Annotated in this window: 35 protein-coding genes; 10 read left to right on the top strand and 25 right to left on the bottom strand. The window is 70.1% G+C overall.

Annotation, left to right across the window (positions count from 1 at the left end; genetic code table 11):
• Window positions 1-30: 30 nt before the first annotated feature.
• The 9 genes from hpf to D7V93_RS02020 form a co-directional block, all read right to left on the bottom strand.
• Entirely contained in the window at window positions 31-708 is a 678-nt protein-coding gene (gene hpf / locus D7V93_RS02060) for a ribosome hibernation-promoting factor, HPF/YfiA family (RefSeq protein WP_120641731.1), read from the bottom strand.
• A 220-nt stretch (window positions 709-928) separates the two neighbouring features.
• Window positions 929-1810, bottom strand: a complete 882-nt coding sequence (locus D7V93_RS02055; RefSeq protein ID WP_120641730.1) for an SDR family oxidoreductase — start codon at window positions 1808-1810, stop codon at window positions 929-931.
• A gap of 102 nt (window positions 1811-1912) precedes the next feature.
• Entirely contained in the window at window positions 1913-2656 is a 744-nt protein-coding gene (locus D7V93_RS02050) for a hypothetical protein (RefSeq protein ID WP_147451008.1), read from the bottom strand.
• Window positions 2657-2729: 73 nt separating this feature from the next.
• A complete protein-coding gene (locus D7V93_RS02045; protein WP_120641728.1) occupies window positions 2730-3377 on the bottom strand; it encodes a GNAT family N-acetyltransferase in 648 nt (215 codons plus the stop codon).
• 57 nt (window positions 3378-3434) lie between these two features.
• A complete protein-coding gene (rpoN, locus tag D7V93_RS02040) occupies window positions 3435-4955 on the bottom strand; it encodes an RNA polymerase factor sigma-54 (RefSeq protein ID WP_120641727.1) in 1521 nt (506 codons plus the stop codon).
• 252 nt (window positions 4956-5207) lie between these two features.
• Window positions 5208-5951: an LPS export ABC transporter ATP-binding protein gene (gene lptB, locus D7V93_RS02035; protein WP_120641726.1), complete on the bottom strand. Its 744-nt coding sequence runs from the start codon at window positions 5949-5951 to the stop codon at window positions 5208-5210.
• Complete coding sequence (locus tag D7V93_RS02030) at window positions 5948-6589, bottom strand: LptA/OstA family protein (protein ID WP_120641725.1); 642 nt, start codon at window positions 6587-6589, stop codon at window positions 5948-5950. The genes lptB and D7V93_RS02030 overlap by 4 nt, the downstream gene beginning before the upstream one ends.
• Window positions 6586-7137, bottom strand: a complete 552-nt coding sequence (locus D7V93_RS02025) for an LptA/OstA family protein (protein WP_120641724.1) — start codon at window positions 7135-7137, stop codon at window positions 6586-6588. Before D7V93_RS02025 ends, D7V93_RS02030 begins: the two co-directional genes overlap by 4 nt.
• Before the next feature lie 13 nt (window positions 7138-7150).
• Window positions 7151-8104, bottom strand: a complete 954-nt coding sequence (locus D7V93_RS02020; RefSeq protein WP_120641723.1) for a lysophospholipid acyltransferase family protein — start codon at window positions 8102-8104, stop codon at window positions 7151-7153.
• Window positions 8105-8122: 18 nt separating this feature from the next.
• On the opposite strand from D7V93_RS02020, the gene astB reads away from it, so the two are divergent.
• Together astB and D7V93_RS02010 are read left to right on the top strand one after the other, a co-directional pair.
• Window positions 8123-9445, top strand: coding sequence for an N-succinylarginine dihydrolase (gene astB / locus D7V93_RS02015; RefSeq protein ID WP_120641722.1), 1323 nt, complete (start codon window positions 8123-8125; stop codon window positions 9443-9445).
• A 135-nt stretch (window positions 9446-9580) separates the two neighbouring features.
• On the top strand, window positions 9581-10108 hold the full coding sequence (locus D7V93_RS02010; protein ID WP_120641721.1) for an aminoacyl-tRNA deacylase: 528 nt from the start codon (window positions 9581-9583) through the stop codon (window positions 10106-10108).
• A gap of 4 nt (window positions 10109-10112) precedes the next feature.
• Here D7V93_RS02010 and D7V93_RS02005 read toward each other — a convergent pair whose 3' ends face one another.
• Together D7V93_RS02005 and D7V93_RS02000 are read right to left on the bottom strand one after the other, a co-directional pair.
• Window positions 10113-12746: an O-antigen ligase family protein gene (locus D7V93_RS02005; protein ID WP_120641720.1), complete on the bottom strand. Its 2634-nt coding sequence runs from the start codon at window positions 12744-12746 to the stop codon at window positions 10113-10115.
• Window positions 12747-12836: 90 nt separating this feature from the next.
• Window positions 12837-13085, bottom strand: a complete 249-nt coding sequence (locus tag D7V93_RS02000) for a hypothetical protein (protein ID WP_120641719.1) — start codon at window positions 13083-13085, stop codon at window positions 12837-12839.
• Window positions 13086-13368: 283 nt separating this feature from the next.
• Between D7V93_RS02000 and D7V93_RS01995 the strand changes: the two genes are divergently transcribed.
• Window positions 13369-13644: a hypothetical protein gene (locus tag D7V93_RS01995; protein ID WP_120641718.1), complete on the top strand. Its 276-nt coding sequence runs from the start codon at window positions 13369-13371 to the stop codon at window positions 13642-13644.
• A gap of 80 nt (window positions 13645-13724) precedes the next feature.
• Here D7V93_RS01995 and D7V93_RS01990 read toward each other — a convergent pair whose 3' ends face one another.
• The 6 genes from D7V93_RS01990 to D7V93_RS01965 all read right to left on the bottom strand — a co-directional run bounded on the left by D7V93_RS01990 (window position 13725) and on the right by D7V93_RS01965 (window position 21134).
• A complete protein-coding gene (locus D7V93_RS01990) occupies window positions 13725-14903 on the bottom strand; it encodes an acyltransferase family protein (protein ID WP_120641717.1) in 1179 nt (392 codons plus the stop codon).
• Window positions 14900-16198 (bottom strand): UDP-glucose dehydrogenase family protein, encoded by a 1299-nt coding sequence (locus D7V93_RS01985; protein WP_120641716.1) that lies wholly within the window; start codon window positions 16196-16198, stop codon window positions 14900-14902. The genes D7V93_RS01990 and D7V93_RS01985 overlap by 4 nt, the downstream gene beginning before the upstream one ends.
• Window positions 16199-16302: 104 nt before the next feature.
• Window positions 16303-17274: a nucleotidyltransferase family protein gene (locus D7V93_RS01980; RefSeq protein WP_120641715.1), complete on the bottom strand. Its 972-nt coding sequence runs from the start codon at window positions 17272-17274 to the stop codon at window positions 16303-16305.
• A 120-nt stretch (window positions 17275-17394) separates the two neighbouring features.
• Window positions 17395-18408, bottom strand: a complete 1014-nt coding sequence (locus tag D7V93_RS01975) for a nucleotidyltransferase family protein (RefSeq protein WP_244237058.1) — start codon at window positions 18406-18408, stop codon at window positions 17395-17397.
• A 4-nt stretch (window positions 18409-18412) separates the two neighbouring features.
• Window positions 18413-19900 (bottom strand): MraY family glycosyltransferase, encoded by a 1488-nt coding sequence (locus tag D7V93_RS01970; protein ID WP_120641714.1) that lies wholly within the window; start codon window positions 19898-19900, stop codon window positions 18413-18415.
• Between the two features lie 85 nt (window positions 19901-19985).
• Window positions 19986-21134: a glycosyltransferase family 4 protein gene (locus D7V93_RS01965; RefSeq protein WP_120641713.1), complete on the bottom strand. Its 1149-nt coding sequence runs from the start codon at window positions 21132-21134 to the stop codon at window positions 19986-19988.
• A gap of 108 nt (window positions 21135-21242) precedes the next feature.
• Between D7V93_RS01965 and D7V93_RS01960 the strand changes: the two genes are divergently transcribed.
• Entirely contained in the window at window positions 21243-21836 is a 594-nt protein-coding gene (locus D7V93_RS01960) for a class I SAM-dependent methyltransferase (protein WP_158623621.1), read from the top strand.
• Window positions 21837-21866: 30 nt separating this feature from the next.
• Here the strand turns inward: D7V93_RS01960 and D7V93_RS01955 are convergent, their stop codons facing one another.
• From D7V93_RS01955 to D7V93_RS01945, 3 genes are all read right to left on the bottom strand, one after another.
• Entirely contained in the window at window positions 21867-22265 is a 399-nt protein-coding gene (locus D7V93_RS01955; RefSeq protein WP_147451007.1) for a hypothetical protein, read from the bottom strand.
• A gap of 310 nt (window positions 22266-22575) precedes the next feature.
• Window positions 22576-28590 carry an RHS repeat-associated core domain-containing protein gene (locus D7V93_RS01950; RefSeq protein WP_120641711.1) on the bottom strand — a complete coding sequence of 2005 codons (6015 nt, stop codon included), beginning with the start codon at window positions 28588-28590 and terminating at the stop codon, window positions 22576-22578.
• A 645-nt stretch (window positions 28591-29235) separates the two neighbouring features.
• Window positions 29236-30261 (bottom strand): ROK family protein, encoded by a 1026-nt coding sequence (locus D7V93_RS01945; RefSeq protein WP_120641710.1) that lies wholly within the window; start codon window positions 30259-30261, stop codon window positions 29236-29238.
• 175 nt (window positions 30262-30436) lie between these two features.
• Between D7V93_RS01945 and D7V93_RS01940 the strand changes: the two genes are divergently transcribed.
• The 5 genes from D7V93_RS01940 to D7V93_RS01920 are packed head-to-tail and all read left to right on the top strand — an operon-like array spanning window position 30437 to window position 36673.
• A complete protein-coding gene (locus tag D7V93_RS01940; protein ID WP_120641709.1) occupies window positions 30437-31939 on the top strand; it encodes an oligosaccharide flippase family protein in 1503 nt (500 codons plus the stop codon).
• Window positions 31936-33105, top strand: a complete 1170-nt coding sequence (locus D7V93_RS01935; protein WP_120641708.1) for a glycosyltransferase family protein — start codon at window positions 31936-31938, stop codon at window positions 33103-33105. Before D7V93_RS01940 ends, D7V93_RS01935 begins: the two co-directional genes overlap by 4 nt.
• Before the next feature lie 38 nt (window positions 33106-33143).
• Window positions 33144-34268: a glycosyltransferase gene (locus D7V93_RS01930; protein ID WP_120641707.1), complete on the top strand. Its 1125-nt coding sequence runs from the start codon at window positions 33144-33146 to the stop codon at window positions 34266-34268.
• 15 nt (window positions 34269-34283) lie between these two features.
• Window positions 34284-35528: a glycosyltransferase family 4 protein gene (locus tag D7V93_RS01925; protein WP_120641706.1), complete on the top strand. Its 1245-nt coding sequence runs from the start codon at window positions 34284-34286 to the stop codon at window positions 35526-35528.
• Window positions 35525-36673 carry a glycosyltransferase family 4 protein gene (locus D7V93_RS01920; RefSeq protein WP_120641705.1) on the top strand — a complete coding sequence of 383 codons (1149 nt, stop codon included), beginning with the start codon at window positions 35525-35527 and terminating at the stop codon, window positions 36671-36673. Before D7V93_RS01925 ends, D7V93_RS01920 begins: the two co-directional genes overlap by 4 nt.
• 3 nt (window positions 36674-36676) lie before the next feature.
• Here D7V93_RS01920 and D7V93_RS01915 read toward each other — a convergent pair whose 3' ends face one another.
• Genes D7V93_RS01915 through D7V93_RS01895 form a run of 5 tightly spaced genes read right to left on the bottom strand, consistent with a single transcriptional unit; the run spans window position 36677 to window position 43804 of the window.
• Window positions 36677-37810, bottom strand: coding sequence for a glycosyltransferase family 4 protein (locus tag D7V93_RS01915; RefSeq protein WP_244237057.1), 1134 nt, complete (start codon window positions 37808-37810; stop codon window positions 36677-36679).
• On the bottom strand, window positions 37782-39230 hold the full coding sequence (locus tag D7V93_RS01910) for an O-antigen ligase family protein (RefSeq protein WP_120641704.1): 1449 nt from the start codon (window positions 39228-39230) through the stop codon (window positions 37782-37784). Before D7V93_RS01910 ends, D7V93_RS01915 begins: the two co-directional genes overlap by 29 nt.
• Complete coding sequence (locus D7V93_RS01905; RefSeq protein ID WP_120641703.1) at window positions 39227-40351, bottom strand: glycosyltransferase family 4 protein; 1125 nt, start codon at window positions 40349-40351, stop codon at window positions 39227-39229. The genes D7V93_RS01910 and D7V93_RS01905 overlap by 4 nt, the downstream gene beginning before the upstream one ends.
• 10 nt (window positions 40352-40361) lie before the next feature.
• Window positions 40362-41615 carry a glycosyltransferase gene (locus D7V93_RS01900; protein WP_120641702.1) on the bottom strand — a complete coding sequence of 418 codons (1254 nt, stop codon included), beginning with the start codon at window positions 41613-41615 and terminating at the stop codon, window positions 40362-40364.
• Window positions 41612-43804, bottom strand: a complete 2193-nt coding sequence (locus tag D7V93_RS01895; protein ID WP_120641701.1) for a GumC family protein — start codon at window positions 43802-43804, stop codon at window positions 41612-41614. The genes D7V93_RS01900 and D7V93_RS01895 overlap by 4 nt, the downstream gene beginning before the upstream one ends.
• Before the next feature lie 219 nt (window positions 43805-44023).
• Between D7V93_RS01895 and D7V93_RS01890 the strand changes: the two genes are divergently transcribed.
• Window positions 44024-45355 (top strand): bifunctional glycosyltransferase/class I SAM-dependent methyltransferase, encoded by a 1332-nt coding sequence (locus D7V93_RS01890; protein WP_120641700.1) that lies wholly within the window; start codon window positions 44024-44026, stop codon window positions 45353-45355.
• Window positions 45356-45383 lie beyond the last annotated feature (28 nt).

The following is a 45383-nucleotide window of genomic DNA, read 5'->3' as shown; positions in this document are numbered from 1 at the left end:
AACGCGGGGGGTGGGCCGGACACCTGGACGTCAGGTGCCGGTGGCGGCCACCGGTTCGGACGGCAGGTGCGGCTCGATGAGGCCGAACCCGCCTTCCTTGCGGCGGTAGACGATGGACAGCGCCTGCGACTGCTGGTTCTGGAAGACGTAGAAGTCGTTGTTCATCAGGTTCATCTGCATCACCGCGTCGTCCACCGACAGCGACTGGATGGCCAGGTGCGTGGTGCGCACCAGGCGCGCGATGCCTGCCTCGGCCGCCTGCGCGGTGTCGGTCCGGGACCCGGCGGTGACCGGCGTCACCGGCGTGACGGACGCCTCGGAGGCCTCGGTGGAGTCCAGGGACTCGGAGACCTCGAAGACGTCGTGGCGGACCTTCAGCGTGTTCACCAGGTCCTGGCGGTGGTGGACCTTCTCCTTGCCGTGGTGCGACTTGAGCTTGTCGCGGTAGCGGCGCAGCTGGCGCTCGATCTTGTCCATCGCGAGGTCGATGGACGCGTACATGTCATCGCTCTTCTCACGCCCCCGGAGGATCCAGGCGCCGGAGTGGATGGTGATGTCCGCGTGGTGCAGGTGCCGCTCCAACGACAGGACCACGTGGGCCTCTCCAGCCCGGTCCAGCAGTCGGTTCACCCGATCGACCTTTTCACGGGCGTACTCCTTCAGGGAATCCGACGCTCCGAACTGACGGAAGGTGATGTTGAGCTGCATGCGTGGCCGCCTCCTAGGGAGAGAGGTAAGCTCCGTCACAGATCAGAGACGGAGCCCACGCCGAAAGCAACCCGTCCCTCCAGGTTGGCATTTCCTGTCGACGACACGCGCTCGCGCAAGCGACCGCCAGAGGACACGTCTTGTGTCCGCTGCCCACCACGAGAGCGGGATTCCGACCCGGGCCCCATTTTCCTGTCCGGGACCTCGCGGAATCCCCGCTTCATGCCAGCAGCATGCCGCCCGTGACGCCCAGGATGTCGCCGGTGACGAAGCGGGACTCGTCGCAGGCGAGGAACACGTAGGAGGGCGCCAGCTCCGCGGGCTGTGCGGGTCGGCCCGTGGGGTTGCTCTTGCCGAACTCCTTGACCTTCTCCCCGTCGAAGGACTGCGGGATGAGCGGCGTCCACACGGGCCCGGGCGCCACGGCGTTGACGCGGATGCCGCGGCTGATGAGCTCCTGGGACAGGCCCTTGGTGAAGGCGACGATGGCGCCCTTGGTGGTGGCGTAGTCGAGGATGTTGGGCGAGGGCTGATACGCCTGGATGGACGCGGTGTTGATGATGGTGGAGCCCTCCTTCATGTGCGGCAGCGCGTAGCGGACCAGGTGGAACATCGCGAGGATGTTGACGCGGAAGGTGCGCTCCACGCGCTCGGCGTCCAGCTCCTCGAACTTCTCCACCGACTTGCCCTGGTAGGCCGCGTTGTTGACGAGCACGTCGATGCGCCCGAAGCGCTTCACCGTGTCCTCCACCAGCTTCTTGCAGGTGGCCTCCAGCGCGATGTCGCCCGCGAGCGCCAGCGCCTGCCGGCCGGACGCCTCCACCACGCGGCGGGTGTGGTTCGCGTCGTCGCTCTCGTTGAGGTAGGCGAACGCCACGTCCGCGCCCTCGCGCGCGAAGGCCAGGCACACCGCGCGGCCAATGCCGCTGTCGCCTCCGGTGACGAGCGCGACGCGGTCCTTCAGCCGGCCCAGGCCCTTGTACGACTGCTCGCCGTAATCGGGCTCCGGAGACATGGCGCCCTCGTGGCCGGGCGCGGGCTGTGTCTGCTCCGGGAAGGGCGGCTTGGGGCCAGCGCTGCGGGGATCGGGGTTGCGGGCCATGGGCTTGCTCCGTGAGGGAAAAAGGTTCCCTCACGGTGGAGCCGCTGGCGCGGAGCGGCAATGACGCCAGGTGCGCCTGCCCGCCCGCTTCAAGGCACGGCGTCAGGGCACCACGGAGACCAGGAAGTCCTGTGAGTGGAAGATGCCGCCGTCGCACGACGCCACGCCCACGCACTCGCGCACGACGCCGGCCAGGTCCGCGCCCAGGGTGAGGGTGTGGTTCGCCTGCGGGGTGTTGGGCGGCACCGTGATGCTCACCTTCCCCCCCTCCTGCGTGGCGGTGAGGTTGGTGGGCGCCCGGCCGCCCTCGCGGAAGAGGACGACCTCGATGGGGCCGGGCACCTCCGTCGCCGGCTCCCAGAGGAACGCGTAGGTCTGCCCCACGCGCAGCCGGTCCGCGGTGCCCTCCCCCTGGAACGTGAACTGACGCTTGGCCTTGGCGCCCTGGAGCACGAGGCGCACGGTGTGGGTGGCGTCCTGGAGCTGCACGATGATGTCGCCCACCGGCTCACGGCCCCAGGCGGCCGGGTCGTAGTTGAAGAAGGCGCGGCTGTTCTCGCACGTGTCCGCCCGGCCCCCCACGTCCGACGCGCCGCCCGGCACCAGCGTCATGGGCTCGCCGTTGAAGGTGGCCGTCACGTCGTCGGCGAAGCGGGAGCACGGGGCGCCGTCCTTCGACACCGAGTAGCTGACGGTGAAGCGGTGCGCGCCCTGCGCGTCCGGTGTCACCACGTCGTCCACGTCCGCCAGCGCGTAGGTGAGCGTGCGGTCCGACATCTCCGCGAGCGACATGACCTTCGTCTCGCCGCCGCTACAGCCGATGAGCGACACGAGGGTTCCAACCACACCGAGGACCCGGATTCCACCCACGGTCCGACGCGCGAAGAGCACAGGAAGGGACATAGCGCGGCAGACCCTATCACTCCCGCGCGAGCAGTCCGGACAGACGCTGCTTCACGGCCGGCCACTCGGTGTCGAGCACGCTGTAGTACGCGCTGTCGCGCACGATGCCGCCGCGCACCAGCATGTGGTTGCGCAGGATGCCCTCGAACGTGGCGCCCAGGCGGGCGATGGCCGCGCGCGAGCGCTCGTTGCGTCGGTCCGTCTTCAGCTGGACGCGCATCACCGACAGGGTCTCGAAGGCGTGGCGCAGCAGCAGGTACTTGCACTCGGTGTTCACCCGCGAGCGCCACACGCGCCGCCCCAGCCAGGTGGAGCCGATCTCCAGCGTGCGGAAGTCGCGTTGAATCTCCAGGAAGCGCGTGGTGCCCACCACGTCCCCGCTCTCCTGCTCACAGATGGCGAAGGGGCGCTCCGTGCCCGCGTCCGCCGCCCGGAGCGCGACGGCGACGTAGTCCGCCACGTCGGCTTCCGTGCGCAGCACACGCGAGAAGTGCGCGAACAGCTCCGGCTCGCAGAGCGCCGTGAGCGCGGGCACGTGGGCCGTGGACAGGGGCACCAGCCGCACCGCCGTCCCCTCCAGGGTGACGGGCGGAACGACGAGGGGCACGGGGTCGCGGCGGGGGACCTCGGCGTCGGTCGGGGGCAGGGAGTCCGAAGGGTTCATGGACCCGCTTCATGCCCCACTTCGGCCCTGACGTGCAGGGCCGGAGCGCGACCTTCGCTAGTAGTAGCGCTTGCGCTTGCTGCTGGGGAGGATGCCCAGCACCTCGCGGTACTTGGCCACCGTGCGCCGGGCGATCTCCGTGCCCTGCGAGCGCAGGAGCTCCACCAGCTTCTGGTCCGAGTACGGGTTGCGCGAGTCTTCCTGCGACACGAGCTGCTTGATGTGGTGCTTCACGGCCTCGCTGGCCGTGTCCTCGCCAGACACGCGCGAGATGGACGAGTTGAAGAAGTACTTCAGCTCGAAGATGCCCTGCGGCGTGTGCACGTACTTGCTCGTCGTCACGCGGCTGACGGTGGACTCGTGCATGCCGATGTCCTCCGCCACGTCGCGCAGGATGAGGGGCTTCAAGTGCGCGATGCCCTTGTCCAGGAAGTCCTTCTGGAACTTCACGATGCTCTCGGTGACCTTGTAGATGGTCCGCTGCCGCTGGTGGATGGAGCGGATGAGCCACATCGCGCTGCGCAGCTTGTCCTGGATGAAGTCCTTCGTCTGCCCGGGGCTCACCGCGCCGTTCTTCAGCGCGTTCCGATACATGCCGGAGATGCGCAGCTTGGACAGGCCGTCGTCGTTGAGGACGACGGTGTAGTCCTCCTCGCCCAGCTTGTAGACGAAGACGTCGGGGGTGATGTACTGCGCGTCGTCCCCGCTGAAGTTGCGGCCCGGCCGCGGGTCCAGCTTCGGCAAGAGCCGCGCCGCCGCCACGACCTCGTCCAGGGTGACCTTGAGGTCCTTGGCGATGGCCGGCAGGTTCTTGGACTCCAGATACTTCATGTGACGCTTGATGATGAGGCCGAGCAGCGCGGCGCTCGGGTCCTTCATCGCCTGCAGCTGGATGAGCAGGCACTCCTGCAGGTCGCGCGCACCGCAGCCCCGGGGCTCCAGGTTCTGGATGCGGCGCAGGGTGCGCTCGGCGACGTGCATGGGCACGTCCGCCTCGTTGGACAGGCGGATGAGCGGGTCGCCTTCGATGTCCGGGAGCTTGAGGTAGCCGTCGTCGTCCAGGTTGCCCAGGATGAGCACCGCCACGCGGCGCTCGGCCTCGTTGAGCCGCAGCGTGCCCAGCTGCTCCTGGAGGTGGTCGACCAGGTCCTCCTTCTTCACCATGTTGGCTTCGAACGACGGCAGGTCGTCCGTGGCCACGTTGCCCTTGTTGGAGGCGGTGGTGGGCTCGTTGAACTGGTAGCTGTTGAGGTAGGCCTCCCAGTCGATCTCCGGGGGGCCCTCGCCGTCCGCCTTGAACTCCTGGGCGGTCTCCGGGTTGGCGGAGGGCATGTCGCCGTCGCGGACGGCCTCGGCGTTGTCGGCCTCCAGCGAGGCCTCGCCCGGCTCCTTCTCGCTCACCTCACCCGGCATGCCCTCTTCGGGCTGCTCCAGGAGCGGGTTCTGCTCCATCTCCTCGCGGACCTGGTCCAGGAGCTCCATTCGCGAGAGCTGGAGGAGCTTGATGGCCTGCTGCAGCTGGGGCGTCATCACCAGCTGCTGCGCGAGCTTCAGGCTCTGTTTGAGTTCCATCGCCATGAGGGGGCGTCTCCAGAAGACGGGCATGCCACTTGAATGGAGTTTCCAATCAAGGACCGTGCCAACCTAACAAGGACCCTCGGCCACGTCCAGTGCCCCCCTGCGTGGTTCCTGGATTGCATTGTGAGAAATCCGCAAGAAATCCAGAAGGTTGCCGTAACCCCCGCCTGCCTGCCCGATGTTCAAACGTCGACGCAAAACCGGGGCCAACTTCACCCGGAGCAGCTGGAGGCATACGGGGAGGCTGGATTGTCAGGGCGCCTGGAGACGGAAACGGTCTCCCAGGTAGACGGCTCTGGCGCGGGCGGACCCGGCGATCTGCGCGGGGGTGCCCTCTTCGAGGATCTGCCCCTGTGCGATGATGTAGGCCCGGTCACAGATGCCCAGGGTGTCCTGGACGTTGTGGTCGGTGATGAGGATGCCCAGGCCCCGCTCGCGCAGCAGGTGGATCTGCCGCTGGAGGTCGCCCACGTTGATGGGGTCCACGCCGGCGAAGGGCTCGTCGAAGAGGATGAAGCGGGGGGCGGGGATGAGGCTGCGGGCGATCTCCGCGCGCCTGCGCTCGCCGCCGGAGAGCGTCTCTCCCCAGGACTCGGCCACGTGGGTGAGGCCGAACTCCTCCAGGAGGGTGTCGGCGCGCTTCTCCCGCTCCGCGCGGCCGAGCCCCTTCTGGAGTTCCAGGACGGACAGGAAGTTCTGGCGCACCGTGAGCTTGCGGAAGACGGAGGCCTCCTGTGGCAGGTAGCCCACGCCCCGGCGCGCGCGGCGGTGCATGGGCAGGTGGGTGAGGTCCTCATCGCCCACACGCACGCGGCCCGCGTCCGGCGTCACCAGGCCCACCACCATGTTGAAGCTCGTCGTCTTGCCGGCGCCGTTGGGGCCCAGCAGGCCCACCACCTCGCCCGGGGCGACGTTGAAGGAGACGGCCTGCACCACCTGGCGGCGGCGGAAGGCCTTCTGGAGCCCTTCCGCGTAGAGCTTCGCGCCATCGCTCATGGGGCGGTGCCTGCGCCGGGCTTGGGCGTCGCGGGGGTCTTCTTGCGGGTGCCGGGGACGGCGGTGGAGTTCGGGGACTCCACGAGGATGCGGGCGTTCTCCACCTCCACGCGCTCGTTGCCCAGGACGAGGCGCACCTTGGTGCCGGTGACGTAGGTGTTGCCCTGGCGGGCCTCCGGGGAGCCCGTCACCACCAGCACGCCGGACGGGACGTCGTAGTCGGCGCGCTCGCCCCGGGCCTGCCGGTCGCCATCCACGGCGCGCACGTTGCCGGCGCACACCACGCGCGTCACCTGGCGCGGCTGGTTGTAGTAGGCGGTCATCTTGTCGCAGCGGATGTCCATGGTCTGGTGCTTCACCCGCACGTTGCCGGTGAGCACCGCCTGGGCACGGTCGCCGGTGACGTGGTCCGCGGAGAGGTCCACCGGGTTGCGCAGGTCCACCGGGGCCAGCGACGCGCCCGGCGCGGGAACCGGGGCTGGCGGCGTGCCCGCGTCGAGGGGCTTCGGGGCACCGGGCTTCGGCGTCACGGAGCCGGGCTTCGGGGCCACGGCCTGCGTACCCGGAGCCGTGGGCTGCGCCGCCTGCGCGGGCGTCGGCTGGGCCAGGAACAGCGCCATCACGAGGAACTCAATCACTGCGTCGCTCCACCCAGCACGGTCTCGACCGCGCCCTCGAAGGTGAACGTCTCGTCCGGGGCGGACAGCACGAAGCGGTCCGCCCGCATCTGGTAGTCGGGGCCCTTCACCGTCACGCCCTCCTCGCCATGCGCCCGCTGCACCGTGGCGTCGTAGGTGAGCCTCGGCGTGCGGGCCACCATGCCGTCACCCGTGCGCACGACGACGCCCCCGGTGCCCACCCACTGTCTGGACGCGAGGCTGCCGTCCATATTCGGCGCGGTGATTTCCGTGCCGCTCGCCATGGGGAGGGGTGAGCCCCGCGAGCCCTGGCCGGGCGGCAGCCGGACGACAACGTCCGTGGCCTGCACCTCGCCGCCCGCGCGCCGGTACAGGACGCGCGCCGCGGTGCCGGAGACCAGCAGCTTGTCGCCTTCGAACGAGCGCAGGCGCGCGCCCTCCAGCACCACGTCCGGGCGCGGTTCGTTCGCGGCGCCCTCGGCGGGACGGCGCGGTGCGCAGGCGGTGGCGAGGAGTCCCAGGAAGCTCAAGGCAAGCAGGCGCGACACGAGATCTTCCTTATCACCGCGCCGGGGCGGCCGCTGTGTCGGCGAGGGCCGGGCGAGCGTCCTCGGGAGGACGCGTCTTCCACCGCTGGTGCATCCACACCCACTGTTCGGGCGCCCGGCGGATGGCCGCCTCGATGCGCTGCGACAGGGCGGCGGTGAGGGCCTGGACGGCCTGCTCGCGGTCCGCCACGTCCGGGCCAGGCACCTCCTCCATGGTGAGCCGGTAGCCCTTGCCCTCGCGCTGGCAGAAGCCCACCACCACCGCCGCGCCGGTGCGCAGCGCCAGGTCCGCCGCCGCGCGCGGGGTGGCGGCCAGCTCTCCGAAGAAGGGCACGAAGACGGACTGCACCCTGGTGTCCTGGTCGATGAGGATGCCCAGAATCTCCCCGCTGCGCAGGGCCCGGAGCATGGCCCGGGCCGCGCCCTCCTGGCCGCGCCAGATGCTGCGCACCCCGCCCTTCGCCCGGAAGTCCTCCACGAGCGCGGTGAGGCGCGGGTCGCTGGTCTCCTTCGCGATGCTCTGGCTGGGGTAGCCCGCCTTCGCCACGCGCCGGGCGAGCAGCTCCCAGTTGCCCACGTGGCCGGACACGAAGACGACGCCCTTCCCCTTCGCCAGCGCCGCCTCCAGCACCCGCCGGTCCTCCGGGGGCCAGGACACCAGGGTCTCCAGCCCGGCATCCAGCGCGCGCGTGGAGGCCACCTCCAGGGCGGCGGCGGCCAGGTGGCGGAAGGCGTCACGGGCGAGCGCGTCACGCTCGGCGTCGCTCCGGTCGGGGAAGGCGCGGGCGAGCGACTTGAGGGCCTTGCGCCGCTCGCCCCCGGCGATGGCGTAGGCCCAGCCGCCCAGCGTCATCCCCAGGGTGCGGGCCGCGCCCAGCGAGAGGAACTGGAGCAGGCGCAACATCCCGGCGATGAGCAGGTAGCGCAGGGTACGCTTCAGGCGCTTTGTTAGAGGAGGACGCTCCACGACGCGTCTCCATATCCCATGCGCGAATACAACTTCGACGGCCTCATTGGTCCGACCCACAATTACGCTGGCCTCTCGCCGGGCAACCTGGCGTCACAAACCCACGGGGGCCAGCCGAGCCGCCCCCGGGAGGCGGCGCTCCAGGGGCTGGAGAAGATGCGCTTCGTTTCGGAGCTGGGCGTGGGGCAGGCGGTGCTGCCGCCCCAGCCGCGTCCGTCCCTGCGCACGCTGCGCACGCTGGGCTTCACGGGCACCGACGAGGAGGTCATCACCCGCGCCGCGCGCGACGCGGAGCACCTCTTGCGCCTCACCTCCAGCGCCTCCGCCATGTGGACGGCGAACGCGGCCACCGTCGCGCCGTCGGCGGACACGGCGGACGGCCGGGTGCACCTGACGCCCGCGAACCTCACGCAGATGTTCCACCGCGCCATCGAGGCGGACACCACCCACGCGGTGCTGCGCGCCATCTTCGCGGATCCGAAGCACTTCCAGGTCCACGCCCCGCTGCCGGGCGCCGCGCACTTCGCGGACGAGGGCGCGGCGAACCACACGCGCCTCGCGACGCCGGGGCACAAGGCCGTGCACCTGCTCGCCTGGGGCCGCAGCGCGTGGCAGGACGTGAAGGGGCCCCAGCGCTTCCCCGCGCGCCAGACGCTGGAGGCAAGCCAGGCCCTGTCGCGGCTGCACCAGCTGGACCCCGCGCAGGTCGTCCTTCCGCAGCAGCATCCGGACGGCATCGACGCGGGGGCGTTCCACACCGACGTGCTCGCGGTGGGCAACGAGCGCTTCCTCATGCTGCACGCGCTGGCGTTCGTGGACCACCCCGCGCTCCTCCAGACGCTGCGCCAGAAGCTGGGGCCAGACTTCCGCTCCGTGGTGGCGACGAACGACGAGCTGCCGGTGAAGGACGCGGTGAAGGCCTATCCGTTCAACTCGCAGGTGCTGTCGCTGCCGGACGGCACCATGGCCATCATCGCGCCCATCGAGAGCCGCGAGACGCCCCATGCGCGCGCCTTCCTGGAGCGCGTCGTCGCCGAGGACAACCCGGTGAAGGCGGTGCACTACCTGGACGTCCGGCAGTCCATGAACAATGGCGGCGGCCCGGCGTGCCTGCGACAGCGCATCTCCCTGACGGACGCGGAGCGGGCCGCCATCACCGCGGACGTCTTCTACTCGCCCGCCCTGCACGAGACGCTGGCCACCTGGGTGCGGCGCCACTACCGCGACGTGCTGCGCCCCGAGGACGTGAGGGATCCGCTGCTGGCGCGCGAGACGATGACCGCGCTCGACGAGCTGACCCGCCTGCTCAAGCTGGGCAGCGTGTACGATTTCCAGCAGTGAGCCGGGCGCAAGCCTTGCCTGCCTGCCCTCCGAAACACCGGACGGGCACCAGCAGGCACGTCCGCCCTGAGCCTGGAGGCGATTGGCCCCACGCGTCGTCCGGACACACCTTCAAGGCAAGGAGGTGACGTCCCCATGATCCCGATCGCCATCCAGCAGTACCTCCGGCGCCATCGCGTCCCCTTCGAGCGGTATGCCCACCCTCGGGCCGAGTCCGCGATGGAGCTGGTGGAAGTCCTGAACGTGCCGAGCTGGCGCGTGGCGAAGTCCGTCATCGTGAAGGCGAACCGGCAACCGTGGATCGTCGTCGTGCCCGCGCTGGCGACGGTGGACCTGCGCCAGGTGCGCGACATGCTGGGCGCGCACTCCGTGCGACTGGCCACGGAGGCCGAGTTCGTCGACCACTTCCCGGGTTGCGAGCCCGGCGCGGAGCCTCCCTTCGGAGAGCTGTACGGCATGCCCGTGGCGATGGATGAGTCGCTCAGCCTCAACGAGCGCCTGCTCTTCCGCGCGGGCTCACACGAGGAGGCCCTGGAGCTGCGCTTCCAGGACTTCGCGCGCCTGGAGTGGCCGCTGGTCGCGACGTTCATCCAGCCTCCCTCCGAGTCGCGCAGGGACGAGCCCTACTCCGGCTCCATCGAGGAGTCGGGCGCGCCGGCCTGACGGGTCAAGGTGCGGGGGAGTCGCTGACCCGCATCGAGCCGGGAGGAGCAGGCTCCAGCTCCCGCGCTCGTGGATCCTCCACCCGCTCCCGCCGACGTGCGTCCACCCGAGCACGCTCGTGGGCTTCCAGCCGCGTGGCCCAGGCCTCGGCCTCCGCGCGCCGGCTGCCTGCTCCCGGTGGCATCAGCCTCAGACCTTCGTGCACCGACCGCGCCGCCGCGTCGTAGCGCGCCAGCAGCTCCTGCAAGCGGGCCACCGCGAAGTGGCTGTCCGGGCCAGGCTGCAGTCCCACGACCGAGCGGCGCTGCTCCAGCGCTCGGGCCAGCAGCCCCTCGCGCTCGAAGCAGTCCGCCTCCAGTGAGAGCAGCCGCGCGCGTTGCTGGAGGTTCGTGAGGAAGGGAGCCACCGCGTCCAGCGTGTCGCGCGACCGCCGCGTCAGCCCCGCCTCCTGCTGCCGCGCGGCCAGGGTGAAGGCCAGCTCCACCTCATGGGGGAAGCGCTTCGCGAGGGCCTCCAGGGCCTGGAGCGCTTCAGCCCCCCTGCCCTGCGCGCGCCACACGTCCGCGCGCAGCAGGTGCGTGGCCAGGGCGTCCGGCGCGCGTCGCTCCACCTCCGCGCACGCCGCCTCCGCCGCGGGCAGCTCCCCCTGCGCCAGCCGGCCGCGCGTCTCGTGCATCCACAGCGCTGTCGCTTCGGGCCGTCCCTCGAAGTGCTCTCGCGCCCAGGCGAGCCAGGCCAGTCCCAGCGCGCGACGCTCGGGCACGGCGAGCAGCGCGGCGGCCAGCTCCGGGGCCTGTCCGGGCGCCTCGGGCGTGAGCGTCCGCAGCTCCTCCGGCGTGCGGGCCAGGGGCAGCGCTTCGGAGAGGAGCACGCGCGTGTCGCCGGCCTCGTGCGACAGGCGGTACTCGAGGAAGCCCTGCGCGCGCCGGCCCAGGTGCAGGAGCGCGCGCGCCGCCACGCGGTGCGACGGGGCGTCCAGGGGCCGCAGGTACAGCGCGCGGTTGACGAACGCCAACGCCTCCTGCGCGCCCGCCGCCCCGTCCCGCACGGAGGCCATCGCCACCAGCCGGTACAGCAGGTAGTCCGCCGGGTGCGCGTCGATGAGTGAGAGCCCCAGCGCGCGGACCTCCGCTCCGGGTGCGCGGGCCGACACGCGGTCCGCCAGCAGTCCTTCCGCGTCCGCCATCCTCCGCGCGCCCGGCACGAGCGCGACGAGCACCACCGCCGCGAGCCCCGCCGCCAGGGCCAGCGCGGGGCCGGTGGGCAGCGCGCCCGTCCGCGTGCGCCGGGCGGACATGCGCTCCGCGTCGCGAGGCCGCGCCACCGCGCCCAGCGCCACCGCCACGGCGACCGCGCACGCGGGCAGCTCCAGGCTGAAGTCGAAGAGGTTGTGCAGCGCCAGCGCCGCCACGCCCGACAGCGCCGCCAGGTCCACCGGCCCGTGGCCCTCGCGCCGCACGAGGAGCACGAAGCCCCAGAGGCCCAGCGCCAGCAGCAGCACGCCCGGCACACCCCACTCCGTCGCCACCTGGAGCACCGCGTTCTCCGGGTGCGTGAAGGTGTTGGGGTTGGGCTCCGTCTGGTAGCGCGGGAACGCGGCCTCGAACGCGCCGCGCCCCATGCCCAGCACCGGGAAGGCGCGGGCCGCGCGGGCCATCATCGGCCAGGGCTCCACCTTGCCGTGGCGAAGGGACTCCACGCTGTCCGCCGTGCGCGCCTCCGCCCACAGCTGATCCGCCGCCAGGTACACGCCCACCGACAGCGTCGCCAGCAGCCCCAGCAGCACCGCCGCGCCCCGGCCCCAGGAAGGCCTCGCGGGCGTGCGCGCCTCACGCCGCTGCTTCGACAGCCAGCCGGCGAGCAGCACCTGCCCGAAGACGAAGAACACGATGCCCGCGCGCGACAGCGACAGCAGCACGCCCGCGCCGGAGACGAGCGCCGCCGCCGCGAAGGGCCACGCCTGCGCGCGTGACTGCTTCGACAGCGCCAGGCCCACCGCCACCGTCGCCGCCAGCCCCAGGAAGCCCGCGAGGTGGTTGGGGTTGCCGAACGGCGTCACCAGCGGCGGCCGCGCGTGCACGTACGCCCGGAGGCCGAACAGCGTCTCCACGCCGAAGAGCGCGTGCCCCAGGCCCACCGCCGCCACCGCCGCGCCCGTGAAGGCCAGCACCGTCAAGAGCCGCTTGCGCGACGCACGCACGCGGCACACCTGCACCGCCGCGAGGAACGTCAGCAGATAGGCCCCGTGCTTCGCCAGCTCGCGCCAGGTGGCGGAGGGGTCCAGCGACACCGGCCGGAAGCCCGTGAGGCCCAGCGGCACCAGCACGTCCTCGCGCAGCGCAGCGGCCTCCGGGCTCACCCACCCGAGCACCGCTGGCGGCAGCGGCACGAGCTGCAGCGCGCACAGCAGCACGCCCCCCACGAGCGGCGCCGCGAGGAGCGGAACGCGCGGGGACTCCCCCTGCCGCCGCGCGCCCAGGACCGCGAGCACCGCGGCCAGCCCGGCCAGCACGCCCAGGGGCCAGGACACCCAGCGCGCCGCGCCGCCCAGCGCCACCGGACCCAGCACCAGCAGCGCCGCGAGCGCGGCCTCGGCGGACAGGGTGTACCGGGAGGCGCGACGGGACTCGGGAGCCATGGGAGGGGCGCGAGTATGTCACGCCCTCCACGCGCGCCGGCACTCGCGCCCGGGCCGTCCCCCCGCACAGGAGGCAGGAGGCCCCTTCGCTCAGGGCATCTCGAGCGTGTCCAGCCCCGCGGAGGGCGCCCTCACGTCGTCGAAGGGACTGGCGGCGCCCGGGGACTCGTCGCACCGCTTCGCGGGGTCGTCGTTGAGGGTGATGTTCTCCGGAGCCGACGACAGCGACGCGGAAGGCTCCGGGGCAGGCGTCCAGCCCGCGAACGCCGTCCCCACCGCACAGGTGATGGCCAGCGTGATGAGCGCACCTCGAAGCGGAAAATATCGGAGGACGATCATCGGAGACCTCAACCCGGGGCCCGGGACGACTGCGAGTGACCGGGCCTATTGGAGCACGAATCACGCCAGAACGTATCTCCCTGCAATCACCGGACAGCCAGACGAGCCGTGACACGCTGGGTTACGGCCCCACCCGGGGCTGTAGCGGGTTTCGTTACAGCGGGGGCACAGGCAGGGGCGCCGGGGCCGGAGGGCAGCCAGGCGGCACGGGGTCTCCCGGAGGGCGGGCGCGCCGGGACATCGCTTGCATCCGGGGACCCATCTGGCATCTTCGCCCAAGCCCATGCGTCGCCTATTGCTCACCGCCGCCGTCCTCTGCGCCTCCCTCTCCGGACTCACCGCGTGCAAGACGAGTTGCCGCGAGCTGTCCGAGAAGCTCTGCGAGTGCGCCTTGAACTCGGTGGAGAAGCAGGCCTGCCAGCAGCGCGCCGCCGACGAAGAGGCCCGGGTCGAGCCCACCCCGGAGGATGAGATCGCGTGCGAGGCGAAGATCGACGCCTGCGACTGCCGCGCCATCGAGACCGAGGAAGGCAAGAAGGCCTGCGGCCTCGCCCGCTGAGCGCCGTCTCCCGCTGACGACGGCGCCCCCGAGGTTCCGCAAGGCTCCGGAAGGCTGCCGGAAGGCTCCGGAAGACCCGCTCAGGCGCCCGGGGCCACGCGTGCCGGAGCCGGTGACGCAGCCCCATCCACCCACGGCTGGAGCCCCCGCTTCACGCGCGAGCGCCACGGCGTCTCCACCCACCGGTGCACCGCCAGCGACGCGGGCACCACCAGCACCAGCAGCACCCCCAGCAGGCCCCACGGTGACGTGAGGTCCGCGCGCTTCGCTCCCCAGATGACGAGCTCGCTCACGGGGTACTGGAGCAGGTACAGCGCGTAGCTGGCCCCGCCCAGGTGCACCAGCCACGGCCGGGACAGGAACTGCCCCAGCGGACCGCCGCCGCGCGCCAGGCCATAGACGAGCAGCGCCGACGCGGGCGCGAGCAGCGCGTTGTGCATCAGCGGATAGGGAATCCGTCCGCCCAGCATGAAGGCCACGAGCAGCAGCGCCGCGCCCGCCACCGCCATCACCCCACCGGAGCGAGGACGGGAGGCGGCCGCCGCGCGCTCGCGCACGAAGACCAGGCCCAGCAGCACGCCCATCAGGAACTCCGGCAGGCGCAAGAGCGGGTTGAACTTCAACGCCGCCAGCCAGAGGCCTCCGGACGTGACGTCCAGCGGCCCCGGCCCATCCGGGCGCAGCGCCACGTAGAGCAGCGGCGGCACGAGCCCCAGGACCCACACGCCCACGAGGGCCGCCTTCAGGCGCGTGCCCTTGAGCCCCACCAGCCGCCGCGCCAGCGCGGGGAACAGGAAGTAGAAGAAGGCCTCCACCGACACGGACCAGGCCGGCGGGTTCCAGTACAGCGCCAGCTTGGGCACCCACGCCTGGAGCAGCGCCAGCGTGGTGAAGCCCGCGGTGCCCAGCTTCGCGGTCGCCATGGGCAGCGTGTTCACCCCCAGCGAGACATGCATGGTGGGCCACGCCGACAGCAGGAACGTCAGCAGGAACACCGGGTAGACGCGCGCCACGCGGGCGCTCCAGAAGGCGCGCGGGCGCGTCTCCATCCTGCCGTCCACGTCCAAGTAGTTGTACGCCAGCACGAAGCCCGACAGCAGGAAGAACAACCCCACGGACGCGTAGCCGGAACCCACCAGGTAGTACAGCCACTCCGGCGCCCACGTCAGACACCCGGTGCCGAAGTGGAACAACACCACGTGCAGGGCCGCCAGGAAGCGCAGCCCCGTCAGGGAATCCAGCGAACCGCCCTGCTTCATCGACGGCCGATGCCGAAGTAGGTGAAGCCCTGCTCGCGCATGCGCGCGGGCTGGAAGATGTTGCGGCCGTCGAAGACGACGGGCGTCTTCATCAGCGACTTCATGCGGTCGAAGTCCGGGTGGCGGAACTCGTTCCACTCGGTGACGACGAACAGGCCGTCCACGCCCTCGAGCGCGTCGTAGGGCAGCTCCGCGTAGCGGATGCGGTCGCCGAAGACGCGCTTGGACGCGTGCGCGGCCACGGGGTCATGCGCAATCACCTGCGCGCCCTTGCCGATGAGGCCCTCGATGACCTCGATGGCCGGCGCCTCGCGCATGTCGTCCGTCTTGGGCTTGAAGGCCAGGCCCCACACGCCGAACTTCTTGCCCTCCAGCGACCCGTAGTGCTTCACGGCCTTGTTCACGAGCAGCTTCTTCTGCCGCTCGTTGGTGCGCTCCACCGCGCGCAGCAGGTCCAGCTCCAGGCCGTACTCGCGCGCCGTGGTGACGAGCGCCTTCACGTCCTTGGGGAAGCAGGAGCCGCCGTAGCCCACGCCGGGGAAGAGGAACGGGTAGCCGATGCGCTTGTCCGCGCCCAGGCCCTTGCGCACGAAGTCCACGTCCGCGCCCACCTTCTCGCAGAGCGCGGCCACGTCGTTCATGAAGGAGATGCGCGTGGCGAGCATCGCGTTGGCCGCGTACTTCGTCAGCTCCGCGGAGCGCGTGTCCATGAAGAGGATGGGGTTCTCCGTGCGCACGAAGGGCGCGTACAGCTCCCCCATGAGCTGCCGGGCGCGCTCGGTGTCCGCGCCGATGACGACGCGGTCCGGCTTGAAGAAGTCGTCCAGCGCGGCGCCCTCCTTGAGGAACTCCGGGTTGGAGACGACGTCGAACTCCACCTTCGTCACCTTGGCGATGGCGTCACGGACCTTGTCCGCCGTTCCCACCGGCACGGTGCTCTTGTCCACCACCACCGTGTACTGCTTCATCGCGCGGCCCACCGCCTGCGCCGCCGCGAGCACGTACTGGAGGTCGGCCTCGCCGCTCTCGCCTTCCGGGGTGCCCACCGCGATGAACACGGCCTGGGCGTTCGCCACGCCCTCGGCCAGGTTGGTGGTGAACGTGAGGCGCTTCTCCTTCACGTTCTTGCGGATCAGCTCTTCCAGACCCGGCTCATAGATGGGCACCTGCCCGTCCTGGAGCATGCGGATCTTCCGCTCGTCGATGTCCACACACGCGACGTCGTTTCCGGAGTCCGCGAAGCAGGTGCCCGCGACGAGTCCGACGTAGCCCGATCCGATGATGGCAATACGCATTCTTGAAAGGTCCTGGTTTCAACAGGTGGCGTCATGAACTCATACGCCGACAGGCGCACCGAAAGAAAGCCCGGGGGCCCTGAACGCACAGCGAGCAGACAGGCTTATTGCCCTGTAAGGAGGCGTCGCAGCCGGTCCACGCCCCGCAGGGCGGAGGCGCGGCCAGGGGTGCTGACGGGACCCACCACCCCCCGGTCCAGGAGCTCGCGGGTGGCGCGGCGCAGGGGCGGGAAGGCGGCGGTGGCCTGCGCTTCCGCGTCCGGGAACAGCCGCGCGACGATGGCGAGCGACGTGTAGAGGGCGCGCTCCAGGCCGAACGCCTCCGCGCGCGCCAGCAGGGCCGGCACGTCCAGGGGGCGCGAGTACACGCCGCCCATCCAGGTGGCCCCGGTGATGAGCTCCCGCAGGTCCACGTAGGACAGCCACGGCACGTCGTAGCCGTGGTGCGCCTGGTCCAGCGCGGTGAGCAGCAGCGCGTCCTCCAGCTCCGGGCGGAAGACGGACGCGCCGTAGACCTTCATGGGGCGGGCGCGGTCGAAGATGCCGGCCAGCTGCTCGCGGCGGTTCGCGCCCAGCACGTCCGAGTAGATGTAGATGGGGGTGCGGCCGTCGGACACCACGCGCGCGGCGCCGCTGTTCGTGTCGTCCTTCTCCGGGACGAACTCGTGGTTGGACAGGTAGCCGGCGAAGCCGTCCACGTCCATGCGGCGCACCAGCACCTGGATGTCCAGCACGGGGCGGAAGCCCACGTGGGGGTAGAGCGCCTCCGCGAAGGCGGCGCCGCCCAGCAGGAGAATCTTCCGGCCCTCCAGCTGATCCACGATGCGCTTGAAGTGGACCAGCTTCATGACGTTGTCGTTCACGGAGCCGGTGTAGATGGCCATCATCCGGTCGCGGGCCCACTCGGGCGCCTCGCCCCCGCCCATCCGGTACTCCAGGTTGTACGCGGCGAGCGGCGCCAGCCCCTGGGAGATGGCCCAGTCGACGTAGGCCTCCCAGGGCGCACCCCGGAGCTTTCCGCGCGGAGGCTCGAAGGAGGACAGGACCCGGAAGGTGTCGAGGAGGCTGGGCGCCATGGTGCGGCACCTTTAATGGGCGGAGCACGCCCGCCGCAATGACCGTCTTGGGGCGCGCGCTGGACGGGTCGACACCGGGACGGGCTTCCTGTTGCCCAGGCGACCGGACGGGCCGGAAATCTACCTTCGGAGGCCCCGCAGCCGGCGGAGCGCATAGCGCACCATGGGCCGGGCCCGGGGCGCCAGCGCGAGCTTCGCGGCGACCCACGCGGGCTTGTTCCGGGCGAGCTCCGCGTCCAGCAGCCGGGGCCCGGAGAACAACCGGGTCGCCAGCGCGCGCTGCCAGACGGGCGGGGCCAGGGCCTGGAGCACCCGCTCCGGCACGGGCGCGTCCAGCAGCCGGCGCGCGGCGTCCCACGCGTACCACACGAGGTGGGGTAGGCCCGTCTGCTTCGCGCGCGTCACCACGACGTCCCAGTCGAGCATGGGCCGGGCAAGCGCCAGCAGCTTCAGGTCGAAGAGCCATGCCAGCCGCTGCAACAGGTGGTTGCTCGCGTGCAGGGCCAGGTACACGGCCTCGTCCTCCGCGCACAGGAAGCGGACGCGCTGGCCGTCCAGCTCCGCGTCCTCGGCGCGGGCCACCAGCGCGTCGCCTTCCAGCGCCTGGCCGTAGCCCGCGAGCGCGCGGTAGTGCAGCTCCACCAGCCCCGCGGGCCCGGTGAGCTCGACGTGGTGGGTGTCGTCGCGGTCCGCGTCGCCGGGCTTCGTCGTCAGGCCCAGCCCTTCGAGCGCGTGCACGGAGCACAGCACCCGGTCGCGGGCCACGAGCAGGTCCACGTCGGTGGTCGCCCGCTGGAGCGGCTCCGGGTAGAGCCTGCGGGACAGGCCATAGCCCTTGAGCAGCACCGGCACCACGCCCACCGCGGCCAGGGCCTCCACGCTGCGCGAGAGCAGCGCCCGCACGCGCATGCCCCGGGCCGCGCCGGACAGGGACTCGCGGCGCAGCAGCGCCTGGGCGTCCTCCGGCAGGGGCCAGTGCGCGCGGGCCAGGGCGTGCTCGACGAAGCCCGCGAGGCCGTGGCGCACGGCGTCCTTCACCAGCGCGTCGGCGGACTCCGTGGGGGCGGGCCCGGCGGGTGCGGCCGGCCAGGCCTGGAGCAGCGTCAGCAGGGTCGGGGACGCGGCCGGGCTCACGGGCTCACCGCCGCATTGCGATGATGCGCTCGGGCTCCGCGGCTTCCAGGTCCGCGAGCTGCACGGTGCGTTCGGCCACCGCGTCCGCGACCACTCCCAGCGCCAGCTCCTCGTCGCGGTCGATGGCGTCGCGTCCGTCGCGCCAGCACAGGCGCAGCGTGCCGAGCAGCACGTCGCCGTCCTTCACCTCGACGCGCACCTCCAGCGGCGAGGAGGCGCCGGCCTCCGGACGCTTCGCCTCGAAGGTGACGCCCGCGGTGAGGTCTTCGTGCGGTCGGCGCAGGCGCAATTCCTGCGAGGCCGCGCCCATCCCCAGGGCCAGCGGGCGCACGGCGTTCCACACCTCCTGCAGCGAGCCCGCCTCGCGCACCGCGCCGGTGACGGCTTTCACCAGCGTGCGCAGCTGCTGGTTGCGCTGGCGCGTCTGCTGGACGGTGCCCGCGTGGCGCATGTCCAGGTAGCCCAGCTTGCGCATCAGCACCACGATGACGACGCCCATGCCGCAGAGCAGGAGCGCGCTCTGCATGCTGTTGGCGAAGTGGAGCCCCAGCGCGGTGACCATGAAGAGGGTGCACAGCGCGTAGAGCACGAGCACGGTGGTGCGGTGGGTGAGCAGCAGGCGGCTCATCAACCGGTGGTGGATGTGTTCCTTGTCCGCGCTGAACATGGGTCTGCCCAGCAGCGAGCGGCGCACCATGGCGAGCAGCGTGTCCATGATGGGCAGGCCCAGCGCCATCACGGGCACGAGCAGCGCCACGGCGGTGCCGCTCTTGGACGACGTCTTGATGGACACCGCCGCGAGCACGAAGCCCAGGAACATGCTGCCCGTGTCCCCCATGAAGATGGAGGCCGGGTTGAAGTTGAACACCAGGAACCCGAGGATGGCGCCCGCGAGCGCGATCATCAGCAGGCACAGCAGCACGTCCCCGCGCATCAGCGCGAGCAGGAAGTGGGTGCCCACGCCGAAGAACGCGACCCCGCCCGCCAGCCCGTCCAGCCCGTCGATGAGGTTGAGCGCGTTGATGACGCCCACCACCCACAGCACCGTGAGTGGCAGGCTCAGCAAGCCCAGCGTCAGCTCCGCGCCGAAGGGGTTGGCGAGCACCTCGATGCGGAAGCCCAGCGCGTACAGCCCCAGCGCCACCGCGAGCTGCACGGAGAACTTCAGCTTCGCGCCCGCGCCCCGGAGGTCGTCGTAGAGGCCGAGCGCCGCGATGATGGCGCCGCCGACGAAGAGGCCCACGATGAGGGCCGTCTGCGCGCGGAACTGGAGGCCCACCCCCGAGTCCACGAGGAACAGCGCGCACAGCGGCGCGAAGAAGCCGCCCACGATGCCGATGCCCCCCAGCCGCGGGATGGGCCGCACGTGCACCTTGCGACTGGAGTTCGCCTGATCGAGCCAGCCCCACGCGAGCGCGCGTTCGCGGACGACCCAGGTGAGGGCCAGCGCGACGACGAGCGAAACGAGGAAGGCGACGAAGAAGGTGATCATTCAGGGGGAATCAGCCCCTTATCGTGACGGCCAACAGTGCAACGCGTCAACGTCCTGGAGCCGCGAATACAAACAACGCGCCTGCCTACTTGCCGCTAGCAGAACGGATACGCAGGACTTCTTCGTAAACCGCGCGGGTCCGCGAGGCGATGTCGGGCCAGGTGAGTCGCTGGACCTCCGCCTGGGCCGCGCGGCGCAGCGCGTACCGCTGGGAGGGATCCGCCGCGAGTGAGCGCACCGCCTCCACCAGCGCGTCCACGTCCCCGATGGGCACGAGCAGGCCCGTGCGGCCGGGGTGCACGATGGAAGGGGCCACGCCCACGGGCGTGGAGATGGGCACGAGGCCCGACGCCATCGCCTCCACCAGGGCCATGCCATGGCCCTCCGCGTGGCTGGGGAAGAGGAGCACCTCTTCGTGCGCGAGCAGACCTGGGAGCGTGGCGTGGGCGTAGTGCGGCACCACGCGCAGGTGGGCCTGCACGGACGAGGGGAAGGCCGCGCGGACCTCGGGCTCGGGGGTGCCGGTGCCGTAGAGGGTCAGCGTGAAGGGCAGTCCCAGCGCGTGCAGGCGGCCCACCGCGGCGATGACGTCCTCGCGCCCCTTGCGCTGGATGAAGGTGCCCACGGTCGCGAGTCGCAGGGGGCCGTCGGCGAGCGGCGCTGGCAGGGAAAGCCCGTGGAAGGCTTCACCGAGCCCATGCGGGATGAGGCTCAGCTTCGACGCGGGGACGTGCAGCCGTTCGCGCGCGTAGGCAGCGTCCGCTTCGTTGAGGAGCACGGAGCGATCCGCGAGGCGCAGCGACTGGGCGACTTCCCAGAGACGGAAGCCCCCGTGGTACAGCGGGTACTTCCAGCTCAGGTGCGCCTTGCCCTCACGCGCGTCGGCGCGGAGCTGTTCGGAGACGGTGTGCTCCAGACCGTGGCTGCGCGTCACCAGCGCGTGACGCCGCGAAGCGCCGGGGCGTCCGGCCCGCGCCCACGGCCACGCATCGCCGGTGGTGACGTCGAGCACGTCGTACTTGCGTGCCACGCGGGTGAGGTGCGCGGAGAGCTTCCACGGGAAGCGGAGGTTGTGGAGCGCGCTGTGGTGCTGCTCCCCGGGGAAGGCGTCTCCATAGCCGTAGTAGTCCACGGTGCAGCCCTGTGCCTGGAGCGCGCGGCCCAGCGCGAGCGTCACGCCGGGAGCGCCCAGGTCCTGGGACAGCGGATGGTGGATGGCGAGGAGCACGCGCATGGAGGGCGCTTCATAGCAGGGCATCCTGGCGTGGGCAGGGGTGGCCTTCGTGGCCACGACCCTGGCAGGCTGCCGCCCTCGGCGGTCGTCTCCCACCAGGATGGATCCATGCGCGTCAGCACCCACTTCGCCCTCTGGATGGCGGGCCTCGCCCAGGCGGAGACGCAGACAACGGCGGGGGAGCGCGCCTGCCTCGCGCGGCATGCAGCGGGGCGACAGCGACTGGTGGAGATCGGCGTGTGGCACGGCGTGACGACGCGGGTGCTGCGCGCGGTGATGGACCCCACCGCGACGCTGTGGGCCGTGGACCCGTACCCGGTGGGGCGCCTGCGCGTGAGCTTCCAGCAGCTCATCGCGCACCGTGAGGTGAACAGCGTGCGCAACGGCCGCGTGGACTGGGTGCGCGACACCGGCGTCGGCGCCGCGAAACGGCACCGCGAGCGCGGCCTTCCTCCGGTGGACTTCGTCTTCATCGACGGGGACCACACCTACGAAGGGCTCCAGGGTGACTGGACCGGCTGGAGCCCGCTGGTGGCACCGGGCGCCATCATCGCGCTGCACGACACCCACGCCAGTCCTTCACGCCCGATGAACACCACGGGCAGCGCGCGCTACACGCGGGAGGTCATCCTCCACGACCCCGCGTTCGAGCGCGTGGACACGCACGATTCGTTGACCGTGATGCGCCGCAACGACCGGTAGGCTGGAGCCGAGATCCAGGAGCGGGCCTGCTCAGTGCTTGTAGGGGACAAGGTAGACTTCCACACACGTGTCCTTGCTGAACAGCACCTCCACGGGATGGTATTTTCCTCCCATCACACCCAGGTAATACGCCGCGTAGCGTCTAGGAATGTTGGAACGAAAGTAGCCTTCTTTCGAGATCTCCAGAGTTCCTACCGGCAGGCTACCGACGTTGCCCGGCTCCGGGTTTTCATTCGGCGCATCCAGCAGGACGAAGTCCAACTCGGGCAACGGCTTCCCGTCGCCCGTCAAGAACCGTCCCTGCAGCATTGGAATGCCAGCCGCCACCTGCTGGGCGCGAGCCTCATCTACATCCGACAGAGGCCAGTCGTAGCGTACGGCTTCACAAGGAACGTGGACGACACAGTTGTCCTTGCGCCAGCACGCCATCCGCTCCTTGACGGAGCCACCTCGTATCCACGAGGCACAGCCCGTCCCTCCCAAAGCCACTCCCAATACCGTCCAGACCGCAAGCCACCGAGGCAGCGCACCCATTTGATTCCTATCTTCGCATCATCGCAGGAGGGAGGGGGCCTGACGCCAGCCCCCCATGCGGCACGAGCTCCACCACCGCCTCCGCGTCCCAGGGACCCCACGACAGTGCGATCCCCGCAGACGACCACGCGAGCCGGGCAAGCGCGCTCACCCGCCTCACCGCTGCGACACAATGAACCCGGCCATGCCGCGCACCGGGCTCAAATCAATCCCTGTGTCCCGCTATTGGAGGAGCCGGAATCAAGGCGCGCCTTCTATTCATATACTCAATCGCCTTCTCATTGTTCTTCTTGCTTGCCTCTGGGTCGACATACCCCATGAACGCGCCTTTATCACTTCGACTCATCGCTGGACGTTTCTGGAAGTCATACACCGCGTGACCCATTTCATGCCAGACAGTCTCACGAAAAGTCGTCGCCTGTTCCTTCCCCACAGGCCCATACTTGCCCTTCTCGAAGTTCTTGTTGAGATTCATGACCGTGGCGCCATTCTCACCCTCCTGGGTTCCGGGTGTGACGCTTCCAGAGGTCGCTTTGCCTGAGTCCCGCAGGGCATTGATGACGAGAACATAGTCTTCATCGTCATTCAGCGCCCGCACCTCCTCGCCCACCACGGGATCGTTCATCATATCCCTGACCTCTTCCACAACCTTCCAGTACCGCTCCCAATCCTCATCACTGAGTTCACCATCGCCAGAAGACACCACGATCTTCAATCCATCCGAATCCATGGCACCGATGGGATTCCCATTCGCGTAGGCGTACGCACGCAGGGCATTTCCGTTTCCAGCGCCCTTCGCCAGGTTGCCAGGTGAGTTCACCAGGGGATCCGGCGCGGTGAACCGGCCAAGTGATGCATCATAGAACCGGTTCCAGTTCTCCATCAGGTCAGTCTCTTCATCATGATATTGCCCGGGGAGCCGCAAAGGCGTCCATACGGGCGTGGCCCCTGGCTGGAAACGCCGGTACTCAAATCCCGCAACCGCCGCGTCACTGCGCGATTGAGCGAGGGCGCCCTTGGAGATCCAGACCTTCAGGACCTCCCCAGGCGGAAGTTGAACCCACTTCATGACCAGCATGTGTCGCTTGACCGAAGACACCCGGGCGGAGCTGCCATCCACCGAGTTCATCTCCATATCTTCACCGTCCGTAGGGTAGACGGAACTTGACGCTCCAACGTCCACGACGGACAGCCGCGCCCGGGCCTGAACCAGCAGCGTGCTGGATGTCGGAAGTTCGGCGGTCGCCAGCAGCGCGCTCTGATTGACGGACATCAGGGGTGATTCAGCGATCTGCGTCGTCCGGTTCACGTGACCATAAGGTTCGTAGTCACCAACGCCTGCGACCCGACGATGCGAATCCAACATCATCACGGGCTTGCCGCCTTCATCCGTGACGATGAAGTAGAGGCCACACGGCGCGGCATTGCCATTGCGCGGACAATCACCCACGAGGTCTACCGACCTCACCCCCGCCTGGGTGACTCGCGCCTTGAAGAGCGCGATGGGACGTTGGTCCAGCCAGATGTATTCGTCGCGCACCGAGTCCGCCGTATCCGGGTCGAAGCTCGTGTGTCCCCAGTCTTCAACAAGACGGGTGCCGTCATAGAAGTATTCATCCTCAAGGAACCTGTTGGGCGAACTCACGGGGAAGCGCTTGAGGCGCCGCCGCCCACTCGCGTCGTAGAAATACTCATACATCCGCCCTTCGTTGTCCGTCACCTGCCGGTAGACCATACCGAGTGCGGCGGTCCTGCCGTCGGTCGAGGCATCGAAATCCAACGTGGACAGGGGTGACGACGTCGCATCCGTCACGTTCTTGTAGGACGACAGCTTCTTCAGCCGTCCGTCCGCATCGTAGGTGTACCGCTGCGTTACCGTGAACCTGGGAGGACAGAGCGCACCCGAGCAATCCCGTCCAGCCAGGTAGCGCGCCGTCAACAGGTCCACCCTGGGTCCGTCACCTCCGTATTCCGTCCTGAACTCCCACCCCTCCTGAACATCCCGCGTGCGATTTCCCAGGAGATCGTACATGTACGTGCGAGCGCCGAAGGCGCCCCCCTTGCCCGCGGAGGCATTTGCGGCCCGGAACGCACTCAGCAACTGCTGGCGACTGTCATAGCCGGCATTCCCGGTGGTGGGATCCGCGTAACGGATGGACACGGGAGGAACACTTCCCGTCTCCAGCAGGCAGGTGTCCTCCTGCACGAGTTGGTCCGCCTTCCATGTGTAGATGCGCTTGAAGATGTCCCCCAGGGCGCCACCGGACTCCTGCTTCGAAACAGTCAGCCCGAACAGGCGGCCCGTCGTGTCGCCCGTGCCTCCCAAACCAGCCGCGGAGCAGAGCGCCAGCGGCTGGTTTGTTCCGTCTCGGTGATACTCCACGCGCGCCCGCTGAGCGCCCGACGTCGCATCCGGAGCCACCAGCACGTACGAACGCAAGCCGCCAAAAGGCTCCCACCGCACGTCCTCCACCACGGTCTGCATCCCGCCCCAATGCGACCCCGTCCAGACGGATGCCCTGACGTCCTTGATGCGCTCGGTGTCCGCCGTATCCATACCGTAGTATCCGTAGAGGATGCTCCGTCCGCCCGGAAGGCGCTCGGTGCCGAGACGCCCGGCCCTGTCAAAGTAGAAGAAGCGGTTGGGCCTGTTGACGCTGCTGTCATCAATACAGACCTGGCTCCTGGGAGCCACGCCCGACTGGGCCCGGGTCTTCCAGAGGCCAATGACGTTTCCGTGGACGTCGTACTGGTACCAGGTGTCACCAAAGGAGTCGTTCTGGACCTGGATTCGTCCCTCGGCGAGAGCAGGATGGCTGGTGTCATAACCAGGGCATCCCTGTGGGGCCGCCACCTGATGGTCATACGCATACGTGAAGAGCGCTTCCCGGGAATCCACCCCGCTGACGCGCTTGACCAGCTCCGCCTTCAGCGGCCGCCGCAGTCCATCGTAGTCATATTCCATCCATTGCTGGGCGGAAGCGACCTCCGACATGACCGGCGTCTGCTTGCGGACCAGGTTCGAGGACGCGTCATATTCGAACTGGAAGAGGCCCCGGCCAACTCCGCCTCCCACGACTTCCTGCGGCCCCCTGCCCCATGGGGCGCGGACCTGGACGACATTGCCAAAGTCGTCATACTTGTATTCAATCTCAGGCTGGTTGCAGCTGCTGCAGTCACCCGTTGGATAGCGGTCGCACCCCTGCTTGACCGACTTCAAGTTCCCGTCAGGCCCGTATGCAAGGCACATTTGTGCGGACATGCCATCGCCGAGCACGGGCTGCAGTGGCTCCAGCATGTTCACGAGGCGATTGAGCTTGTCATAGGCAAAGCTCTTACAAAAGGGACTGACCGGGCGATCCGTGCCCGCTTCAAAACCCTCGCAAAGCGGGGGAGGCGCCGCGATCTCCTCCTGGTAGGGCAGCCCCAGGCCGACACGGTTGCCTGCGGCGTCGAAGAGGCTCACCTGAGAGAAGACCGTCGCCGACGCAGTGGCCGGTCCCGTGGCGCCCCAAGCCTCGAAGGTCTTGCGCCCGAGGGGGTCGCCTTCGTAGTGACGGGTCCGGCGCACCTGCCCCGTGGCGTCACGGAACGTCTCGCTCTGGAGACTTCCAAGGTAATACGTGTAGTCGACCCGCTCCGAGTAGTTCGCACCCTCGGGTGTCGTGGAGCTGGCTTTCCATTGCAACAGCGTGGACCGACTCCCGCCCTTGCAACCCTGTCCCGCCGGCGTGTTCCTCCGGAAGCACAGCACCTCGTAGCGACCACTCGGCTTCTTGACGTAGTCGCCGTGCGTTGCATTGTCGTCATACCCATACTCGGTCACGGCTTCGAGCGGGGTATTCCAGGCATTGATGGACCTGACGAGTCGATCCCTTGAGTACTCGAACCGACTCACCACCTGATTGGAGTTGGTCTTCTGCACCAGTCGCCCGCGGGGGTCATAGGAGTCAAATGTCGTCACCAGGGCCGAGGACCCACACCCCTGGGGATACTCGCGCTTGGCCTTGAGGTGGCCCGCTCGGTCATCAGACTGTGCGTCGTCCCAGTACTCATACGTGGTCAGGGGGATGTTCCCGCCCGCATCGCAGCTGGAGGCAGTCGGCCCAGACACCTGACAGGGACCCATGATCGTGCGCATCCGTCCCTTCGCATCCACGGAGCCAGTGCCAAGACACGCATCATGCGTCAGGTAGAAGGTACCCACGGATCGGGATTGGCGCTGCCAGGCCTGAGCCTGTGTGGAGAACCCCCAGGAGAACCCCGTGCGCACCACGCCCATCAGCCTGTTCGTCGCGGGGTCGTACTGCCGAGAGGTTTCAACCTGGGCCCCTGGCACCTCCTCGCTGAAGGAGGAGGGGGCCAAATCACTCTTGACGAGTTGCTCGTACGCACGACGGGCAGCAGGAATCGCTTCGCCACCGTACGCATAGGTGTAGTCACGCTGGATGAGAGGGGTACCACCATCCGACTGGGCCCCCATGTAGACCCGGTTCATCTCGACTTGTGGCAGGAAGCCGACTCCAGCATCGCGCTTGAGCGAGTGCTGATAGACGGTGTAGTTCCCGTTGGGATCCCGGACGTTGCTCGCGACTTCAATGGTTCCCGCGTAGGGCGCGGTACCAAGGGAGGTCCAGCCCCACGCCTCCGTCGTGACCTGCTGACCGTTGATGGCTGCGCACCCGGTTTCGCAGAAGACCACGGTCGTCTTCTCCCGAACAAGCGGGCCTTGATCTCCTACGGGCTCGACGCCTGCCAGGACCACGTTGAAATTGCGGTTCACCGCGTTCACGGTGGTTCCCGTGCCATCCCCCTGGTTGGGCGCCAGGGTGGTGAACAACTGCTGCTGGGACCGGCTACAGGGAGAACCGGGGGAAGTCCCGAAATGGCCAGGCGCGCAGGCCGTTCCTGACACACTGATCGTCTGCCCCTCGTGCTCTGTCACGTCGCGGATCACATAGAGCTCGCCTCCCCCTGCGTCCTTCATCTCCTGCCTGACGACCAGGGCGCCATCCTGCTTGATTTCCCAGATCGGAGCGCCTTGTCCATTCACATAGGCGTATTCCAACGTCGTCCCTGGCGTGCCGCCTGCTCCAAGCCACTCCACCTTCGACAGGAGGCCGGCCTGGTTGTTCCAATAGCTGTACTGAACGGCGCCTTGTTCGACGGCTCCGCCCCGCCCCACGATGTCAATGGAGGCGAGGACGCATTCGTGCGTCTTGCCAATCAGCGCAGGAACCCGGGACGGCAAGGCCACGTAGTGGAAGTCAAAGCGAGCGCCGTTGGCGCTCGTCGCACTGGCGAGAACAGGAAACGCAGCGCCCAGGGTCTGTGAGGCGTTGGGGCCCCCACACTCATCCGGAACCTTGTAGTCGAAACGGATCGTCCGATGGTGGCACGAGGCGCTGACTGCCGTTCCGGCGTCGTCCTTTCCTTCGAGCGCGCACGCAGGTTCATCGTATTGGGGTGATTCCACGTAGCTCAGATAGTAGGCACCACTCCAGAGGATCTGCCGCCCCAGGGGCAGGTCCTGGATGGCGCCCACCGCGCGAAAGTCCCGGTAGTGATAGCGACCGCTCGGGGAGTGGACCACGAATCCATCCATGGACCGCTGCACCTTCAATACCTGCTCGGACTCGTTGTTACCGAAACATCCTTCCGTTTCACATGCCCTGAAGCTGTTCTTCGTTCCTGCTGGGCCGCCATGGACATCCCACCATACAACCTGCTCACACTCTCGATACGGCGGCAGCTCATCATTGCATTCGGTCGTTTCACGTATCAGGATGAAACTGTGCCAGCCGTGCCACCACTGCAATGCATCGCCCGTGAAAGAGCCCGTGGCCGCGATCTTTCCGAAAGGTGAATTGAGTTTGGTGGAAGGCTTTCCTTCGCGCCAGGCGCTGGTGGCGCCCGTGTAGGAGCGACTGAAGGATATCTTTCCAAAGGGGGACCCGATCTTGAGGTCCGTGTGCGAGTGGCTGGATTTGAGCGAACCGAGCGTCACGGGACTCACGTCGGACAGGCCATACTGGCCAGGCCCGCCCAGGTCCGGCAACGGATTGAGGGACGCCTGTGCGACCTTCTCGTTCAGCTCGTCTTCAGTGTACTCCCCATCGTTGGTGAGCGCGATGGCGCCTGCGGCCACCAGCAGGCATCCCATCACAACGAAGGCCACGCGCAATCGCAACGCGCTCAACCACAACACACGGATGTTCATCAACGTCGTTCCCTCTAGAAAGACCGGATTTCCAGCAACGTCATCAACATGAATGGATGGGTTCTACGGGTCGGTCGCAACAGGCGGCAGGCACACGGCCTCTTTCGCGCCTGGCACGACGCTGATGCAACGCCAAGGGGAGGGGCAGTCCGAGGCACCCTCACAGCGTTGACTGCAGACATAGCCTGCTCCTCGCTGTGCACGGGCGTGGACGCAAAGCCCTGTCACACATTCCGAGGCACCATGCGAACCGCAGTCCTCCCCCAGGGATTTGCTGGCGGGCTCCGCTGACGGAGAGGGGCGCCACTCCCCTACCACGGCCACCGGAGCGACCTGGGCCACGACAGCTGGCTCTCGACTCTTCTCGTCAGGAGAGCTGCATCCGACGTGGAGTGAAGAACACAACCCCAACAGCAAGCCGCGCTGCGACAACAACGCCCTACCAAACATTTCCTACCCCTCAACCGGATGACCTGGCGTGAGAAGGGGCTGACCACCTCAGGCCAGGTCCTCGCTTCATCTATCGCCATTACAAGAAGAAGGGGGGGAATGACAGATCCTCAACACCAAGTCAATCCGGTCATGCCAAGGCTTCTGCACCCAATGGCAATCAATTGAGTGATGGACCGGCAGCAGCCCTCCGCCTCACATCTGCGGGCCCGCGAGCAGCGCCGCGCCGATGGCGCCGGACAGGTCGCCCAGCTCCGCCACGTGCATCGCGGGATTGCGCTCCGTGCTGAACAGGTGCGGGTGCATGGCATCGGAGATGCGCTCCACGTACGGCATGCCCAGCCGCGACCCCAGCCCCCCGCCGATGACGACCGCCTCCAGGTCCAGCAGGTTGATGACGGAGGCGATCGCGACGCTCATCATCTCCATCGCGCGGTCGATGAGCCGCGTCGCGAGTGGATCCTTCTCCTTCAGCGCCCGCGCCCACACGCCGCTCGCCAGCCGCGTGCGCTTCTTGTCGTGCATGATGTCGAAGAGGATCGTCTTCTCCCCCTGCTTCACCGCTGCACGCGCCTTGCGCTCCATGGCCGCCCGGCCCGCGTAGGCCTCCAGGCAGCCGCGCCGGCCACAGCCACAGCGCGCACCGTTGGCCTTCACCACCATGTGCCCGATTTCTCCGGCGGCGCCCTGCCCGCGCCACGGCACGCCGTTCAGCACCAGCCCTCCGCCGACGCCCGTGCCCCACCACACGCCCAGCACGGAGCGGTAGTTGCGGCCCGCGCCCAGCTTGTACTCGGCCGCGACCGCCACCTGCACGTCGTTGCCCATCACCACCTTGCCGCCCACGAGGTCGCCCAGGGCCGACGCGAGCGGATACGGCGCCTCCCAGCCCCCCGCCACGTTGCTCGTGTGCGCGAGCGTGCCGCTGTTCGCATCCACCGACCCCGGCGCGCCCACGCCCACGCCCGCGAGCTTCGTGGGCTCGACACCGGCCGTCTGCGCCGCGTCCCCCAGCGCGCCGTACAGCTCCTTCACCACCTCGCCCGGACCGCCCTTCACGGGCGTCACGTGGCGGGCCCGGCCCAGCACCTCGCCACGCGCGTCCACGATGACCGCTTCAATCTTGGTTCCTCCCAGGTCGATGCCTCCCCAGATGCGGGCCCGGCCATTCGAAGTCCCTTTCGCCGCCCCGTGCCCGTTCTTCGCTGAAGCCTCAGCCATGTCCCGCCCCCGTGGGTTCGCGGCACCACTCCCCGCGCGCGTTCAATCTGCGCAGCGTTGCCGTCCTCCAGCGCCACCTCACCGAGCACACCCGTGGCTGCCCGTCCGCCCCCCGGGGCTCCAGACAGGCCCTGTTCGCCGGGCGCGGGGACGCATATACGCTCAGGCTTCTTCCATGAGCAGTCCCTCCACCTCCGCACCGGAGCTTGGCACCTCGGACGTGAAGGTCCGCGCCCAACGCTCCATCATCGCCCTGGGCCTCCGGACGCTCGGCTCCCTGGGCCTGCGCGTGGTGAGCTCGCTCGCCCTGTCGCACCTGCTGTTCCCCGGGGACTACGGCGCGTTCGCCATCGTGGCCTTCACCGCCGCGATGGGTGCCTTCCTGGGCGACCTGGGGTTGAGCGCGGCGCTGGTGCGCCAGCAGCACGAACCCACCCAGGATGAGATCAGCACCTCGTTCTGGAGCCACCAGGCGTTCACCGTCTGCGTCGTGGGCATCCTCCTGGTGCTCGCGCCGCTGCTGTCGCGCTCCTACGAGCTGGGGCCCTCTGGCACCGCGATGGTGAGCGTGATGGCGCTGGGGCTGTTCTTCCACTCGCTGCGCGTCATCCCCATCATGGTGCTGGAGCGCCAGCTCCACTTCCCCGCCCTCGCGCGCATCGAACTCATCGAGGGCGTTGCGCAGACGGCGAGCACCATCCTGCTGGCGTGGCTGGGGCTGGGCGCGTGGGCGCTCATCGGCGGCGGGCTGGTGCGCGGCGGCCTGGGCATGCTGATGCTCTGGTCCGCGGCCGGCTGGCGTCCGCGCGGCAAGGTCCGGTGGACCATCGTGAAGCGCCTGTTGGGCTTCGGCATCTGGTTCCAGCTCACCGGCCTCATCCCCGCGGTCCTCAACGGTTGGATTCCCCTCGTCGTGGGGCGCATGGAGGGCAAGGACGCGGTGGGCCTCGTGAACTGGGCCACCGCCCTGGCCTCCGTGCCGCTCGCGCTGAGCAGCGTGCTCACTCGCGTCGCCTACCCGGCCTACAGCCGCTTGCAGGCGGACTCGACGGCGCTGGCGGACTACCTGCGCACCTCCATCCGCCGCATCAGCGCGCTGCTGTGCCTGGTCATCCCCTTCGGGGTCATCGCGCTGCCACCGTTCATCCCGGTGGTGTTCGGCGCGCGCTGGAGCCTCGCGTCCACGCTGGTCCAGTGGTTCACCATCGAGGCCTCGATGCAGGCGGTGCAGGGCCTGCTGTTCTCCCAGCAGCACGCCAGTGGCCACGCACGCGAACGGATGTACGTCGCCACCCTCTCCAGCCTCCTGCGCTTCGGGTTGGGAACGCTCGCGGTGATGCAGTGGGGCATCGTCGGCGTCGGGGTCAGCGCGACGGCCATCACGCTGACCGAGCTGTGGCTGACCGCGAGGCTGGTGGCCCGCCGCGCCCCGGAGCTGTCCCGCCTGGAGTTCGAGGTGATGGAGCCCTTCCTCACGGTGGGTGCGCTGCTCGCGCTCGCGTTGGGGCTCTCCCGCCTCGCGACGGGACAGGGCGGGCTGCTCGTCCAGGCCTTGGTGGCGGCGGGGCTGCTGACCGCGCTGGTGCTCGCGCGTGAAGCCACGCGGAGGGGCCTGTCCCTGCTGGGCGAGCTGCGCGCCATCGTCCAGCACGTCCGCGCCCGGCGGGCGCCCCCGTGAGCCATCCGGCGCCAGTCGCCCCCACCTGGCACCTGCTGACCGGGGAGTATCCGCCGGCCCCTGGCGGCGTCTCCGACCACACCCGGAGCGTCGCGCGCGCGCTGGCGAAGGCGGGGGAGACGGTGCGGGTGTGGACCCCTGGCGCCGAGGGAGTGTCTGTCGACCAGGACGTCATCGTGCATCGGTGGCCCGGCCTCTTCACGCCGCCGGGCCTCGTGCGCCTGACGCGCGAGCTGGACGCGTTGCAGGGCCCCCGGAGGCTGCTGCTCCTGTACGTGCCCCATGCGTTCGGCTGGAAGGCGATGAACGTGCCCTTCTGCGCGTGGTTCGCCGCGAGGCGGCAGGACGAGCGCGAGCTGTTCCTCCACGAAGCGGTGTACCCGTGGAGCCCGGGTGCGCCCTGGCGTCACCAGGTCCTCGCGGGCGTCACGCGCGTCATGCTACGCACGCTGGCCCACGGCGTGGATCGCGCCTACGTCTCCATCCCCGCCTGGGCGGAGTACCTTCCCGAGCCGCTGCGCACCCGGGCCCGGTGGTGTCCCATCCCCAGTCCCCTGCCCCTCGATGCTCCGGCCGAAGACGTGCGTGCCGTACGCGAAGCGCTGGGCGGTGGCCCCTGCGTGGCGCACTTCGGCACCTACGGCGCGGCCATCGCGGGGCCCCTGGAAGCGGTGCTCGTTCCCCTGTTGCAGCGGGACGAGCGACGACAGGCGTTGCTGTTGGGCCGGGGTAGCAGTGCTTTTCACGAGGCGCTGACGCGAAGACATCCGACCCTTGCAAGTCGCGTCCATGCGAGGGACGGGCTGTCACCGGAGGCCGTGGCCGCACACCTGCGCGCGGCCGAGCTGTTGGTGCAGCCCTACCCCGATGGGGTCAGTGCCCGACGCAGCAGCGCGATGGCGGGCCTGGGCCTGGGCCTCCCCATGGTCACCAACACCGGTCACCTGAGCGAACCGCTGTGGCGCGAGCTGCGACCGGTGGCACTCGCGGACGGGGACTCGCCAGCCGCGTTGCTGGCGCTCGCCGAGGACCTGTTGCGACACGAGGAAGGCCGCCGGGCCCTGGGCGAGCGCGCGGCCCGCGTCTATCGCGAGCACTTCGCGCTGGAGCACACCGTGGCGCACCTGCTGCGCCGCGACCCGGGCGAAGCAGGAGGCAGCGCGTGAGGGCCCCGCGTGCGTCCCCTCCTCGATTGAAGGTCCTGATGGATCCGCGCGAGGAGGGCTGGCCCAGCATGGACCTGGTGGGCGAGGCGCTCGTGGAGGGCCTGGAAGCGCTTCCTTCCGAGGTTTCCGTCACACGCGTGAGGCCTCCGATTCCGCGCGCCGTGCGCGGCCTGCCCCGGCTGGGAAGCCGCAAGGCGGCCTTCAACGCGGACCGGCTGCTCACCCGCTTCGGCCTCTATCCGGCGCGCCTGCTGCGGGAGCGCTGGGACCACGAGGCCTTCCACGTCGTGGATCACACCTACGCGCAGCTCGTCCACACGCTGCCGGCGGACCGCACTGGCGTCTACTGCCACGACCTGGATGCGTTCCGCTGCGTCCTGGAACCCCACCGTGAACCGAGGCCGTCGTGGTTCCGCTGGATGGCGCGCGCCACGCTCAAGGGACTGGAGCGCGCGGCCCTCGTCTTCCACAGCACGCGGCAGGTGCGGGAGGAACTGCTCACGCACGGCGTGGTGCCTCCCGAACGGCTGGTGTGGGCACCCTATGGCGTGTCGCCGGAGTACCGGTCCGGCCCCGTCCCCGGAGATGCCAGTGACGCCGTGCTCGCGCCGCTTCACGGACGGCCGTACCTGCTGCACGTGGGCAGCGCCATCCGCCGCAAGCGCCTGGACGTGCTCTTCGAAACCTTCGCGGCGCTGCGAGCGCGGCACCCGGACCTGATGCTGGTGCAACAGGGCGGCGACCTGGACGCGGCCCAGCGGGCGCAGGTGGCGCGGCTCGGCTTGAAGGACGCGTTGCTGCGGCCGCCCCGACAGGAGCGGGCCACGCTCGCGGGCCTGTACAGGCGCGCGAGCGCGGTGCTGGTGCCCAGCGAGGCGGAGGGCTTCGGACTGCCCGTCATCGAAGCGCTGGCGTGTGGCATCCCGGTGGTGGCCAGCGACCTGCCCGTCCTGCGCGAAGTGGGCGCCGACGCCTGTACGTACTGCCCCGTGGGAGACGTGGCGGCGTGGGCGGATGCGGTGGACGCGCTGCTCGCGGGACGGGGGCCCGTGCCGTCGCCAGAGACACGACGCGCCCGGGCCGCACGCTTCACCTGGAGCGCGCACGCGCGCACCGTGCTGGACGCGTACCTGCATCACCTTGACCCTCCCGGACGGGTCTGATTCCATCGTTCGCGCGTGCGCATCGTCTTCCTGAATCCCGTGGGCATCCTGGGCGGAGCCGAGCGCGCACTCGTGGATCTGCTCGCGTGTCTGCGCACGTTGGATCCAATGCTGTCGTTGCACCTGATCACCGGCACGGACGGACCGCTCGTGGAGCTGGCCCGGGACCTGGGCGTGGGGGCCCTGGCGCTTCCGCTCCCGGAGCGACTGTCGGCGCTCGGTGACAGCGGCCTGCGGAACCAGGGACTGGCCGGAGCGTGGCGCTTCGCGCGGGACGTCGCCCCCACGCCCCTCCTGCTCGCCCGCCATGGCGTCGCCCTGCGGCGCGCGGTGCGGGACGTGGCGCCCGACCTGCTGCACTCCAATGGCATCAAGACGCACCTGTTGAGCGCGGCCACCGCCGGCCTCGCGATTCCGCGCGTGTGGCACGTGCATGACTTCCTCGGCGAGCGTCCGCTCGTGCGTCACGCCCTCGCGGGGCTGCGTCCGCTGGTGTCCGCCGCCATCGCGAACTCGCGGGCCGTGGGCGACGACGCACGCACGGTGCTGGGCAACGTGCCCGTGCATGTCGTGCCCAACGGCGTGGACGTGGAGCGGTTCTCCCCGGGTCCCGGTGACGGTGCGCACCTGGATGCGCTCGCCGGTTTGTCACCCGCGCCTTCGGGCACGCTGCGCGTGGGGCTCGTGGCCACGTATGCGCGCTGGAAGGGGCACGACGTCTTCCTGGAGGCCGCGGCACTGCTGACCCGGCAGGTGCCGAGCCTGCCCGTGCGCTTCTATCTGGTGGGCGCGCCCCTCTACCGCACGGCGGATTCGCAGTTCACGGCCACGGAGCTGCGCGAGCAGGTGGAGCGCCATGGCCTCACGGGCCGCGTGGGGCTGGTGCCCTTCCAGTCCGAACCCGCGGGCATCTACCGGGCGCTGGATGTCTTCGTCCATGCGAGCACCCGCCGCGAGCCCTTCGGCCTCACCATCGCGGAGGCGCTCGCCTGCGGCCGGGCCGCTGTCATCGCGAAGGACAGCGGCGCGGCCGAAGCGCTCCTGGACGGCGAGGATGCCCTGACCATCACCCCTGGAGATCCGAACACGCTCGCGGCGGCCCTGCGGCGGCTGCTGGAGGACGAGGCCCTGCGAACGACCCTGGCCCGCGCGGCCCGCCACACCGCCGTGCGCTGTTTCTCCCGCGAGCGCTACGCGCGGAACATCCTCGCGGTGTATCGCCAGCTTGTCCCCGCGCATGTGTCACAAGGGCCTTCATGATCCGGCCCCGGAAGCTCGTCACCGTCTCCCACTCCTACGTCGTCACCCTCAACCGCCGGCTGGCCAATGAGATGACACGCGTGGGCGCGGGCCGCTGGGACGTCACCGCCGTGGCGCCACGCTCCTTCCACGGAGACCTGGGCCCGCTCGTGCTCCAGCGCGAACCCGACGAGCCCGCGCACATCGAGGGCGTGCGCACCTTCTTCAGCCGCTCCCTGCACGGCTTCGTCTACGGGCCCGAGCTGCGCGCACGGCTGTCGGGCGCGGAGCTGGTGCATGCGTGGGAGGAGCCCTACGTGTTCTCCGGCCTGGAGGTGGCCCTGCTGACGCCGCGCCACGTGCCGCTCGTCTTCTGCACGTTCCAGAACCTGGCCAAGCGCTATCCCCCGCCCTTCGCCCAGGCCGAGCGTTTCGTCGTGCGCCGCGCCGCGGGCTGGGTGGCCTGGGGACAGACGGTGCATGACACGCTCCAGGCCCGGACGGGCTATGCGCAGCGGCCCTCGCGCTTCATCCCCGTGGGCGTGGACGTGGAGCACTTCCGACCGGATCCGTCCGCGGGCAGGGCCTTCCGCGAGCGCGTGGGCTGGACGGAGGAAGGGCCTCCAGTGGTGGGCTACCTGGGGCGCTTCGTTCCGGAGAAGGGCCTGCGCCTCTTGATGAACGCGCTCGACGGACTGCGCACGCCCTGGCGCGCCCTCTTCGTCGGCGGGGGCCCGCTGGAAGCGGAGCTGCGCGCCTGGGCCTCGCGCCATGCGGACCGCGTGCGGGTCGTCACCGGCGTGTCGCACGCGGAGGTCCCTCGCGCGCTCAACGCCATGGACGTGCTCTGCGCGCCCAGCCAGACGACGTCCTTCTGGAAGGAGCAGTTCGGTCGGATGCTCACGGAGGGGCTCGCGTGCGGAGTGCCCGTGCTCGCCAGTGACTCCGGAGAGGTGCCCCACACCGTGGGCGACGGCGGGCAAGTCCTTCCGGAAGCGGACGTCAGCGCCTGGACCGCGGCGCTCGCGGACCTGCTGGAGAGCCCTGCCGCGCGCCAATCCTGGGCGGTGCGAGGCCGGGAGCGCGCGGTGTCCCGCTTCGCCTGGCCGGTGGTGGCGCGGGCGCATCTGGACTTCTTCGACGAAGTGCTCCAGCGCGGCGCCTGACGCCTACGCCTCCAGCCGCGCCACCAGCTCCGCCGCCATCGCGTCCCACGTCCAGGCGCGCAGCTCCGACGACAGCGCGGCCACGGCGGGCGCGAGGTCCGGGCCCCGGGCCCGCCACTCCTCCAGGCGTCGCACCAGCGCTCCCACGTCCTCCGGATCCTCCAGCAGCAGGCCCTGGAGCGTGGACGGATAACGCTCGGCCACGCCCGCCGTGCGGCTCACGAGCGCGGGGATTCCCACACACAGCGCCTCGTGCACGCCCAGGCCGTAGGCCTCGTAGCGCGTGGGCGACACCAGCAGGTCGGCGGCGGCCAGCAGGCGAGGGACATCGTCACGGAATCCGAGGAACCGGATCCGCTCCCCGAGTCCCCGGCCCCGCGCCGCGCGCTCCCACTCCTCTCGCTGCGCGCCCGTGCCCACCACCCGCAGGTCCACGTCCCAGTCCTCGCGGACGCACAGCCGCGCCCACGCCTCGAAGAGCGTGTCGAAGCCCTTGCGCCGGTCCCCCAGCGCGCCCACGAACAGCGCCACGCGCCGGTCCTGCGGCCAGCCCAGCGACGCCCGCGCCTCGCTCCGGAGCGAGGGGGACGTGGGCGGGAAACGCGAGGGGTCGCTCCCCAGGTACACGACCTGGACCCGGGAAGGCTCCACGCCCGTGGCCGCCAGCAGGTCCTGCCGCGTGCGCTCCGAGTTGGCGATGATGATCCGCGCGCGGCGCAGCGCGCGTTGCTCGCGGCGAAGGTACACGCGGTGGCTCAGGCGGCCCTTCCACTGGCGCAGCGGTCCACCGACCGGCTCGGGCGTGTGCGCGCCGTGGACGTAGTGGACCCAATTGGCGGCGGGCACCTGGCAGTTGCCACCGTTCGCCACCACCTGCCCGCCTTCCGCCAGCGTGCGGGCGGCCCAGAAGCGCCCCACGGCAGCGAGCAGCGGCTCGCCCAGCAGGTACGCATTGGCGGGCTTGGGCACGCGGATGAAGCGCACGTTGGGATAGCGCAGGAGCGAGTCCTCCACCCGGTACGCCACGAGCCGCACGGGCCCGCCCCGACGCGCGAGCCAGTCCGCCAGCGCGAGGTTCGCGCGGTCCATGCCTCCCGTGGAGACGAAGTCACCGGTGATGAGGGTGTACGGCCGCATTCCGGTTCCAGTACGCGCTGAAGAAGGCCGCGTTGAGCAGCCAGAACTCCATGCCCATCTGGCTCATGAAGAACTGGTAGCTGAAGGTCTGCGCCAGCGCGCCCAGGTCGTACGCGAAGAGCAGGCTGCCCCACAGCCAGAGCTCGCTCCTCACCTCGTCCCGGCGGCGGGCCATCTGAAAGCTCCACCCCAGGGTCACCAGCAGCGCGAGCGGATAGCAGACGAGCCCCAGCCATCCCCCGTCATAGGCCCACGCCGTCCATTGGATCTCCGCCCAGAGGGGCGGGTTCTCACGGTCGCTGTTGTCGCCGAAGTAGGCGTTGGCCATGCCGTAGCGGCCCAGGCCCGCGCCCAGCGGGAACTCCGGCAGGACCTCCTCGAAGGTGCTGTCGAGGAAGCGGCCCCGGTTGCTCTGGTACACCTGCGAAGGGTCGTCGGACAGGAGCGTGTTCCAGCGCGTGAGCACCGCGTCGCCGCCCACGGCGACCGCCCAGCCGAAGGCCACCACGGCGAACCCGCCCACGACCGCGGCCAGCGCCACGAGGCGCACCCACCGGCCGCTCACGACGAGCACCAGTGCCATGGCCGCCATGCACACCAGCAGCGTCACCGCCGCGACGCGGACCTGCCCCAGGTAGAGGCAGATCAAGCCCACGCCGATTCCCGCCGCGCCCAGGACCTTCTTGAGCGCGCCCTGACGGCTCAACAGGAACGCGCCTCCGAGCAGCACCACGTAGAAGGCGCCCGTGGAGGCGCCGCCGGGAATGTCCGTCAGGCCCATGGGGCGGAACACGCGCTCGCCGCTCGCCGTCTCGAACTGGAGGCTGCGCACGTAGCCCTCACCCTGGCTCTCGACCATGGTCGACAGCGCGGGCTGGAACCGGCCCGGGAAGGTCACCTGCAGGATGCCCAGCGCGGCGCTCGCCATGTTGAACAGGAAGAGCAGCAGGACGATGCGCCCGAACATCTTCTCGTCGATGCGCAGGCGGCTGGCCCAGAAGACGGGCGCGAACACGGACACCTGGATGCCGAGCTGCGCAGCCGCCGCCATCGGGCTGTTGGTGCCGGGATGGAAGAAGTTGAACGCTGTGAGCACCGCCGACGCCACGAGGAAGGGCATCGCCGGGTGCTTGAGGCGACGACCCTTCACCAGCACCAACAACGCGAGGCTCATGCCGAACGCCAGGATGCGGAACACGACCCGCAACGGGGACAGCGCCTCCACCAGCAGCGCGAGCTGACAGACGAACAGCATCGCGATGAAGGCCACCACCACGCGGCCCGAGCCGAGGAACCCGACCGGCTTCTCCACTTCAGCAGGCGCGGGCGGAACAGCAGCGACCACCGCACGGCGCACATACCGCTGGTGCAGCACGCCGGGTCCCCGCAGTCGCGGACGTTCGGAGCGGGCCTCCTTCATGACAGGGGCTCCCGGACCACGGAGCGCACCGCATCCTCCAGCGCGGTCAGGAACACGGACGGCGCGCTCAGCGCCTTCGCCCGCGCGGGGCCGCCACGTCCCAGCTTCCGCCGCGCCGCTTCATCCTCGATGAGCCCGCGCAGCGCCGAGGCCAGCGCCTCCGGCTTCGGCGGCACGAGCACGCCGCACGACGCATCGACGATCTCCAGCGGCCCGCCCAACGCGGTGGTCACCACGGGAAGCCCCGCGTACAGCGCCTCCACGAACGCCAGGCCGAAGGGCTCCGGCCCGGTGTTGGGCTGACAGTGCACCTCCGCCGCGCGCAGCAGGCGCGGCACGTCCGAGCGCTGTCTCAGGAAGCGCACCTGACCAGAGAGCCCCAGCCCCGCGACCTGGGCCTTCAAGCTGTCCTCGTAGGCGACCTCCTCCGGACGCTGCGCGCCGCCCACGAGCCACGCCTTCCAGCGCGGCACCTGCCGCAGCCGGCCCAGCGCCTCCAGCAGCAACCGCTGTCCCTTCCACTCCTGCATGCGGCTGGCGTGGACGATGACGACGTCCTCCGCGCTCGCGCCCAGTTCCCCTCGGAGCAAAGCGCGCTCGGAGGCCGTGAGCCCGGCGCCGCCCTCCTGCACGGGAGGATGAAGCACGCGCCACGGCGTGCTCGGATACACCCGGGCCAGCGTGCCCGCCGTGTAGCGGCTGTTGCACAGCGCCAGCTCCGGCACGGTGACGCGCGCCCAGCGCTCCACCCAGTGCGCGCCCGTGAGCGCGTCGTGCTGGAAGAAGACGAGCGGCACCCCGGCCGTGCGCGCCACCGGCCCGAAGAGGGCCTGCGGCCACGCCGCGTGACACACCACCGCCGAGAACGCCTCACGCTCCAGCAGCGCCATCAGCGCGCGGCGCGCCTCCCACACCAGCCACGGACGACTGACCTTCGCGGGCCCCAGCAGGTGCAGGGGAGCGCCCGCCGCGCGCAGCTCCTCCGCGATGCGCCCCTCGAAGCACAGCGCGAACGCGTGCTCCGGCCCTTCGCCCCGCTGCGCCCGTGCGAGCGCCAGCGTGCGCAGGAACGTCTCGATGCCCCCGTACAGGTTGCCGCTGGATACGTGCAGCACGCGCATGGGCCGGACCTCAGCCCCCGCCCGCGACGTGCCGGACGGACACCGGAGGCCGGGCCTCCACCAGAGGACTCCGTCCCAGCGCCTCCGAGTACAGGTCCAGGCTGCGCGCCGCCATCACGTCATGGGCGAACTCCGCCCGCGCGCGCTCCTTCGCCCCTCGCGACAGCCGCTCCCGCAGCCCGGGCTCCTCCACCAGCCGGCGCGCCGCCGCCGCCAGCGCCCGTGCATCGCCCACCGGCACCGTGAGGCCGGTGCGCTCGTGCAGGCTCACCCACGCCACGCCCGAGTCCGGAACGGCGGTGTTGAGCACGGGCAGCCCGCTCGCCAGCGCCTCCACCTGCGACAGGCCATACGCCTCGCTGCGCGCGTTGCTCGGGAACCACAGCGCGGTGGCGGCCCGGTACGCGCCCGCGAGCGCCTCCGGCGACAGGTAGCCCGCCCACGTCACGCGGTCCTCGATGCCCAGCGCCCGGGCCCGCTCACGCCCCTCCGCGGCCAGCGGCCCCTCGCCCACGACGACGAGCCTTCCTGGCGCGTGCACCAGCGCCTCCAGCGCCGTGAACAGGCCCTTGTAGTAGACGAGCCGGCCCACCATCAGCCACAGCGGGCCCCCCGCCGCCTCCGCCGTCCACCGCGCCTGCGCCTCGCGCGCCTCGAGCGGCGCCTCGGACAGCGGGCGCAGGTACGACTCCAGCTCGATGCCCAGCGGCAGCACCCGCACCTTCGACTTGAACGTGGAGAGCAGCGACGAGCCGCGCACGTACGCGTCGCTCGTGGCCAGCAGCCGCGCCGCGCGCGTGTACAGCAGCCATTCAAAGGGACGGAAGAGCGCGCCCGCGACCCGCTGCCGGATGATGTCGCTCTGGTGCGTCACCACCACCGCGGGCAGGCGCGGCACGGCGTCCAGCGCCAGCACCATGGAGGGGTTGGGCACGTGCAGGTGCAGCACGTCCACGCCCCGCGCCAGCGCGCGACGCAGGGCCAGCGGCAGCGCCGGCATCACGTCCATGCGCGCAACAGAGGCAAGCCGCCCCAGGCGCACGACGCGCACCGGGCCGTCCCACTCCTCACGGGTGGGGCTGCGCCCGTGGAACTCGTGGCTCGTGCCGGTGCCGTCCACGGAGTGGTTCGCGCACAGCACCTCCACCTGCGCGCCCAGCGCGGCCTGGGCCTGCGCCAGCGTCCGCACGTGCGCCTCCATGCCGCCGGAGGCCGGAGGGTAGAACTTCCCCAGGTGCAGCACCCGCAGGCCCGCGCCCGTCACGACCGCGCCACCCCGCCCTTCGGCTCGTCCTGGGTCGGGCCGTAGCCCTGGTAGCCCAGGTACGTGTCGCCGTAGCGCGGCTGGCGCAGGTCCACGTCGTTGAGGATGGCGCCGAACATGCGCGCCTGCACGTCCGCCAGCGAGCGCAGCGCGCGACGCGCGGCCCCGCGGTCCGTCTTGCCCGCCTTGAGCACCATCACCACGCCGTCCGCCTGCGTGGCCAGCACCGCCGCGTCCACGACGGCATTGAGCGGCGGGCTGTCCAGGATGACGCGGTCGAACTTCTCCGCCGCCGCCCGCAGCAGCTCCTTGAAGGCGCGCGTGTGCAGGAGCTCCGCCGGGTTCGGCGGCAGCGGACCACACGGCAGCACGAAGAGGTTGGGCACCTCCGTGCTCTTCACCGCCTTGTCCAGCGAGCCCTCGCCCACCACCAGCGAGCTGATGCCGAAGTCGTTGGGCACGCCGAACGCGCGGTGCAGCCGGGGCCTGCGCATGTCCGTGTCCAGCAGCAGCACGCGGTTGCCGCTCTGGGCCATGGCCACGCCCAGGTTGATGCACGTGGTGGACTTGCCCTCCTGCGGCCCGCTGGACGTCACCACCAGCGTCTTGAAGGGGTCGTCCGGCGACATGAACAAAAGATTCGTGCGCACCGCGCGGCAGCACTCCGCCACCGCCGAGCGCGGCGAGCGGTGCACGTACAGGTCGCGCTCGCCCGGCTCCTTGCCCGCCTCCATGCGCGGCACCACACCCAGGAACGCCAGCCCCAGCACGTCCTCCACGTCCGCCTGCGACCCGACGGTGTTCTCCAGCAGCTCCAGCATCAGCGCCACGCCCAACCCCAGGAGCAGGCCCATCACCCAGCCCACCATGAGGTTGCGCCGCGTGTGCGGCCGCACCGGCACCATCACCGGCCGCGCCGCGTCCAGCACGCGCACGTTGCTCGTGCGCAGCAGGCTCGACAGCTCCACGTCCTTGAGCCGCTTGAGCACGTCCTCGTACCGCCGCTGGTTGTCGTCCGACTCGCGCTGGAGCTGCCCGTACTCGATGGCCTTCTTGTTCACGAGGAAGGCCTCGGCCTTGGTCTCGTCCAGGAGCTTGTTGAGGTTCCTCTCCTCGCCCTTCACCTCCAGGAGCTGCAACTCCGCCGCGCGCACCACGTTGCCCAGGCTCTTGAGCAGGTCCTCGCGCACCACGGCCAGCTTGCGGTTGCACTCCAAGAGCTTCGGGTGCTCCGGCAGGTAGCGCTCCGACAGCTCCGCGCACGCGACCTTCTGCTCGCCGTAGCGCATCTTCATGTCCTGGATGGGGCCATCCTTGGCGCCCGGCACGGCTTCCGCCCACGTCTCGTCGTCGCCGGCGGCCTTGCGCAGCTGGTGGATGGCGTCCACGCGCGCCTGCTGCGCCGCGATGCGCGTGCGCACGTCGGTGAGCTTCAGGTTGTAGGAGTTGATGCGCTCGCTGACGATGGAGAGCCGCGACTCCAGCGACGTGGACAGCATGTCCGCGTCCTTCTTCAGGTCATAGACGGCCAGCTCGCCGGCCTTCGCCTCACGGCCCAGCTCGTCCCGGCGGACCTCCAACCACGTGCGCGCCTCTTCCGTGACGCGCATCTTGAGCGCCTGGTTCTCCGCCATGTACGCGGCAGCCACCTCGTTGGCGAGCAGCGCCGCGCGCTCGGGGTCCACGTCCTCCACCCCGATGTTCATCACCCGCGAGTCCTTGCCGGGCATCACCTGGATGCGCGTGCGCAAGAGCCCCACCGCGTCCGCGCCCTGGAGCGCCTGCACGCGCGCCTTCTCGTCCTGGTTCGCCGGCAGGCCCAGGAAGCCCGGATCGTTGGCCAGCCCCAGCCGGTCCACCACACGGCTCGACACCGCGCGCGACGTGATGACCTCGCTCTGCGTGCCGGTGTACTCCTTGTTGAACCAGTAGTTGCTGCGCTCCTCCCCCATGACCTCCTTCACGTCGCCGTCGAGGATGCGGGGGGCGGTGACGTCGATGATGAGCGACGTGCTGGCCGCGTAGATGCGCGGCTGCCGCAAGGTCCACGCGGCCGTGAGCGCGGTGACCGCCAGGGTCACCCCCAACATCACCCAGCGCCTGCGCCACAACCCCCGCGCCCGGTGCATCATGCTCGCGGACGTCGCGCCGGGAGCTCCTCCGGCCGGGTCCAACACCGTTCCTTCCACGTCGCGTCTCTCCAGAAGGGGGCTGTCGCGGGCGGTCGCACCGGCCCGATACCTCCGGACCCCGACCTGCACCCACATCGCACTGGGGGAACAACAGGCGGAGCGTGCAACGACCCGGCCGGGTTGTCCATTGCACCGACGCCGCCTGGATGCCCCTCGTCCATCCGTTCCGGTCCACGAACGCGCACCCCGAAAGCGCCTGTGGTAGTCAGCGGCGCCATGGTTCCAGCTCTCTCCGTGGTCCTCCCCTACACCCCGGCGACCGCCGCCGCTGCCGCGCGGTTCGCCCATGCCCTGGCCGGCCAGGCCCAGGTCGTCCTCGCGGGTGAAGGTCCGGTGGACGTCACCCCCGGCCCCAACGTTCACGTCCTCTCCGCCCTGGGCGGCAAGGGAGCGGCCATCCGCGCCGCGCTCCCCCACGTCACGGGCGGCATGACGGTCCTCCAGGATCCCGACGCCGCCTACTCGCCGGACAGCTACGACGCGCTGGTGCAGCCCCTGCGCGACGACACCGCCGACGGCGTCTTCGGCCGCCGCCCCGGCAACTCGGCGGAGATGATGGCCGAGCGCGCCCTGGGCGGCATCACCCGCTTCGTCACCGACGTGGCGCTGGTGGATCCGCTCACCGGCCTGCGCGCCTTCCGCACGGACGCGCTGCGCTCCATCCAGCTCACCAGCGACGACGACGCGGTGGACGCGGAGCTCGTGGTGAAGATGGCCGCGCAGCTCTTCCGCCTCACGGAGGTGTCCCTGCCGCCCTTGCAGGCCGTGCCGCGCCGCCCGGCGTCCGCGCACCTGGCCCGCCTGCGCACGCTGGTGCGCTACGCCACCGTGCGCGACGACGCGGACAACCAGCACGAGGGCTACTCCACCCTGGAGCGCATGGACGGCGCCACCCACTACAACCAGTGGCTGGGCCGCCGCTTCCGCGAGCACATGGGCCGCCGCGTGCTGGAGATTGGCGCCGGCATCGGCACCATCACCCGCGAGCTGGAGGCCGGCGCGGAGATGCTCGTCGCGCTGGAGGTGGAGCGCTTCTACGTGGACCGCCTGAAGAACCTCTTCCGCGGCAAGCCCCACGTGCGCCCCTACCTGTCCGACGTGGCGCTCGCGGACTGGGAGTCGCTCAAGGCGGAGAACCTGGACACCATCGTGCTGTCCAACGTGCTCGAGCACATCCCGGACGACGCGTCCGCGGTGCGCCGCTTCCGGCAGATCCTCCAGGTGGACGGCCGCGTGCTCATCCTCGTGCCGGCGCTGCCGCAGCTCTTCGGCGCCATCGACGAGGCGGTGGGCCACTACCGCCGCTACACCCAGGAGTCGCTGCGCGCGGTGCTGGAGGAGAACGGCTTCCGCGTGGACACGCTGGAGTGGATGAACCTGGTGGGCCTGCCCGGCTGGTTCGTCAACAGCCGCCTGCTGCGCCGCCGCGCGGTGCCCAAGCTCCAGCTCAAGCTCTACGACACGCTGGCGCCCCTGTTCGCCCGCGCCGAGCAGCAGGTGAAGCTGCCCGTGGGCATGAGCCTGTTCGCCGTCGCCCGCGCCGTCTGACGCCCCCTTGAGCGCCGCGCCCCAACCC

Source organism: Corallococcus llansteffanensis, from assembly GCF_003612055.1.
GTDB lineage: Bacteria > Myxococcota > Myxococcia > Myxococcales > Myxococcaceae > Corallococcus > Corallococcus llansteffanensis.
This window is presented reverse-complemented; position numbering and strand designations above follow the sequence as displayed.

What these genes read in the sequence shown, in the direction of transcription:
- hpf (WP_120641731.1), bottom strand. Translation starts at nt 708, where the DNA reads ATGCAGCTCAACATCACCTTCCGTCAGTTCGGAGCGTCGGATTCCCTG.
- D7V93_RS02055 (WP_120641730.1), bottom strand. Translation starts at nt 1,810, where the DNA reads ATGGCCCGCAACCCCGATCCCCGCAGCGCTGGCCCCAAGCCGCCCTTC.
- D7V93_RS02045 (WP_120641728.1), bottom strand. Translation starts at nt 3,377, where the DNA reads ATGAACCCTTCGGACTCCCTGCCCCCGACCGACGCCGAGGTCCCCCGC.
- rpoN (WP_120641727.1), bottom strand. Translation starts at nt 4,955, where the DNA reads ATGGCGATGGAACTCAAACAGAGCCTGAAGCTCGCGCAGCAGCTGGTG.
- lptB (WP_120641726.1), bottom strand. Translation starts at nt 5,951, where the DNA reads ATGAGCGATGGCGCGAAGCTCTACGCGGAAGGGCTCCAGAAGGCCTTC.
- astB (WP_120641722.1), top strand. Translation starts at nt 8,123, where the DNA reads ATGCGCGAATACAACTTCGACGGCCTCATTGGTCCGACCCACAATTAC.
- D7V93_RS02010 (WP_120641721.1), top strand. Translation starts at nt 9,581, where the DNA reads ATGATCCCGATCGCCATCCAGCAGTACCTCCGGCGCCATCGCGTCCCC.
- D7V93_RS02005 (WP_120641720.1), bottom strand. Translation starts at nt 12,746, where the DNA reads ATGGCTCCCGAGTCCCGTCGCGCCTCCCGGTACACCCTGTCCGCCGAG.
- D7V93_RS02000 (WP_120641719.1), bottom strand. Translation starts at nt 13,085, where the DNA reads ATGATCGTCCTCCGATATTTTCCGCTTCGAGGTGCGCTCATCACGCTG.
- D7V93_RS01995 (WP_120641718.1), top strand. Translation starts at nt 13,369, where the DNA reads ATGCGTCGCCTATTGCTCACCGCCGCCGTCCTCTGCGCCTCCCTCTCC.
- D7V93_RS01990 (WP_120641717.1), bottom strand. Translation starts at nt 14,903, where the DNA reads ATGAAGCAGGGCGGTTCGCTGGATTCCCTGACGGGGCTGCGCTTCCTG.
- D7V93_RS01985 (WP_120641716.1), bottom strand. Translation starts at nt 16,198, where the DNA reads ATGCGTATTGCCATCATCGGATCGGGCTACGTCGGACTCGTCGCGGGC.
- D7V93_RS01980 (WP_120641715.1), bottom strand. Translation starts at nt 17,274, where the DNA reads ATGGCGCCCAGCCTCCTCGACACCTTCCGGGTCCTGTCCTCCTTCGAG.
- D7V93_RS01970 (WP_120641714.1), bottom strand. Translation starts at nt 19,900, where the DNA reads ATGATCACCTTCTTCGTCGCCTTCCTCGTTTCGCTCGTCGTCGCGCTG.
- D7V93_RS01965 (WP_120641713.1), bottom strand. Translation starts at nt 21,134, where the DNA reads ATGCGCGTGCTCCTCGCCATCCACCATCCGCTGTCCCAGGACCTGGGC.
- D7V93_RS01960 (WP_158623621.1), top strand. Translation starts at nt 21,243, where the DNA reads ATGCGCGTCAGCACCCACTTCGCCCTCTGGATGGCGGGCCTCGCCCAG.
- D7V93_RS01955 (WP_147451007.1), bottom strand. Translation starts at nt 22,265, where the DNA reads ATGGCGTGCTGGCGCAAGGACAACTGTGTCGTCCACGTTCCTTGTGAA.
- D7V93_RS01950 (WP_120641711.1), bottom strand. Translation starts at nt 28,590, where the DNA reads ATGAACATCCGTGTGTTGTGGTTGAGCGCGTTGCGATTGCGCGTGGCC.
- D7V93_RS01945 (WP_120641710.1), bottom strand. Translation starts at nt 30,261, where the DNA reads ATGGCTGAGGCTTCAGCGAAGAACGGGCACGGGGCGGCGAAAGGGACT.
- D7V93_RS01940 (WP_120641709.1), top strand. Translation starts at nt 30,437, where the DNA reads ATGAGCAGTCCCTCCACCTCCGCACCGGAGCTTGGCACCTCGGACGTG.
- D7V93_RS01930 (WP_120641707.1), top strand. Translation starts at nt 33,144, where the DNA reads ATGGATCCGCGCGAGGAGGGCTGGCCCAGCATGGACCTGGTGGGCGAG.
- D7V93_RS01920 (WP_120641705.1), top strand. Translation starts at nt 35,525, where the DNA reads ATGATCCGGCCCCGGAAGCTCGTCACCGTCTCCCACTCCTACGTCGTC.
- D7V93_RS01915 (WP_244237057.1), bottom strand. Translation starts at nt 37,810, where the DNA reads ATGCGGCCGTACACCCTCATCACCGGTGACTTCGTCTCCACGGGAGGC.
- D7V93_RS01910 (WP_120641704.1), bottom strand. Translation starts at nt 39,230, where the DNA reads ATGAAGGAGGCCCGCTCCGAACGTCCGCGACTGCGGGGACCCGGCGTG.
- D7V93_RS01905 (WP_120641703.1), bottom strand. Translation starts at nt 40,351, where the DNA reads ATGCGCGTGCTGCACGTATCCAGCGGCAACCTGTACGGGGGCATCGAG.
- D7V93_RS01890 (WP_120641700.1), top strand. Translation starts at nt 44,024, where the DNA reads ATGGTTCCAGCTCTCTCCGTGGTCCTCCCCTACACCCCGGCGACCGCC.